This is a genomic window from Rhodopseudomonas sp. (assembly GCF_013377015.1).
In the GTDB taxonomy this organism is placed as follows: Bacteria; Pseudomonadota; Alphaproteobacteria; order Rhizobiales; family Xanthobacteraceae; genus JARJEH01.
Window position 1 is genome coordinate 1 of the sequence record NZ_JACABA010000001.1, and the last position, 57,671, is coordinate 57,671.

Below are 57,671 nucleotides of genomic sequence, written 5' to 3' on the forward strand. Positions count from 1 at the left end.
GCGGCGGCCTCGGCCTTCGCCGCGGCTGCCGCCTTGGCGGCTTCGGCGTCAGCCGTCAGCTTGGCGACGGTCCTGGCGGTCAGCGCGGCACCGGTCAGCGCATCGACATCGGTCACCCGCCGAACCCCGGGCACGCTTTTGATCGTGGTGATCAGGTCGGCGCGTGCCTCCGGCTTCGTCGCGTCTGCGAGCAGCAGCACGTCGCGGCCGGCGAGTTCGAAATCGAGCGGATCGGCGCCGGCGCCCTTGATCGCCTCGGCGACGCGTGCTTGCAGATCCGGCTCGAATTTCGGATAGGCGGTGATCGCAAATACCGCCCAGATCAGGCCGGTGACAAACAGCCCGACCCACCAGCCCTCGAACCGCGCCGGAAACAATCTGCCGAACGCGCCGCCGGCGACGCCGCCGACGATGTAGGCGAGCACCAGCGCAAAGGCGGCTTCGAACAGCAGGATCGGCTTGCCGCTGATCAGTTCGACGGCGATCAGGATCAGCGGTATCGCCAGCACGACGCCGATCCGCGCCAGCCAGTAATGTTCCAGATCCGCAGCCCACCCGAACTTGTCCGAGAGCAGCGGCGTGAGCACACCAATGACGGCGGCGGCGGCCAGCCAGATCCAGTATTGCGAAGCGAGATACAACATCGGCGGCGGTCCTTTTCGGCGGGTGCGAACTAACAACTTCGCCGAAGAGCATCCTCACCGGCGGCGCATCATTATCGTTGATGCCGCCGCCCTATCCATCCTGACTAAAGTTTGATCGCCTCAATTCGATCGCACAACGAATGTGCATTTGCTGCAAAATTCGACAAGACTTCACGCCCTTGCTAACTAATCGCAATCAACAATGGTAGTCCGGTATCGAATTGATGCGGAAGGTCCTGCAACGCACGCGGGCGGCTTCAGTCAACGACCGCTGCCCATCGCCTCGCCGAGCAGCGCGCGGTCGTCACCCGCTGTTGCGCAGGCCCGCCGAGATGCCGTTGATGGTGAGCTGAATGCCGCGCAGCACCTGCTCATCGGGATCGTGGGTACGGTGCTCGCGCAGCAATTCGACTTGAACGTGGTTCAGGGGATCGAGATAGGGGAAGCGATTGCGGATCGAACGCTCCAGGAATGGATTGCTTTGCAAGAGCCGCTCCTGCGCCATGATGTCGAGCAGGGTTTCGATCGAACTGTGCCATTCGCTGCGGATGCGGCCGAAGATTTTATGGCGCAACGCTTCGTCCGGCACCAGCTCCGAATAGCGCGAAGCGATCGCGATCGAGCTCTTCGCCAGCACCATGTCCATGTTGGACAGCAGCGTGCGGAAGAACGGCCACTCCCGATACATGTCCTGCAGGAACGCCATGCCCTTGTCGGGATGTTCGGCGACCCAGGCTTCCACCGCGCTGCCGAAGCCGTACCAGCCCGGCAGCATCAGCCGGCACTGAGCCCAGCTGAAGACCCACGGAATCGCACGCAGATCCTCGATCGCGCGGGTCTTCTTGCGCGACGCCGGCCGGCTGCCGATGTTAAGCGTGGCGATCTCGGTGATCACCGTCGAGGCCCAGAAGTACTCGACGAAGCCATCGGTCTCGTAGACCAGGCCGCGATAGGCCTTGAACGCCAGCGCCGACAATTGCTCCATCGCCTCGAGATATTCGCCGCGCGGCGCGCTACGCCGCGGCTGCAAAAGGCTGGCCTCCAGCGTCGCCGCGGTGAGGATTTCCAGATTGTTGCGTCCGACCTCAGCGTTGGAATATTTGCTGGAGATGATTTCACCCTGTTCGGTAATCCGGATCTGGCCGTTCACCGCGCCGCCGGGCTGCGCCAGGATGGCGTCGTAGCTCGGCCCGCCGCCGCGGCCGACCGAACCGCCACGACCGTGAAACAGCCGCAGCCGCACGCCGTGGCGTTCGAACACTTCGATCAGGCCGATCTCGGCCTTGTACAATTCCCAGCCCGAGGTGACGAAGCCGCCATCCTTGTTGCTGTCGGAATAGCCGAGCATCACTTCCTGGACGCCGCCGCGGCTGTCGACCAGCCGGCGATATTCCGGGATCGCCAGCAGCCGGTCCATGATGGTGGCCGAGGCCTGCAGATCCTCGATGGTCTCGAACAGCGGCACGACGTTTAGCGCGCTGCGGCCCGACGGGTCGATCAGGCCTACCTCCTTCAGCAGCACGGCGACCTCGAGCAGATCGGACACGCCCTTGGTCATCGAGATGATGCATTGGGGAATTACGGACGCGCCGAACATCGCGTGTGCCGCGGCGGCTTCGCGCAGCACCGCGAGTTCGCCGATTGTTTCCTCGCTGTATTTGACGAACATCGAGGTCAGAGGCCGCGTGCTGCGCAGTTCGGAGGTCAGCAACGCGATCCGGGCGTCCTCGCTCATGGCCAGATAGGAATTGCCCGGCTTGGCTGCGTCCATCAACTCGGCAATGGTGCGTTCATGCACGGCGGAATTCTGCCGCATGTCGAGGCTCGCCAGATGGAAGCCGAAGCAATCCGCGGCGCGGCGCAACTGCCGCAGCCGCCCGCGCGCGATCACACCGGAATTGTTGGCGAGCAGCGAGCGGTTGAGGACGTCGAGGTCGTTCCCGAACTCGTTCACGCTGGCATAGGCGGCGGCCTCGGCGACCGGAGCGCGGATGGTTTCCACATTGAGATTCAGCGCGGTGGCGGCGAGCCTGGCGTAGATCTTCGAGACCGCCAGCCGATACGGCTCGCCGCTGCGATGCGGCGAGGTGTCGGGCGAGCTTTCGGCCAGCGCGCGCAGTTCGTCGGAGATATCGGCCAGATGCGCCGCCAGCGACAGTTCAGAGCCGAGCGCATGCAATTCGTCAAGATAGTAACGCAACACCCGCGTGCTCTGCAGCCGCAGCGTCCCGCGCATCACCTCGGCGGTGACAAACGGGTTACCGTCGCGATCGCCGCCGATCCAGCTTCCCATGTGCAGGAAGGTCGCCAGTTCCTCGCCGGGCTCGACGCCATCGGCGGCGTCTTCGGCGTTGAGACGATCCTCGAGCACGCCATGCAACCGCGGCACCTCGCGCAGGAAGGTGTAGTCGTAGAACGACAGCCCATTGGTGACCTCGTCGAGCACCGTCAGCTTGGTGCGGCGGAGCAGATTGGTCTGCCACAGCGTCAGCACCGCGCGCCGCAACTGCTCCTCGCTGAGCGCAATTTCATCGGCGGTGAGCTGGATCCGCTCGCGTTGATCCAGCAGTGCGGCGATCTCCATCTCACGGTCGATCGTGCTCTTGCGGCGAACCTCGGTCGGGTGCGCGGTCAGCACCGGACTGACCAGCGCCTGCTTGAAGAACAGGCGCAACTCGCGGGCGCTGATCCCGGCTTCGCGGGCATGCGACAGCGTACGTGCCAGCATCCCGGCGCGCGGCGCCGAGCCAGCGGTGGAGCCGGCGCGCATCTGCCGGATGTTGTTCTGGTCCTCGGCGATGTTGGCGAGGTGGGAAAAATAACTGAAGGCACGCACGATCCGGACGGTATCCGCGGTCGACATGCCGTTCAGGATGTCCTCCAGTTCGCGGCGCGCCGTCCTGTCGTCGTCGCGATGAAACCGGATCGAGGTCTGCCGGATCCGTTCGACCAGGGCGAAAATCTCGTCGCCTTCCTGGTCGCGCACGGTATCGCCCAGAATCCGGCCGAGCAGCCGGATGTCGCTGCGCAACTGGGCATCTTCCTCGAACACCTCGTCGGCCCGGGCCGCCTGCACATCGGGGTTGGATGGCATGATCTTGGACGACATCGGGGCGCTCCAGGACGGTTGCCGGAAGTCCTCAAGTCGCAATTTTTCGGGCGACGCGCAAGATCAAGAAAAAGGCGGCGATTGGCGCGCGGAAGGCCAGAGCGGCGGCGCGCCTAAGGCGCGCCGGAGATGTTGCGCACATTGTCGGCGGGCCGGTCGGCATCGGAGCGATCCGGTTCGGGCTTCGGCTCGGGGTCTTCGACAACCTTCGCCGAAGGCGTCACCGGATCGGCCACCGGCGGCTGGTACGGCGGCGGCTCCGGTACCGACCGCGAAGCCGGCGGCTCATAAAGCGGGTGAGACGGGCCGACAGGGGAACGCTTCTTGTGCCAGACGAACGGCACCGCAATCGCCACCAGAACGACGACGATCAGCAAGATAAACAGCGCCGACTGTTCGAGCAGCGCGATCGCCGGCACGCTCGCGCCGAGAATCACACCGACGACGCCGACCTTCCACGCCCTGATGTGCAGACCGGCGGTGAAGGTCCCAAGCGCCAGCAGCGTCAAAACGCCGAGCGCCGCCGCAACGCCGCTGACCGTCCGCGTGACCTCGAGCGACATTAAATCCATCGCGATTAGCACGGCGCCCCAGTGCAAGATCTGCGACACGATCAGATGCAGGTGCTCTTCGCGGCCCTCGACCTCTCGCCAACGCGTGATCACGCAGACCAGTCCGATGAAGGGCGTGAGAATGATCCAGTAGACACTGGTCTGGGAAAAACTGGTGTAGGCGACGCCGAACAGCGCCAGCACCAGCATCGACAGATAAGGCCACTCCCTCAACACGAAACTACCGAGGCCGAAATGCCACTTGGTCGACTGCGGGTTGTCATGGTCGAGGTCGGTCATGATCAATCCTCCAATATCTATTCTAGCATACCTGCATGACAGCGCCCACAGCGACTTCGCTCACGATACTACATGCAGGTAGAGGGGCACCGCATATCGAGAGGGTGGACGATCGCTGATGCTGCGCATTGGGCTTAGCCACTCATACACAGGCGCCACGGTTCCATTCTGGCAAAGGGCTCCTGCCGCATTGAAACGAGGCTCCGACGACTCAAGTTCCACCGACAATGAATTGGCGCATCGGGGGCAGACCAATGTCCCATCCGCGATCCTGGACAAATTGTTCGGGCAGAGCGGCGAGTTTTTCGGTGTTAATTCCGCGATTTACCCATTTCACCGACGTCGCGACGTAGCCGTAAACTTGTAAGAATACGCATTGCGACGCAATCGCGAACGGGCCTAGCATTGCAACTTCCGGAGGAGCAATAAGGGTGGAGCACTAAGAGTGAGTGAGGGACCGAGAATCTCGACCCGGCTGACCTCTGCGATCGTCTTACTGGTCGTCTTGACCGCCGGAACGGTTGGGTATCTCGGCTATCGCAGCGTTGCCGAGGTGGCGATTCCGCGCACATTGGTGCGGATCGACGCCAACGCCCGCGCCCGCGCGGTCGATCTTGCCGATACGGTCCGCGGTGCCCGCGCCGACGTGCATGGCTTTCGCCGCATCGTCGGCATCGACGAAATCATCGGACTGAGCCGGGATCCGTCGGTCGCCAGCGCCGGAGGTCAGACGCTCGCGCAATGGCGTAACCGAATCGCCAGCCGCCTCGCGGCCGAGCTCGAGGCCAAACCATACTTGCTGCAATACCGCATCATCGGACTGGCCGATCAGGGCCGTGAATTCATCAGGGTGGAACGGCTCGACGGCGTCGGCGTCCGCGTGGTGCCCGATGCCGAATTGCAGCGCAAGGGCGATACCACATATTTCAAGCGCACGGTGGCGGCCCCGGACGGCGCCATCGTGATCTCTCCGGTGGAGCTCAATCGGGAATACGGCGAGGTGCAGACGCCGCACGTCCCGGTGATCAGGATTTCGACACCGCTGTTCGCCGCCGACGGCAGCCGGTTCGGCATGCTGATCGCCAACATCGATCTGCGATCGGCGTTTGCGGAAATGTCCGACGCCGCCAATCCGTATGCCAAACTCTATGTGGTAAACGACCACGGCGAGTACCTGGTCGATCCGGACCGGGGGCGCGGATTCGGATTCGAATTCGGCAAGGCGTCGCGTATCCAGGACGATTTCCCGAGCCTCGCCAGCGCCGTCGCCTCCGGCCAGCGCGATGCCGAGATCGCCGGCGACCACACCGGCGAACAATTCGCCATCGCGTTCGCGGCGGTACGGGTGCAGGGCATCGTGCCGATGTCGGTGATCGAGGTGGTGCCGGAAAGCAAGATCGTGGCCGTGCTGCACACGGCCGCGCGCGATTCGATCCTGCTTGGCGGCTCGGCCGCGACGCTGGCCGCGGTGCTGCTGGCATTCCTGCTGACCAGGACGCTCACCCGGCCGCTAAGCCAGATGACCGCGGCGGCGGCAAACTTCGCCGCCGGCAAACCGGTGCAGCTGCCGGTACAGGCCGGCGGCGAGATTGGCGTGCTGGCGCGCGCGTTCGACATGATGGCGCGCGACGTCAGCACCAAGGCGGCGGCGCTGCAGCACGAGAAGGACACCTTCGAAAGCATCATGACGACGATGGCGGAGTGCGTTCTGCTGCTCGATCGCAATGGCAACATCATCTACGCCAACCGCGCCAATCAGGATCTGCTCGGCTCGCTCAACGTCACGGGCACCGAGTGGCGCGATCTGTACGATATCCTGTTGCCGGATGGCGTGACGCTGCTTCCGCCCGAGCAATGGCCCACCGCGCGCGCGTTGCGGGGCGAAACCGTCGATAACTACGAGCTGATCTACAGGAGGCGCGAGTCCGGCAAGACCGTCCATGTGATGGGGAGCGCGCGTCCGATTTGGGATGCGGCAGGAACCCAAACCGGGGCGGTCGTGGTGTTCCGCGACGTCACCGAATTGAGGGCGACCGAACGCAAGCTGCACCAGTCGCAGAAGCTCGAAGCGATCGGCCAGCTCACCGGCGGCGTCGCCCATGATTTCAACAACATGCTGACGGTGATCACCGGCACCGCGGAGATTCTGATCGAAGACCTCGGCGACCGACCGGAACTTGCCAACCTAGCCAAGATGATCGCCCAAGCCGCCGACCGTGGCGCCGACCTGACGAGACATCTGCTCGCATTCGCCCGTAAGCAGCCGTTGCAGCCCAGCAATGTCAACGTCAACGCCATGGTTCTCGGCGTCCAGCAATTGCTGCGGCCGACGCTGGGCGAGCACATCGAGATCGAAGCGATGCTGGAAGATGACGCCGAGCCCGCGCATATCGATCCGTCGCAGCTGTCCGCCGCCCTGCTCAATCTCGCCGTCAACGCCCGCGACGCCATGCCGAATGGCGGCAAGCTGATGATCGAAACCGGCAATGTCGTGCTGGACGATTCATACGCGCACGACAATCCGGATGTGCGGCCCGGTGCCTATGTGATGATCGCCGTGAGCGACACCGGCATCGGCATTCCCGCGAACCTGCGCGACAAGGTCTTCGATCCGTTCTTCACCACCAAGGAAGTCGGCAAAGGCACCGGCCTCGGCCTCAGCATGGTCTATGGCTTCGTCAAGCAGTCGAACGGACATATCAAGATCTACAGCGAGGAAGGTCATGGCACGACCATCCGGCTGTATCTTCCCCGCGCCGACGTCAAGGCCGAGACGACGGCAGTTGCTTCGCCGATCGCCGGAGGTAGCGAGACCATCATCGTGGTCGAGGACGATTCCCTGGTCCGCGACTTTGTCGTAACGCGGTTACGCAGCCTGGGCTACCAAACCATTGCGGTGAGCGACGGCCGGGCCGCCTTGAAGCTGGTCGAGGACGGCGTGCCGTTCGATCTGTTGTTCACCGACATGATCATGCCGGGCGGCCTGAACGGCCGACAGCTCGCCGAGGCCGCGGCCCGCCATCGGCCGATCAAGGTGCTGTACACCTCCGGCTACACCGAAAACGCCATCGTGCATCACGGCCGTCTCGACGCCGGCGTATTGCTGCTGCCGAAGCCCTATCGAAAGCTGGATCTGGCGCGGATGGTGCGGATCGCGCTGCAGTCGAAACCGATCATGGCGGCGCGGGATATCGACCAGCCGCCCGCCATTGCCGCGACGGGCTAGATCAAATCACCCGACCCGCCTTGGCCCAGTACGGATCGCGCAGCCGCCGCTTGAAGATCTTGCCGGAATCCTCGCGCGGCAATTCGCCCATGATCTCGATGTGCTTCGGCACCTTGTAGTCGGCCAGCGCCTTCTTCAATTCCGCGCGGATGAAACCGACATCCAGCGTGACACCGGGTTGCGGCTCCAGCATCGCCATCAGCGCCTCGCCGAATTCCTCGTCTGGAATCCCAAACACCGCGCAGTCGTGCACCCCGGGCACGGCATGCAGCGCCGCCTCGATCTCGGCCGGGTAGATGTTGACGCCGCCGGAAATCACCATGTCGCGCTTGCGGTCGCAGATGAAGACGTAGCCGTCTTCGTCGATATAGCCGATATCACCCGAGGTGATGAAACCGTCGCGGTCGATCTCGGCGCGCTTTTCCGGCTTGTTGTGGTAGGAGAAATCCGGATTGCCGGGGATCCGCGAAAAGATCTCACCGATCCCGCCCGGTGGCAATTCGCGGCCGTCGTCGTCGATGAATTTGAGTTCGGCGCCGGGCGCGATCTTGCCGACCGTGCCGGGCTTGCTCAGCGCGTCCCGCGAATTGGCGAAGGTCACAGCGCCGGATTCGGTCGAGCCGTAGAATTCATGGATCACCGGCCCCCACCATTCGATCATCGCCCGCTTGACGTCGGCGGGGCAAGGCGCTGCGGCATGAATGACATGGCGCAGCGACGAGATGTCGTATTTGTCGCGGGTGTGATAGGGCAGCTTCATCAGCCGGATGAACATCGTCGGCACCATGAAGATGGTGTCGATCTTTTGATCCTGCACCAGTTGCAGGAATTCCTCCGGCGCGAAGCGCGGCATCAGCACTAGCGCGCCGCCGAGCTTGCCGGCGCGCAGCCCGAACGCATTCGGCGCCGAATGATACAGCGGCCCCGGCAACAGCACGCGGGCGCCCGGCTTCAGCCCGTAGATCAGCGCGCGCATCCGCTCAGAATTAGCGGCCTGCTCCGGCGTCGGCATGTTGCGCCGCACGCCCTTGGGATGGCCGGTCGTGCCGGAGGTGTAGATCATGTTCGACGGCTGCGGCAGTACGGGGCCGTCGTAGGGCGCCTGCTGTGCCAGCCATGAATCCAGATCGATCGCGCCGGCCGGCGCGGCGAGATGGTTCGGGTCGATTTTGTAGTTCGCCAGGATTTCCGGCGGCGTCGGCACGCTGAGCACCGTCACGCCGGCGGCGATCGCGTCGCCCAGCGCGTTCAGCAGATCGGCGTGTCCGACCAGCACGCGCGAGCCGGAATCGCCGACCACGTAGGCGACTTCCTCCGGCTTGAAGTGCCAATTCACCGGCACCGCATAGGCCCCGAGCTGCATCACCGCATAGGCAACCTCGATGAAGGCGATGTCGTTGCGCATCAGCACACAGACGCTGTCGCCCTGCGTGACACCGAGCCGCTGCAGCCCGCCGGCGATGCGGGCGACGCGGGCATCGACCTCGTCGAAACCGCGGCGACGCTGGCCCGAAATGATGCCGTGAAAGAGCGAGGGCGTTTCCATTGTTGTCCTGATTTTTCCGGTCTTGCATGAACCTCATGGTGAGGAGCCGCGCATCTTTGCGCGGCGTCTCGAACCATGAGGAATGTTCATCCTCATCCTTCGAGACGCCGCGCTGCGCGCGGCTCCTCAGGATGAGGTTCTATCGTCATTGCGAGCGTAGCGAAGCAATCCAGAGCCACAAGCAAGACATGGATCGCGTCGTCGCTTCGCTCCTCGCGATGACGTTGGAGTTTGGTTGTCACACATCTACAAAGCGCGGCGCGCGTTTCTCGATGTTGGCGCGGACCGCCTCGGTCTGGTTCGGCGAGCCGATCAGCTTCTGCTGCTCGACCGATTCGGCGAGCAGCGCCGGACCGGGATCGACCGACAGCTTGTTGAGCATGCGCTTGGCGGCGCGGATCGCGTCCGGGCTCTTGCCGGCGATGTCGCGCGCCATCTCCAGCGCCGCGGCGCGCGGATCGTCCACGATCTTCGTCGCCAGCCCATAGCTCAGCGCCTCCTGCGCCGAGAAGATCCGCCCGGTGTAGGTCAGCTCGCGCAGGATGTCGTCGCGCACCAGCGACGCCAGGATCGGCGTTCCCGCCATGTCCGGCACCAGCCCCCATTTGATTTCCATGATCGACATCCGTGCATCCGGCGTCAGCAGCCGGATGTCGGCGCCGAGTGCCAGCTGGAAGCCGCCGCCGAACGCGACGCCGTGGATCGCGGCGATCACCGGCACCGGCAGCATCCGCCAGCCCCACACCGCCTGCTGCGCCGCGTTGGCCAGGCCATGGGTGCGCTTGGTGAGATCGCGAAATTCGCCGCCCGGAACGCCGTTGCCGCCGTTCTCCTTCATCGCGGCGAAGCGGCCCATGTCGAGCCCGGCGCAGAACGCCTTGCCCTCGCCGCTCAACACTACCGCGCGCAGGCCCTTTTCCTTGGACAACCGCTCGGTCGTGGCGACCAGGGCCTCGAACATCGCGGCATCGAGCGCATTCATCTTGTCGGCCCGCACCAGCCGGACGTCGGCGACGCCATCCGTCATCGACACCGAAACGCGATCACCCATTGAGGTCTCCTGCCCGAATTGTTTTGCGGCGCTACAGAAAAGCGTTGTCCGGATTTAGTCAATCGCCTAATTAACCGCGACCTTCCTCTTTTCCGGGCAGCTCCCATGTTCCAAGATCAGCTTCTGGCGGGCCGGCGCATTCTCGTCACCGGCGGCGGCACCGGCCTCGGCAAATCGATGGCGGCGCGGTTCCTCAGCCTCGGCGCCGAGGTCCATATCTGCGGCCGCCGCAAGGGCGTCTGCGACGACACCGCGACCGAATTGATGGACGAATTCGGCGGCAAGGTGATGACCTATGGCGTCGACATCCGCGATTCCGCGGCGGTCGACCACATGGTCGAGACGATTTTCGAAGGCGGCCCGCTCACCGACCTGATCAACAACGCCGCCGGCAATTTCATCTCGCGGACCCAGGATCTGACCCCGCGCGGCTTCGACGCGGTCGCCAATATCGTGATGCACGGCACCTTCTATGTCACCCACGCGGTCGGCAAGCGCTGGATCGCAGGCCACCATCGCGGCAATGTGGTGTCGATCACCACCACCTGGGTGCGCAACGGCAGCCCGTATGTGGTGCCTTCGGCGATGAGCAAATCCGCGATCCATGCCATGACGATGTCGCTCGCCACCGAATGGGGCCGCTACGGAATCCGACTTAACACCATCGCGCCCGGCGAAATCCCGACCGAAGGCATGAGCAAGCGGATCAAGCCCGGCGACGAGGCCGGCGCCAATACCATCCGGATGAACCCGATGGGCCGGGTCGGCACCATGGAGGAGTTGCAAAACGTCGCGGTGTTCCTGATTTCCGGCGGCTGCGACTGGATCAATGGCGAGACCATCGCGATGGACGGCGGCCAGGCGCTGGCGATGGGCGGCAATTTCTACCAGCTGCGCGACTGGTCCGACGCCGACTGGCAGCAGGCGCGCGACTCGATCAAGGCGCAGAACGAAAAGGACCGCGCCCAGCGCGGGTGACGCGTCACGACGCAGCAAGCCCCTCATCGTGAGGAGCCTGACCGAAAAGGCAGCCAATAGAATCAAGGCTGATTTCGTCATTGCGAGCCGAGGCCGGCGCGAAGCGCCGGCCGAAAGCGAAGCAATCCAGGGGCGGCAGGCAAAGGCTGGATTGCTTCGTCGCAAGAGCTCCTCGCAATGACGAACTCAACGGCCCGATTCTATTGCTGTTTGAGTCTGCGCGTGCGCTGCAAACTTAGATCGCCTTGTCTTTGCGAGCGAATAGCGCCAATAATTCCACAAGCAAAAGCGTCGTCGAACAGACGCCAAGAGAACATCCGAGGGAGAGAACATGTCCGGAATTCAGGAACCGAATACGCTTGCCGACGTGGTTCGGGCGCAGGCGGCGGCGCGCGGCGACGAGTTGCTGTTCGAATTCGAGGGCCGGGCCACCACCTTCGGCGAATTCAACGCCCACACCAATCAGGTCGCCAACGCGCTGGTCGCATCCGGCGTTAAGCCGCACGAGCGCGTCGCTTATCTCGGCAAAAACAGCGATATCTATTTCGAGCTGCTGCTCGGCGCGATCAAGGCCAATGTGGTGATGGCGCCGGTGAATTGGCGGCTCGCGGGGCCGGAGATCGCCTTCATCGTTGAGGACTGCAAGGCGGCGGTGCTGTTCGTCGGTCCGGAATTCGTCGAACAGGTCCGCGGCATCAAGGCGCAGATCCCCAGCGTCCGGCATATCATCACCACCGAGGGCGGCGCGCCGGAATGGCAGGATTTCGCCAAATGGCGCGACGCGCAGCCGACCACTGATCCGAACATCCCGATCGCGACCACCGACATCGCGATCCAGCTTTACACCTCGGGCACCACCGGAAAACCAAAGGGCGCGATGCTCTCCCACGCCAATTTTCTGTCGCTGGTTCGCGCGGGGCAGGAGCAGAAGCCGGACTGGAACAAATGGTCGACCGACGACGTCTCGCTGGTGGCGATGCCGGTGTTTCACATCGGCGGCTCCGGCTGGGGCATGATGGGGATCTATCATGGCGCCAAGGGCGTGATCGCGCGCGAATTCGACCCGACCAAAATTCTCGATTTCTTCGAGCATTCGAAAATCACCAAACTATTCATGGTGCCGGCCGCGATGCAGTTCGTGGTGCGGCAACCACGCGCCCGCGAGGTCGATTTCTCGCGGCTGAAATACATGCTGTACGGCGCTTCACCGATCCCGGCGGCGTTGCTGAAGGAATGCATCGAGGTGTTCAAATGCGGCTTCGTGCAGATGTACGGCATGACCGAAACCACCGGCACCATCGTGGCGCTGCCACCCGAGGATCACATCGAGGGGCTGGAGCGGATGCGCTCGGCCGGCAAGGCGCTGCCGGGCGTTGAGCTCGCAATCCTCGATCCCGACGGCAAGCCGCTGCCGCCGCGCGAAGTCGGCGAGATCGCCACCCGCTCCGGCTCCAACATGGCCGGCTACTGGAACCTGCCGGAGGCGACCAAGAAAACCATCGACGAGAACAACTGGCTGCGCACCGGCGACGCCGGCTACATGGACGAGGATGGCTACCTCTACATCCACGACCGCATCAAGGACATGATCATCTCCGGCGGCGAGAACATCTACCCGGCCGAGGTCGAGAGCGCGATCTGCGATCACCCCGATGTCGCCGAGGTCGCCGTCGTCGGCGTGCCCGACGAGCAATGGGGCGAAGCGGTGAAGGCCATGGTGGTGATGAAGCCCGGCAAGGAAGCCTCCGCGCAGGACATCATCAATTTCACCCGCAGCCGCATCGCCGGGTTCAAGACCCCGAAGTCGATCGACTTCATCCCGGCGCTGCCGCGCAACGCCTCCGGCAAGATCCTGCGCCGCCATCTGCGCGACCCGTATTGGGCCGGCAAGGACCGGCAGGTGAACTGATCGCTTCACGCGACAGGTTCGCGCGTAGCAACGTTCGGCCCGCCAGTCCCTCATGGTGAGGAGGCGCGTAGCCCCGTCTCGAACCATGAGGCCATCGGCATCGCGGCCATCCTTCGAGACGCCCGGCTGCGCCGGGCTCCTCAGGATGAGGCAGCAAGCGTGGCGCGCGGCCACGAACCGCGCGCTTGACATGTAATTATTCCTAGGTTTATAGTCCTTACATCCTGTCCGTGAGGGGCGCTTCGCGAGGCGTCAAGAAGCGGGACAGACCACCGGGCTGGGCAACCAGCCGGGTCAATGGTCCGGCGCCGCCAGACGCTGGCGAAGCCGGATTGGATGCGGCGTCTGCGCGTCGTGCCTCGCAAGCACGCGCCCGGACGGCTCTGGGTCGCGGTCCGGGCCTAATACGGGGCTCTGCCACTTGTTAGTTGGCTGGACGCGGCGCAGGCGAACGGCGGGAAACCGTCGGGATCAAGCGGTGCAGCGGCATCGCGCCTGCGCCCGGAAGCACCGCCCTGGAGCCGCAAAACGCCGCGGTGGGCGCGCCAACCAGGCGAGCGCGACCGGCCTTGCCGATCGCGAGTACCACCACCCCCGCGCCTGACGGCGCGCCCCCGCCCCTCGCGGCTTCGAGGGGTGCAAGCCTCGGGCTCATCGAGCCGCGAGAGGGATTTGTCGTGGCTGTTTGACAAAATGGATCGAACGAAATGCGCTGCAAGACAACGCAACGTCATACGCGGGCTTGACCCGCGTATCCATCGCGCAGAGGGCTCAGTGCTTGCCCGCGCCCATATAGCCGAACAGGAATCCCGCGACCTTGCGCTTCCGTATCTCGCCGGCGGCGCCCGGAGCGCAGGCTGAGGCCAGTTCCGCGTCACCTTCTGCTTCAGCCTTGATCTCGCGCAACGATCCGTTGTCGGGAGTCGCTAGCCTTGCTCGTGAACATTGCGCTGGTTTGCGTTCCAGGCCATCGACGGCACCGTCACAGCTGCTAGCGGAGGCGGTGCGAGACGGCCATCTGGCGTTGAACTCTGTTCGTTTGGAGAATCGAGATGACAAAGATTCAAATCGGCACCGGTGACTGGATTGTCGTTTGCGACGGCCGGAAAGCGCTCATTCTCGAGAACATCGGAGATCGGATGTTTCCGAACCTGCAAACCAAGGAGGTGCACGAGCACCCGGACTCATCCACCAGCGCGCAAGGCAGCGACGCGCCGGGCCGGGTGCATCCATCGGTCGGCACCGCGCGAAGCTCGGTCGAGCAGACCGACTGGCACGACGAGGCCGAACGGGCATTCCTGAAAACGCTCGTCGACCGCCTCGACAAGGCCGTCACCACCGGCGAAACCACCGCGCTGATCCTCGTCGCCCCGCCGCGCGCGCTGGGCATGATCCGCTCGGCCTATTCGGCGGCGGTGCAGAAGGCCATTCGTGAGGAATTGCCCAAGGATCTGGTCAAGATGCCGGTCTACGAGATCGAGAAGCAGCTTCTGGCCTGACGCGCCGGATCGTCGCGCCGAGCGCGTCGACGATCCCGGCGCGATCATGATGGACGGCCCGGGCGGGACGGCGCGCCAAGGCGCTTGGTGGCGCGTTCAGTGTTTCCCCGCCCCCATATAGCCGAACAAGAATCCCGCGACCTTGCGCTTCTGGATTTCCTCGCTGCCTTCGGTGATGCGGTAGCGGCGGTGGTGGCGATAGATGTGCTCGAACGGCTTGTGGCGCGAATAGCCCATGCCGCCATGGACCTGCATGGCGCGATCGGCGGCCTCGCAGCACAGCCGGTTCGCCCAGAAATTGCACATCGACACCCGGTCCGACAGCGTGTGCTCGACCTGCGCCTGCGTGAGCTTGTCCATTTCCCACGCGGTCTTACGGATCAACAGCCGCAGCATTTCGGCCTGCGTCGCCAGTTCCACCAGCGGCCACTGGATCGCCTGGTTTTCCGCCAGCGCCTTGCCGAATGGTTTGCGCTCGCGCGCGTATTTGACACTCTCGTTGATGCAGTAAACCGCCGCGCCGAGCGAACTGGCCGCCTGCCGAATCCGGTTCTCGTGTACAAAGCACTGCGCGAGTGAGAGCCCCCTGCCGACTTCGCCGAACAGCGCGTCATCGGACACAAATACGTCTGTGAAACTGACGCGCGGATGATCGGTCGGCATGTTGAAGGTCCACATGTACTCCTCGATCTTGACCCCGGCGGCGTCGGCCGGCACCAGAAAGCAGGTAATGCCGCGGGCGTCGCCATCCTCGCCCGAGGTGCGGGCGAACAGCGCGCAATGGCTGGCGACGTGCATGCCGGTGGTCCACATTTTCTCGCCGTTGATCACCCAGCCCTTGACACCGTCGCGCACCGCCGGGGCGGCGCGGGTCTCCATGTGGGTGGCGTCGGAGCCGTGCTCGGGTTCGGTCAGGCCGAAGGTGATGCGATATTTGCCGGTGATCGAGCCCTCGATCATCGCCTTCTGGTCGTCGCGGCCGTAGCGATCCAGCATCGTCACCAGCGGCAAATTGCCGACGATCGAATGCTCGTTCTGCAGATCGTTGTGCAGGCCGAGCCCCTTGGCGGCGAAATGCTCGCGGATCACCGCCATCCACAGATTGGAGCCGTCCCGGCCGCCGTAACGCTTCGGAATCGCAAAGCGCAGATGCCCGGCGGCGTCGGCGAGGTTTTTCACCCGGCGCAGCAACTGCTCCCATTCGTGGCGCGGCAGCCCGCCATTGTCGAAATCGGTACGCGCCCATTCGCGGCGATGGTCGAAGAAGCGGACGTTGTCGTCGGCCTCTTCGATCGGCTTGATCTCGTGGGCGATGAAGCCGTCGAGCTCGGCGAGGTAAGCGACCAGATCGGCCGGCAATGAGAAATCCAAGGGGCGCTCCCGCGTTTTATTGATCTTGTTAAGCGACCGATTAAGGTGACACCGTCAAATCAAGTCAAGCGCGACCACGCGCGCGAATATTCTGTACAACGAAAAAAGGGAGGCTCCGATGGCGCTGCAATTCTCGACCGTCACGCGCAAGGGTCCGGTCACCATCGTGACGCTGTCGCGCCCGGAGGTCTACAACGCGCTGCACAGCGACGCGCATTTCGAACTGCACGAGGTGTTCAACGAATTCGCCGCCGATCCCGAGCAGTGGGTCGCGATCGTCACCGGCGCCGGCGACAAGGCGTTTTGTGCCGGCAACGATCTGAAATGGCAGGCCGCCGGCGGCAAGCGCGGCTGGGCCGAAAGCGGCTTCGCCGGCCTCACCTCGCGGTTCGATTGCGACAAGCCGATCATCGCCGCGGTCAACGGCGTGGCGATGGGCGGCGGTTTTGAAATCGCGCTGGCCTGCGATCTGATCATCGCCTCGGAAAACGCCAAATTTGCGTTGCCGGAGCCGCATGTCGGACTCGCGGCTCTCGCCGGCGGCTTGCACCGTCTGCCGCGGCAGATCGGCCTGAAGCGCGCGATGGGCATGATCCTCACCGCGCGGCATGTCAGCGCGCGCGAAGGGCTCGAGCTCGGCTTCGTCAACGAGGTGGTGCCGGCCGGCGAGGCGCTGGCGGCGGCGGAGCGCTGGGCGGCGACGATCTGCGCCAACAGCCCGATGTCGATCCGCGCCTCGAAGCAGACCATTGAGCGCGGCCTGATGGTGTCGCTACCGCAGGCGATCGCCGAGCAGCGCGACTATCCGGCGGTGAAGGCGATGGCGACGTCGCAGGACTATATCGAGGGACCGAAGGCGTTTTCGGAAAAGCGCGCGCCGAAATGGGTGGGGAAGTAACAGCCTCTACTTGCGCTCCAGCTCCCGCTTGTAGGCCGCGTAGTTCGGCTGATCGACCGCGAGTTTTGCCAGCGTGGTTTTCCACAGATGATCAGCCAGCCCCGGCGTTTGCAGATCCGCCTCGCCCGTGGCGATCCGGTCCGCCAGCGCGCGGTTGAGCTCGGCCAGCGAGCCGTGCAGACCAAGAAGTGTCGATAAATCGGCTGTTTCCACAGCATCGCTGTCGCTCTCAAGCGCCAGTTGCCGCAGCACCAGATCGAGCGCGTTCAGCGACACCCGCAGCTTGAACGCGGCGTGGCCGGAAATCTGCGGCGCGATCTCGGCGCGCAAGAAATCTGCAACCGCCTGGATCAGTTCGCTCGGAGTCGGTTCGTCCTGCATCTATGTTCCCCGCGGCGCCAGCAGCCGCAACAGATCGATTTCGGTTTCCGAGGAACGCCGGCCGATCATCGCGCGCTCCACCGAATGTTCGGGGCCGTCGCGGAACCGCTGCATCATGCCGCAACACATCACGCCCCAGCGCAGCGTGCCCATCACTTCCCAGAATTTCACCCGCTCGGGATCGACGCGATCACCCCTGGCGGACTCATAGCCAGCGAACAACTCCTCGCGCGTCCCAAGTCCACCGACCGGCTTGTCGATTTCGCCGAACCGCCATGAATTGACGCAGACCCAGCCGAGATCTTCCATCGGATCGCCGAGATGCGCCAGCTCCCAATCCAGCACAGCGCGGACGCCGTCAGGCCCGATGATCAGATTGCCGTGGCGAAAATCGCCGTGCACAAGTGTCACCCGCGCGCTGGGACCGGGGTCGTGATCGCTTAGCCAGCGCAGCGCCAGTTCGAACACCGGACGCGGCCAGTTGAAGCCGCGATAGTCGCGCGCCAGTTCAGCGATTTCGCTTGCGGCAGTCATGCGGCGAAGTTCAGGCAATTGTGGCAGCGGCAATCCGTGAATGCCCGCGAGAATCTCGCCGAGCTGCCGCGCCAGTTTCGGCCGCGCCGCCGCGAATGTTTCGTCGCGCAGAATCTTTCGTGGAATGGTTTCGCCCTCGACCCGCTGCATGATGAAGCCGATACCGAGTTCGTCGCCCGGCTCGAGGACGTGGAGTACGCGCGGCGACGGGATGCCGGCGTCGTGCGCGAGCCGCATCAGCACCGCCTCGGCGGCGAGCCCCGCCGCGCGCGACGGCGCCGCGCCATAGCCCGAGGGCGCGCGGCGCAGGATCGCGCCGATGTTGCCATCGGGATGCGCAATCTCGAACGACCAGGTTTCCTGGCTGGCGCCGCCGGAGAGCCGAGCGGCATCGCTGACGCCGGTCGCGCCCGGACACCAGCTCCGGACGCAGCGCTCAAGCTGTTGCTCGATGGTCGCGGCCATCGCGGCCTATTTGCCCTTGAACTTCGCCGGGCGTTTTTCCAGGAATGCGCCGACGCCTTCCTTGAAGTCGTCGGTCGAGCCGGCGATCCGCTGCGACTCGAATTCCAGATTGAGCTGCTGCTCGAACGAGTTTTCCGGGCTGTCCCAATACATCTTGCGGATCAGCGCCAGCGCGACGGTCGGACCGTTAGCCAATTCATGCGCGAGCTTCAGGGTCTCGTCCCACAATGCCGCATCGTCATGGACCCGGTTGACCAATCCCCATTCCAGCGCCTTTTCGGCCGGCAGCTTTTCGCCGAGCAGCGACAACTCGACCGAGCGCGCCTTGCCGATCAATCGCGGCAGGATCCAGGTCGAGCCGCAATCCGGCACCAGGCCGATGCGGCGGAACGCCTGCAGGAAATACGACGAGCGCGCGCACAGGATCATGTCACCCATCAGCGCGAAGCTCATGCCGGCGCCGGCGGCTGGACCGTTGACCGAGGTGACGATCGGGCAATGCAGCTTGCGTAACCGCCGCAGGAACGGATGGAACGCGGTCTCCAGCGCCGCGCCGGCGCCCTTGCCGCTGCTCATCTTGTTGTCGTTGCTGCGACCCTGCAGATTGGCGCCGGTGCAGAAGGCGCGTCCGGCGCCGGTGATCACCAGGCAGCGCACCTCCGCGCGCTTGTCGTCGATCGCATCCAGCGCCTCGCCGAGGCCGCCCAGCATGTCGATCGACACCGCGTTCATCACCTCCTGGTGGTCGAGCTTCAGGATGGCGACGGCGCCGTCGAAATCGAGCGTGACGTGTTTGAACTGCATGGGTTTCCTCGCGATGGTGGCCCGCGTGTTTATTCCGCGGTGTGGAACGCTTTCGAACTCGCCGCCATATTTGATTTTTCGAACCGGCTTGTCCATGGTCCGGTTCGAACGGCTGCCCGGCACCAGACGCACGGTGTAACGCGCGCCAGAGCAAATGGAAACGCCTCGAGGAAACATCATGAGCATTTTCGATCTGAGCGGCCGCGTCGCGATCGTCACCGGTGGCAATGGCGGCATCGGGCTCGGCATGGCGCAGGCGCTGGCCACGGCCGGCTGCAACGTCTCGATCTGGGGCCGCAACGCCGATAAGAACAAGGCCGCGCTGGCCGCAATGGCCGACGCGCCCGGCAAGGTCGAAGCCCGGATCTGTGACGTCACCGACACCGCCTCGGTCAAGACCGCGATGGATGCGACGCTGCAAAGCTTCGGCCGGGTCGACGGCTGCTTTGCCAATGCGGGGATCGGCGGCGGCGGTCGCCATGCCTTCATCGACCGCACCGAGCAACAATGGCGCGAGATGTTCGCCACCAATCTCGACGGCGTCTTCCACGTGTTTCAGGCCGCGGCGCGGCACATGACCGAACGCGCCACTGCGGGCGATCCGTTCGGCCGGCTGGTCGCGACCTCGTCGCTGGCCTCGATCTTCGGCACCGCACGCAACGAGCACTACGCCGCGACCAAGGCCGCGATCAACGCGCTGGTCCGCGCGCTGGCGGTCGAACTGGCGCGGCAGGGCGTCACTGCAAACGCCATCCTGCCGGGCTGGATCAAGAGCGATATGACCGCAGGCATCATGGGCAACGAGAAGTTCGTCGCCAATGTGATGCCGCGGATTCCGGTGCGCCGGTTCGGCGAGCCGGAAGATTTCGGCGGCATCGCGGTGTATCTGATGAGCAAGGCGTCATCGTACCACACCGCGGACACCTTCGTGATCGACGGGGGATATACGGCATTCTAATCCCAAGCGGGGTCGGCAACGGCGCAGTTGCGCCGAGTCCGCAGCGATCCATGCCTGCGATCAATCCGATGGGCTCACTTCGTAACCGGACGCCGGCAGATCGCGCGCGGGCCTAACATCCGGCGAGCTCATCGGAGCCGGCACTTTTGACCCAGAGCGGAGCTCGCATTGATCATTGCCAGCGCCAGCGTATCGCCCTGGTTACCTCGGGATTCTGACGCTTAAGCACAAATTCACTTCCTTTGGTAACCCCACCTTGGTCCCTCCCCCCTTACCGTTTGCTACAACGTTGGGAACAAGCCATGGCAATCAACTCCGTCAAGTTCCACAAATGGAACCTGAATAGGCTCATTCTCGCAACCGTCGTAGCTGGATCAGTCGGCATCAACACCGCCCGTTCGGAGAATCTTGTTCTCCAAGGATCGACCACGTTTACGACCGGAGTCGCTCTACCTCTTGCAGGCGTAGTGGAAGCTCAAACCGGCCACCACCTCGAGATTATTCCCAACAAATCGAGCCTGGGGCTGCTGGCTCTGCTGGAGCACAAGGCCGACCTGGCGATGATTTCCACGACCCTTGAGCGGGAAATGGAAATCCTGCGCAAGTCCGATCCAGGTCTTCCGCTCCAGAGATTGAAGGCGTTTGAAATCGTCCGAACCCGGGCCGCTCTGGTTATTCATCCGGACAATCCGGTCCGTATGGCGCGCCTTCAGGAAATCGGAAAAATCCTGACCGGCGAGATCTCCAACTGGAAGCAATTGGGCGGCCCCGACCTGCCGATCCGGGTCGTGGCCGTTCGTGAAGGCGGCGGCGTGCTTGCCTCAGTCGAAGCGAGGCTGCTCGGCGCAGCGCACATCTCGGCCCCCGATGCAATCAGGGTTCAGGTGGGCACCCAGATCGTCAGAATAGTAGCGCAGGAACCCGGAGCTATCGGCATTACCCAATTGGCAATCGTCAAGTCGAGCTCTGCGGTGGAGATGATCACGGATGAGCCGATCGAGCAAATCTTGAGCCTGGTCAGCCTGGATGATCCTTCACCCGAGGCCATAGCCACCATCGAGGCGTTTCGCCGTATCGCCAATCACGGCACCTAGGGGCGCGCCATGCTATCACGACTATTGGCGTCAATCCGCTACGGCATCGCGGCGAAACTCTACCTTCTTACTGCAATCGCTCTTGTCGCGCTCTTGGTTCTTGCCACGGCATCCATTCTCTTCGCCATTCAAACGCAACTCGCTGCCGAGCGACTCTATCGCGAAGGCGTCGTGGGGATTCAAACCGTTACTCAGCTCGAGGTTTTGTTCGAGCAGCACCGCGCACTGATAACGGGGGCGCCCGCCGAACTTGACCGACGTCGCCTTCAGAAAATCCGCCAGGCAATCGAGCCGATCGATGTGCAAATAGATGTGAGCGTTCACGCGAAACGATTGGGAACCGACACGCCTGAAGAGCGACTGCTAGCGGAGATAGCCGTCCAAACTCCCAAATTGAGAGAAGCGGGGAATCGTGTTTTGATGCTCGCCAACAGCTTCGCTCAAGACAACGCTCTCGAAGTCAGCCAGGGCGATTACTCGCAGGCGGCAACCGCGATCCAAAGCGCCCTGCAAAGGTGGTATGCGGAGCAGATCCACTCTGTCGATCGCGAGGTCAACCAGCTGTCGAAGGCTTCGAATGATCTGATCTTGTGGGTCATCGCATCCGCATTTGTCGCTTTCGTACTGATTGGACCGGTCTCGGTGTGGACCAAACACCACATCCTGAAACGGCTCGGAAAACTCACGGCCGTGATGCGTCGGCTATGCAATGATGAGCTTGTCGTCGACGTGCCCTTTACAAACGCCCTCGACGAAATGGGCGACATTGCTCGAACGGTCGATGTATTTAAAGACAACGCAATCTCGCTTGGTCTGGCCCACCTTCAGCTCGATGCAGCCCTAAACAATATGGTACAGGGTCTCTGCATGTTTGATGCGAAACAAAGGCTGATCCTGTGCAATGACCGCTTCCTGGAAATGTTCGGATTATCGCGCGAAAGCGTCGTTTCCGGCATCGGCCTTCTCGAATTGATTCAATGCATCGAATCCGCAGGCGGTTTTCCGAGAGGGTCGGCAAGACAGGTCTATCAATCTTCCTGCGCCCGCAAATTCGTCGATGGGGCGAACTCTTATCAGCAAGAAGTCCCGGACGGTCGAACCATTGACGTCACGAGGCGCGAAATGCCCGGCGGGGGATGGGTTGGTACCTACGAGGATGTTACCCAACGAAGGACGGCTGAACGGCAGATCGTCCACATGGCTGAGTACGACACCCTCACCGATCTGCCGAATAGACATCTCTTTCAGCGCACACTCAAGGAAATGCTCCAAGCCGCAGGCGAGACAGATCAACTCGCAATTTTCTGCCTGGATCTCGACGGCTTCAAGGGCGTCAATGACATGTTCGGCCATGCCGCCGGGGATGAACTCCTCAGGCAAGTCGCCAGCCGACTGGTTCGCTGCATCGGGGATCAGGGAATGGCGGCCCGACTGGGAGGCGACGAGTTTGCAGTCCTGCAGCGGGGACCATGCCGGCCGGGAGGCGCCAATGCGCTAGCACTGATCGTGACCGAAGCCTTGAGCGCGCCGTATGATCTTTCCGAAAATCAGGTCGTAGTGGGCGCATGCATTGGCATTGCTATTTCGCCGGGCGACGCGTCCACGTCGGACGACCTTCTGAAGTGCGCCGACATGGCCCTGTATGGCGCCAAAGCTGCCGGGCGAGGAACCCACCGTTTCTTCGAACCGGAAATGAACGCAAGGGTTAGAGCGCGCCGCCAGCTGGAGGTCGATTTACGTGCCGCACTGGCCGAGAAGCAGTTCGAGATGTTCTATCAACCGATCGTTTCGGTGAGCAGTAACGAGGTGATCGCTTTCGAAGCTCTCATCCGCTGGCGGCATCCGGGTCGCGGGATGGTATCGCCGGCAGAGTTTATTCCTGTCGCAGAGGAGACCGGTCTGATCATCCCGTTAGGTGAATGGATACTGAGACAGGTTTGCGCCGATGCACTGAGTTGGCCTCGGCATATCCGGGTTGCCATAAACCTTTCACCGGTTCAGTTTAGAAATCCAAAACTGGTTCAAACCGTGTTCAGCGCTTTGGCTACCACACATCTCGAACCCGGAAGACTTGAGCTGGAAATCACCGAAACTGCCTTGCTTCAAGACAATGAGTCGGTCCTCGAAATGCTGCATCGGCTCAAGAGCTTTGGTGTGCAGATTTCCATGGATGATTTCGGGACAGGATATTCAAGTCTGAGCTACCTGCGGAGTTTTCCCTTCGACAAAATCAAGATCGATCAGAGCTTCGTTTGCGGGCTTGGCAAACAAGACGACTCACTGGCGATCGTCCGTGCCGCGATCGGGCTGGGAAAGAATCTCGGAATGACAACCCTCGCCGAAGGCGTCGAAACCGACCGTCAGCTCCGCGTGCTGAGGGAGGAAGGTTGCGATGAAGTGCAGGGGTTCCTGTTTAGCCGGGCCGTGCCTTTGAAGGAAACCTATCAATTGCTGAGGCTGCTGCAATCGTCGAAGAGTATTGTGGCGTGAACCACGGCTGAGACAACAGCCGGGTCGTTTGTGGACGAGGCAATCAAAACTGTTACGATCGGCGACAAAAAATGACTTCTGGCAAGATCGTTCATACGATCAGCCTTCGAAAGTTAGATAAGTCTCAGACCGATTGACGCGGCACGCAAAGCTGTCTCGTCACAAACGGGGAACGTGACGCCTACCTTCCCGGAAACACCCCAGGCGGCAATGACGACGTCAAAGTCCAAACTTCCAATGTTCCACCTTTTTGGCGGACCATGGCGACCTCGTTGTTATCGACTGCTGCGACGAATGCTAGCGAATTGCCGGGCAGCATCGTGCAGTCACCTGAGCGAAGACTGTCGTCCTGCAGTTTTCTGACAGCTGCTCGGTCGTTTTGCTGCAGAAGCCGCCGGAGCAGCTGAATTGTATCCGAATTTTTGCAGGCAAAGACATCGCCTGCACTCTGACCAAATGCATTCAATGTCAGCGAAAATAGAGCGAAAAACACAAGTCCAAAGCGAGGCATAATTTCCTCCCGTCAAACCGCACGGCTTCTTATATCGCGATATTGGCCTCTCATCCTGGAATTGCGAAAAAAATTAGTGCTCTCGGCGTCTGTCCTCTTCCGGCGAGGTCGACCACGAGTCATTGCCAGGAGGATTTGCGTACCAGACAATCGACGGCTCCGCCGGCCACCCCTAGGATTGCTTCGCCTCCGGCCGGCGCGTTGCGCCGACCTCGGCTCGCAATGACGGGCTCTACGACGCCGCTGCCTTGCGTTCGGCCGAAACCGCCGCGCTCATCGCAAACCCCTCATAGCCCTTCGTCGCGACGTCGTTGCAGATCTGCCGATAGGCCCCGACGCCGCCGATATAGGGCATGAAGATCTGCGGCTTGCCCGGGACGTTGGCGCCCATGTACCAGGAATTCGCCTGCGGATAGAGCGTGCCCTGCGCCGCCTCGTTGACATGTGCGACCCACTTGTCCTCGGCCGGCCGCGTCGCCTCCATGCAATCGAGCCCGCGCTCGCGCATATAGCTGAGGCAGTCGGTGATCCAGTCGACGTGCTGCTCGATCGACACGATCATGTTGCTCAACACCGACGGGCTGCCGGGGCCGGTGATCAGGAACAGATTGGGAAAGCCCTCGCTCATCAGGCCGAGATAGGTGCGCGGGCCCGCCGCCCATTTCTGGTTCAGCGTCTTTCCGCCGCGGCCCACGATCTCGATTTTGGCAACCGAACCGGTCATGGCGTCGAAGCCGGTGGCGAACACCAGCGCGTCGAGCTTGTAGTCCTGGCCGGTGGTGCGCACGCCGTCGGGCAAGATGCGCTCGATCGGATTGGCGCGGATGTCGACCAGTTCGACATTGGGCCGATTGAAGGTCGCGTAGTAGTCGGTATCGACGCAGATTCGCTTCGAGCCGATCGGATGATTGTCCGGCTGCAGCAATTTGGCGACTCGCGGGTCCTGGACGATCTCGGCGATCTTGTCGCGAACGAAATCCGCGGCGGTGTCGTTGGCCGCCTTGTCGAGGATCAGATTGTTGTAGACGCCCATATAGGTCAGCCCGCCGCTGGTCCAGCGCGCCAGATACTTCTCGCGGCGTGCCTCCTCAGTGTCGTCGAGCGCGCCGCGGTCGGGCAGCGGCTGCACGATGCCGTTGCGCATCTCCTCGCGCGCGCGACGGCGGATTTCCGGATAATTGTCGCGAAACGCCTGCCGCTCCTCCGCCGTCAACTGCGCGTTGCGCGCCGGCACCGAGAAATTCGCGGTGCGCTGAAACACCGTCAGCCGGCTGGCCTGTTCGGCGATGATCGGCACCGACTGGATCGCGGAGGAGCCGGTGCCGATCACGCCGACGCGCAAGCCGGTGAAATCGACCGGCTCGTGCGGCCAGTGCCCGGTGTGATAGACTTGGCCCTTGAACTGATCGAGGCCGTCGATTTCCGGCATCCGGGCGTTGGACAGGCAGCCGGTGGCGAGCACCACATAGCGCGCGGTGACGGTGGCGCCGTCGGAGGTCGTCACCGTCCATTCGCTCGCCGCCTCGTCGAACACTGCGGAGTCGACGCGGGTGTTGAACTGGATGTCGCGGCGTAGCCCGAAGCGGTCGGCGACGTGGCTGGCATAGGCCAGAATTTCCGGCTGCGGCGCGTAGCGCTCGCTCCAATCCCATTGCTGCTGCAGTTCGTCGGAGAACGAATAGGAATATTGCATACTCTCGACGTCGCAGCGCGCGCCGGGATAGCGGTTCCAGTACCAGGTGCCGCCGACGTCGCCGCCCTGCTCAAAGACCCGCACTGAGAACCCTTGCTCGCGTAGCCGGTGCAGCAAATACATGCCGGCGAATCCGGCGCCGACCACCACGACGTCGGCGCGGGCGGATGCGGCGGGGCTGTTGGCGGGCTGAGGCTGCGACGCGGTCATAAATTCACTCCCGATTGTTCTTGATTGTTGGGCCGCAGCATTCCCTCCGCGCCGGCAAAGCGCAAGGGGCAACGAGCATGGGACATGTGCACGGGCGCGGATATTTTGCACGACGGAATACACATGGACCTGATGATGGAGAGAGCCGCGGTTGCGCTCGTGAAGATGCCGCCGAAGCGCTTGGCAGCGCCTCCCTCGATGCGCTAGCGTGAATCCCAACCCGCCGCGCCAGGCTGGGAGCAAGCAAGAATAATAGGGAGCAACTTCGTCATGAAATCGCCGGTCTGCGAGATGCTGGGGATCGAATTCCCGCTGTTCGCCTTCAGCCATTGCCGCGACGTGGTCGCCGCCGTCAGCCGCGCGGGGGGCTTCGGCGTACTGGGGGCGACGATCCACACGCCCGAGACCATCGAGCGGGAATTGAAATGGATCGACGATCACGTCGACGGCAAGCCCTACGGGCTCGACGTGCTGATCCCGGAGAACATTTCCACGGCCGGCGAAAAGGACGTCACCTGGCAGAGCCTGGAAGCGCGGGTCACTCCGGAGCATCGCGACTTCACCAGGAGCCTGCTGAAGAAATACGGCATCGATCTGCCGCCAGCGCCGGTGCGGGCGAACGAGCCGCAGCCGTTCGACGCCGACAACGCGCTGCAGCTGCTCGAAGTGTCGTTCCGGCATCCGATCCGGCTGATCGCCAACGCGCTCGGCGTGCCGCCGAAGGCGATGATCGAGATGGGCAAGCAGCACGGCGTGCCGGTGGCTGCATTGGTCGGCGCCAAGGAACACGCGATCCGCCAGGTCGCGGCCGGCGTCGATATTCTGGTGGCGCAGGGCACCGAGGCCGGCGGCCATTGCGGCGAGGTCTCCACCATGGTGCTGGTGCCGGAAGTGATCAAGGCGGTGAAGCCGATGCGCGACGTGCCGGTGCTCGCCGCCGGCGGCATCATGACCGGCCGGCAGATGGCGGCCTGCATGGCGATGGGCGCGGCCGGGGTGTGGACCGGATCGGTGTGGCTGGCGACGGTGGAATCCGAGACCACCGAAATCTTCCGCGAGAAGATGATCGCGGCGTCCTCGCGCGACGCGATCCGCTCCAAGGGGCGCACCGGCAAGCCGGCGCGGCAACTGCGCTCGGTGTGGACCGACGCCTGGGACCGCGGGCCTGGCCCCGGCGCGCTGCCGATGCCGCTGCAGAGTATCATCAGCCGCGACGCCTTCAACGCGATTGACCGCTCGGCCGCCGCCGGCAACGCCCAGGCGCGCGATCTGGTCAGCTACTTCGTCGGCCAAGGCGTCGGCCTGATCGACAGCGTCAAGAGCGCCGGCGCTGTGGTGCAGGAGTTCAAGGAGGATTTCGCCGAGGCGGTCGAGCATCTCGACGCGCTGGTGGCGGAGTGAGTGCCGTCATTGCGAGCCAACGGGTCGACGCGAAGCGCCGACCCGTTGGCGAAGCAATCCAGCGGCGGCTCTGGATTGCTTCGTCGCAAGTGCTCCTCGCAATGACAAGTTTAAGGTCTCAATTCTGTTGAACGCAATTTGAGACAGACTCTCAGGATGAGGCCTTCGCGATTAAGTCTGAGAAAGTGACAACAAGAAAATGACGACAACCCAACTCAGCCCGGACCGCATCCCCGTCATTGTCGGGATCGGCGAAATCTCCGATCATCCGAAGGAACTCACCGCGGGGCTGGAGCCGCTGGCGCTGCTGCATAAAGCGATCAAGCGCGCCGGACAGGATTCCAATGCAAGCCTGCTGAACGACATCGACTCACTCGACATCGTCAATTTCCTGAGCTGGCGTTACCGCGATCCCGAGCAGTTGCTCAGCGACCGGCTCGGCATCAAGCCGGCGCACGCCTATTACGGACCGGTCGGCGGCGAGAGCCCGATCCGCTACATCCACGAAGCGGCGCAGCGAATCGCGCGCGGCGAGGCCAAGGTCGCCGTGGTGTGCGGCGCCGAGGCGCAATCGACCGCGACCAAGGCGCAGCGCGCCGGCGTCGACATGCCGTGGACGCCGTTCGCGCATGACGTGCCGGAGCCGAAGCGCGGCGCGGCGTTCCAGAAACCGATGGCGGGAACGCTCGGCGTCGCGCGCCCGATCACGGTGTATCCGTTCTACGAGGCGGCCACCGCCGCGCATTGGGGCCAAACCCCGCGCGAAGCATTGCGGGAATCCGGCGAGTTGTGGGCGCGCTATTCGGAAGTGGCGTCGCACAATCCGAATGCCTGGATCAAGCGCACTTATGCGCCGGACGAAATCACCACGCCGTCGCCCGACAATCGGCTGATCGCCTGGCCCTATACCAAGCTGATGGTCGCCAATCCGACCGTGAACCAGGGCGCCGCGGTGCTGTTGACCTCGCTGGCGCGCGCGCGCGAAGCCGGCATCGCCGAGGATCGGCTGGTGTTCGTTCACGGCGGCGCCTCGGCCGAGGAGCCGCGCGACTATTTGATCCGCGACCAGTTCTATCAGAGCCACGCCCAGAACGCGGTGCTGGAAACGGTGAAAGCGCTGGTGGGCGGCGACGGCAAGGCGTTCGATGCGATCGAGCTGTACAGTTGCTTTCCCTGCGTGCCGAAAATGGCGCGGCGCACTTTGGGCCTTGGCGACGACGTGCAGCCGACCGTAACCGGTGGGCTGACGTTCTTCGGCGCGCCGCTCAACACCTATATGACGCATGCCGCCTGCGCGATGGTGCGACGGTTGCGCGACGGCGCCAAGCTCGGCCTGCTGTACGGCCAGGGCGGCTTCGTCACCAAGCATCACGCGCTGGTGCTGTCGCGGCAGGCGCCCGAGATTGCACTTGAGCAAGAAACCAACGTTCAGGACAAGGCCGACGCCGCGCGGGGCGCGGTGCCGGCTTTCGTAACGGACGCCAGCGGCGACGGCACGGTAGAAAGTTTCACCGTGATCTATAGCGGCAACAACGAGGTCGAGCACGGCGTCGCGATGCTGCGCACCGGCGACAATGCGCGGGCGCTGGCGCGGGTGCCAGCGCAGGACGCCGCGACGCTGGCGCATCTCACCAATCTGGACCGCACCCCGGTCGGCACGCGCGGCGCGATCAGCACCGCGGCCGACGGCGTGTTGGAATGGCGGGCAGAATAGCCCGTCATCCTGAGCGCCTGATCGAAAAAGGCAACCAATAGACCCAAGGTCGATTTCGTCATTGCGAGCCGAGGCCGGCGCGAAGCGCCGCCGAAAGCGAAGCAATCCAGGGGCCGCAGGCACAGACTGGATTGCTTCGTCGCAAGAGCTCCTCGCAATGACGAGCTCAAGCGGTCGATTTCATTGAACGCATTTTGAGTCAGACTCTCACGATGCGGGCAGCAAGTGGAGCGAGCGCCCCTACCCCTTCTGGTCCTGCTTCTCCGACGCCGTCGCGGGCTTGGGCCGCTTCGTCGCGCCGACGACGCGGACCTGGTCTCCGTCGGCGAGGCCATCCGGAGGTGCGACGATGATGCGGTCATCCGCCGCGAGGCCAGCGCCGATCTCGATGTCGCGGCCGAGATCGCGGGCAATCGTCACGGTCTTGAACAACACCCGTTCGTCGGACCCGACGGTGGCGACCCGCAACCCGCCCTGGTTGAACATCAGCGCGCTGGCGGGAATGTGCAGCGGCACCGCGTCGCGTACCAGGCTGAGCTTCACATTGGCATAGCCGCCGGGCATCAACTCGCCGCCGGCATTGTCGAGCGCGAGCTGCATCCGCGTGGTGCCGGAAGCGACATCGACCGACTGCGACGAAGCTTCCACCGTCGCCGGAAAAGTCCGGTTCGGATATTCCGGCAGCGTGATGACCGCCTTGGCGCCGATCCTGATCGCGGGCGCGTAACTCTGCGGCACGTTGACATAGACCCGCAGCTTGCTGATATCGGAGATCACGAACATTGCGGGACCGGTGCCGGCGCCGCCGGAAATCAGCGCGCCGACATCGGTGTTGCGTTCGGTCACCACGCCGTCAAACGGCACGACGATTTTCTTGTAGCCGGCCAGCGCCTCCAGCCGCTCGACATTGGCCTGGCCGGAGTTCACCGCCGCCTTCTTGTTCGAGAGGTCGGCGGTGCGCTCGTCGATTTCCTGCATCGAGACGAAGTTCGATGCGATCAACGACTTGCGCCGATTGAGTGTGGCTTCAGACAGTTTGGCACTGGCCTGCTGGCTGGCGAGATCGGCGCGCGCCTGCAACAGCTGCTGGTCGAGGTCGGGCGCCTCGATCTCGGCGATCACCTGCCCGGCCTTGACCCGTGCGCCGATATCGGCGCTCCAGCTCTTCAGATAGCCCGAGACGCGGGCGAAGATCGGCGCCCTTGAATAGGCCTCGAGCCGGCCCGGCAGATCAAGCGTGGCGTTGAGCACCTTGCCGTCGGGCAGTGTCACCGCGACGCTCGGGATTGCCTGCTCGTCGGTCCAGGTCCGCAGCTCGGCATTGCCCTTTTCCCGCGCCATGATGCCGGTGACGACGATCGCGACCCCGACGCACAGCACGGCGACGCCGGCGATGCCCAGCCCGCGTCGCGACCGTCCGGCTTTGGGTTCAGTCGACATGCTAGATCTCCGCTGCCTCGGCGTTTAGCGCCGGCTGCTTCTTGTGGACCATACTGAACACCACCGGCACGAACATCAGCGTGGCGATGGTAGCAAAAATCAGGCCGCCGACCACAGCCCGGCCGAGCGGCGCGTTCTGCTCGCCGCCCTCGCCGAGCCCCAACGCCATCGGCGCCATGCCGATGATCATCGCCAGCGCCGTCATCAGCACCGGACGGAAACGGACGAAGCCGGCTTCCAGCGCGGCCGGCACCGGATCGCCGAGCACTGCGTAGCGTTCGCGCGCGAACGAAATCACCAGCACGCTGTTCGCGGTGGCGACGCCCATGCACATGATTGCGCCGGTCAGCGCCGGCACCGACAGCGTGGTGTGGGTGGTGAACAACATCCAGACAATGCCGGCCAGCGCCGCCGGCAGCGCGCTGACGATCACGAACGGATCGGACCAGGACTGGAAGTTCACCACGATCAGCAGATAGATCAGCACGATCGCAGCCAATAGGCCGAACAACAGCCCGGAGAACGCGCTGTTCATGGTCTGCACCTGCCCCAGCAGCACCACCGAACTGCCCTTCGGCACCGCGCTTGCGGTGTCGTCGATCACCTTGCGGACATCGGCCGCCACCGCGCCAAGATCGCGGCCCTGCGGCGTCGCGAAGATCTGCACCAGCGACTGGATGTCGTATTGCGAGATCACCGCATTGCCGGCGGAGCGCGAGATCTTGGCGATGCCGCCAAGGATCGGCGAATTCGAAGCGCCCACCGCGGAGACCGGCAGCGTCTCCAGCGCGCTCAATGAATCGATCAGATACTGCGGGGTCTGCATCACGATCGAATAGGACACGCCGTTGTCCGGGTTGAGAAAGTAGGTCGGCGCCACTTGCGAAGAGCCGGCAAGGTTGACTACCAAACTGTTGGTGACGTCGCGCTCGGTGAGGCCGACATATTGCGCGCGGGTGCGGTCGACGTCGATGTTGAACACCGGATTGTTCGGCGATTGCTGGATCCGTGCGTCGGCGATGCCCGGAATCCGTCGGACCTTACTCAACAGCTTGTTGGCGTATTGGAAATTCGCAGCCAGATTGGCGCCGCGGACTTGCAGATCGATCGGCGCCGGGGCGCCGAAATTCAGGATCTGACTGACGATGTCGGCCGGCAGGAAGGCGAAACTCATCCCGGGAAACTGCCGCGGCAATTGCTCGCGCAGCGCCTGCACGTAGTTCTCGGTCGGCCGGTGCTCGGGCTTCAGCTTGATCTGGATGTCGCCGTCCTGGGTGCCGATCACGCCGGTGTTGTTATAGGTGAGATTGATGCCCGAGATCGGCATGCCGATATTGTCGGTCATGGTGTCGATCTGGTCCGGCGGAATGATCCGGCGGATCGTCTTCTGCACATCGGCGAGCTGATTGGCGGTTTCCTCGACCCTGGTGCCGACCTGGGTGCGGACATGCATCAGGATCTGGCCGGCGTCGACCGAGGGAAAGAAGTTGCGGCCCAGATACGGCACCAGCGCAAACGATACGCCGACGATCCCGACGAAGCCGAACACGAACACCGCGCGGTGTGCCATCGCCAGCGTCAACAGATCGCCATAGCCGTGCCGGAATCGCGAGAACAGGCCTTCGAATCCCTGCTGGAACCGGACCAGCGGATTGCGCGACGGACGTTTGCCTTCGATGCTGCTGTGATGCAGGTGCGGCTGCAGCAGATACTTCGCCATCGTCGGCACCAGCGTGCGCGACAGCAGGAACGACCACGTCATCGCGAACATCACGGCTTCGGCCATCGGCACGAACAGGAAGCGCGCGACGCCCTGCAGGAAGAACATCGGGACGAACACGATGCAAATACACAGCAGCGACACGAAGGCCGGGGTCACGATCTGGTTGGCGCCGTCCATGATCGCGGTTTCGACCTCCTTGCCCTGCTCCAGATGCCAGTTGATGTTCTCGATCGTCACCGTGGCGTCATCGACCAGAATGCCGACCGCGAGCGCCAACCCGCCCAGCGTCATGATATTCAGGGTCTCACCGATCACCGACAGCATGATGACGGCGCCCAGCACCGACAGCGGGATCGAGACCGCGATGATCAGCGTCGAGCGCCAGCTGCCCAGAAACAGCAGGATCATCACGCTGGTCAGCAGCGCGGCGATGATACCCTCATAGGCGACGCCGGTGATGGCGCCGCGGACGAACACCGACTGGTCGCCGATGAAGCCGATCTTCAGCGCGTCCGGCAGCGACGACTTGACGTCGATTACCTTCTGCTTGATGCCGGCGATGATATCCAGCGTCGAGACCGCGCCGGCCTTCAGCACCATCATCAGCACCGAGCGGGCGCCATCGACATGCACGATATTGGTCTGCGGCGGGTTGCCGTCGCGCACCGATGCCACGTCGCGGACGTAGACCATCGCCCCGTTCACCGTCTTGATCGGCAGGTTGCCGAGATCGGCCATCTGCAACGGCGAGTTGTTGAGCTGGATGACGTATTCGAAGCCGCCGATCTTCTGGGTGCCGACCGGCGTGATCAGGTTCTGCGCCGCCAGCGCGTTGGCGACGTCCTGCCCGGACAGGCCGCGGGCCTGCAATGCGCCGGGATCGAGATCGATCTGGACCTGGCGCTGCTTGCCGCCGAACGGATAGGGAATCGCGGCGCCCGGCACCGTGACGAGCGGCGTGCGCAACTGGTTGATGCCAATGTCGGCGAGGTTCTGCTCGGTCAGCCCGTCGCCCGACAGCGCCACCTGGATGATCGGCACCGTAGAGGCCGAGTAGTTCAGGATCAAAGGCGGCGTGGCGCCGGGCGGCATCTGCTTGATCAGCGTCTGCGAGATCGCGGTGACCTGGGCGTTGGCGGTGCGGATATCGACGTTGGGCTGGAAGAAGATCTTGACGATGCCGAAGCCGCTATAGGAATTGGCCGAGATGTGCTCGATGTCGTTGACCGTGGTGGTCAGAGCGCGCTGGAACGGCGTGGTGATGCGGCCGGCCATCTGGTCCGGCGGCAGCCCGGTGTATTGCCAGATCACCCCGATCACCGGGATCCGGATTTCGGGGAAAATGTCGGTCGGGGTGCGCAGCGCGGCGAGCGGGCCGACGATCAGCAGCAGCAAGGCCAGCACGACGAAGGTGTACGGCCGGCTCAGGGCGATGCGGACCAGCGCGATCATCAGTCAGGTAATCCCCGATCTATGGAACTAACTTGGATTGGGCGGACCAGCCGCCACAGCTGATTTAACCGAACCGGCGGCAAATAGCCAACGGCGACCGGGGGCTCTAAGCACCCATAGGCGGTACTTCCGCGATCGGCCGGAACTTTCACGAGAGATTGATCGCTGCGATGCACAATGACGCGCGTCGACGCGCGTCATTGCGACGTCATACGCCGCGGCGTCAAACCTCCAGCTTGTCGCCACCCTTGAGATCAAGGATTTCGCGGGCTTCGTCGGGCGTCGCGATTTCGAGGCCGAGGCCCTCGATGATCTTGCGCGCCAGCGTCACCTGCTCGGCGTTCGACGCCGCCATGCGGCCAGGCGCAGCCCAAAGCGAATCTTCCAGGCCGACACGGATATTGCCGCCCATCGCAGCCGCCATCGCGGCGATCGGCAGCTGGTTGCGGCCCGCGCCCAGCACCGACCAGACGAATTTGTCGCCGAACAGCCGGTCCGCGGTGCGCTTCATGTGCAGCACGTCCTCGGGATGCGCGCCGGTGCCGCCCTGCAGGCCGAACACCGTCTGCACGAACAAAGGCGGCTTCACCAGGCCCTGTTCGAGGAAGTAGTTCAGGTTGTAGAGATGCGCGGTGTCGTAGCATTCGAACTCGAAGCGCGTGCCGCTGCCGGACAGCGTGTTCAGTACATATTCGATGTCCGCGAAGGTGTTGCGGAACACGATGTCCTTGTTCTGCAAGTGCTTCAGCTCCCAGTCTTGCTCGAAGCTCTTGAACCGGTTGAGCATGCCGAAAAACGCGAAATTCATCGAACCCATATTGAGAGAGGCGACTTCCGGCTTGTAGACCGCAGCGGGGCGGACCCGCTCGTCCACCGTCATGGTCGGCGAGCCGCCGGTAGTGAGATTGATCACGCAGTTGGAGCGCTGCTTGATGATCTTGAGAAACGGCTCGAAGGCTTCCGGGCTCTGATCCGGCTGGCCGGTCTTCGGGTTGCGGGCGTGCAGATGCACGATCGCGGCGCCGGCCTCGGCGGCGTCGACCGCGGCATCGGCGATCTCTTGCGGTGTCACCGGCAGTGCCTTCGACATCGACGGCGTATGGATCGCGCCGGTGACGGCGCAGGTGATGATGACTTTGCGGGCCATGTTGCTCTCTTTCTTGCTTTTCAGTCGTCAGGCTTAGTCGATCTGCGTCTTCTTGTGCGCGGCCAGCGCCGCGAGGCGTTGGTTGCGCCGCGCGGTCAGCGCGGCGATCCGGTCCGGGGTCGGCTGATGCGGCCAGGCGGCGATCACGCGGTCGACATTCGGGCTTTGATACACTTCGGGGCCGGCGGATGCGGCCGCCAGTTCCTTGTAAAAGCCGGTGTAGCGCGCGCAATAGTCCGGAATGCCGCCGGGTGCGTTCAGTTCGATGGTCTCGAACGGGCCGAGGAACGACCAGCGCAGCCCCAGGCCATCCTTGACGGTGTGGTCGAGATCTTCCGCCGACACAAAACCCTCGCCGACCAGCCGAAACGCTTCCGCCAGCAGCGCGCCCTGCAGGCGGTTGAGGATGAAGCCGTTGATCTCCTTGTTGACCGTCACCGGGACCTGGCCAATGGCGCGATAGATCGCGCGGGCGCGGTCGATCGCCTCGGGCGCGGTCCATGGCGCGCCGCACAGTTCGACCAGCGGCACCAGATGCGGCGGATTGACCGGATGCCCGACCAGGCAGCGCGCCCGGCCCGGCAAACCTTCCGTGAATCGCGAGGCGACGATCGCCGAGGTCGATGACACCAACAGGGCGTCGGGCGGCGCGAGGCGATCGAGCTCTTTGAAGATCGCGATCTTCTGCGCGACGTCTTCCGGGCCGTTCTCTTGCACGAAGGCGACGCCCTGCACGGCGTCGGCCAGCGACGCCGCGACCGCGACCCGCGCCGCGGCGGCGGCGGGATCTGTGGCAAGCCCATGCTTCGCCAGCGCGTGCAACTCGTCGCGGATCAGCGCCAGCGCTGCATTCAGCGTCGGCGCGTGCGGATCGGTCAGCCGCACACTCCAGCCGGCGCGGGCGAAGATCGCGGCCCAGGCCCGGCCGATCAGGCCGACGCCGACGATCGCCACGCTGCGGTTGTTGTCGTTCATGATGTCACTCACAGCCAGAGCACCTTGCGGCGCAGATCGAGATCGTCGCGCAACGCCGCCGACGGCCCCTGGTGAATCACCCGGCCGCGCTCCAGCGCCACCGTGGTGTCCGACAATGCCAGCGCCAGATCAAGATTGTGATCGACGATGACGATGGCGATTTCCTTGCGCAGCCGATCGAAGGTCTCGAACAATTGTTCGACGATGGCCGGCGCCAGCCCCTCGAACGGCTCGTCGAGCAGCAGCACCCGGACGTCGCCGGACAGCGCGCGCGCCACCGCCACCATCTGCTGCTCGCCGCCCGACAGATAATCCGCCGGACTGTCGAGCCGCTCCTTGATACGCGGGAAATACTCGTAGATCCGCTCGCGGGTCCAGTGCACGCCGTTGCCGGTTTGCCGCTTCAAGGCGCCGAGTTCGAGGTTCTGCGCGACGCTCATGCCGGCGAATAGTCCGCGGCCCTGCGGCACATAGCCGATGCCGAGCCGCGCGTTCTCCGCCGACGACAGCCCGATCAATTGATGGCCGGACAGCCTGATCGATCCGCTGGACGCCGGCGCGATCCCGACCAGCGTTTTCAGCAGCGTCGACTTGCCAGCGCCGTTGCGGCCCAACAGCGCGATGATCTCGTTGTCGTGCAGGGTGAAGGCGACGTCGTTGAGGATGTGGCTCTTGCCGTAGAAGGTGTTGACCGCCTCCGCCTCGAGCAGCGCGTCCCGGCCGGCGGCGGATTCGCGCGGCTGCGCGGCGATATGGCTGGCGCCGGAGCCAATATAGACCTCCTGTACCTTCGGGCTGGAGCGCGCGTCCTCGACCGAACCGTCAAGCAGCACGGTGCCTTCGTTCATCACCGTGACATGGTCGGCGAGCTGGAACACGCGGTCGATGTCGTGCTCGACCAGCAGCACCGGCAGATCCGCGGAAATCCGCTTGATGATGGCGCCGATCCGCTCGCGTTCGGCGGCGGCGAGCCCGGCCAGCGGCTCGTCGAGCAGCAGGATCCGCGGTGCGGTTGCCAGCGCCACGCCCATGTCCAAGAGCCGCTGCCCGCCATAGGACAGCATCCCGGCTTCCGCGCTCTCGATGCCGGCGAGGCCGAGATAGCGGATCACGCCGTCGGTCTCGCCATTGATGGCGTCGATCGCCAGCGCATTGGTCAAGGGATCGAACCGGCGCGGATGCCGCGCCTGCACCGCGAGGCGGATGTTTTCGCCGACGCTGAGCGCCGGAAACAGATTGGTGATCTGGAACGAGCGACCGATCCCGGCGCTGGCGATCTGTTCCGGGGTGTGGCCGCCGATCGGCTGACCCATCAGGGTCACGCTGCCTTTGTCGGGCGAAAACATCCCGGACAGCAAATTGAACGCCGTGGTCTTGCCGGCGCCGTTGGGACCGATCAGCGCGTGCAGGGTGCGATCGGCGATCGCGATGTCGATGCCTTGCACCGCCTTGATCCCGCCGAAGCTCTTGACGATGTGATGCGCCGCCAACACCGGGCCTTCGACCGTCGACTTCGGCCGCAGAAATTCCGGCAGCGGCAACGGCTCGATCTTGCGCGCCGACATCGCGGCGTCCTCGATCACCTTCTTGCGGAACGGCGACAGCAGCCGCTCGCCGAAGCCGATCAGGCCGGTCGGCGAGAACACGATGAAGCCGACGAAGATCAGGCCGAACCAGAATAGCCAGTTCTCGGTATAGATGCCGAGGAATTCACGAAACAGGATGAAGAACAGCGCGCCCAGCGCGGGGCCGAGGAAGCTGCGCATGCCGCCGATCACCACCATCGCCAGCAATTCGCCGGAGAAAGCCACCGAGATCGGATCGGCCGAAGTCATCCGGTTCTTGTACAACAGCAGAATCCCGGCAAGGCCGGTGATCGTCGCCGACAGCACGAAAGCCATCAGCTTGTAGCGATTGGTCGGGTAGCCGAGAAACCGCGCGCGCTGCTCGTTCTCGCGGATCGCCACCAGCACGCTGCCGGCCGGCGAGCGATGGAATTGCCACAGCAAAACCAGCACCGCGAACGAGATCATCGCGACGAACCCGTAGTAGGTGGTGCCGGATTCCAGATCGAAACCGAGCAGCGATGGCCGTTTGATGCCGCCGATGCCATTCTCGCCGCCGGTGACGTCGGTCCAGCGGAACGCCACGCTGTACAACATCGCCGCCAGCGCCAGCGTCAGCAGCGAGAAATACACCCCGCGGCGGCGCAGGATCAGATAGCCGAACGCGGTAGCGATCACCGCGACGATCACGAGGCTGATCAGCATCGGGCCGAGCAGCGAATTCGGCAGCAGGTCGCGCTGGATCAGCGCCGCGGCATAGGCCGCAAGGCCGAACCAGGCGCCGTGGCCGAACGACACCAGGCCGGTGTAGCCGACCAGGATGTTCAGCGCCATGCAGGCCAGCGCGAACACGACGACTTCGGTCGCCGACGTCACGGTAAGCCCGAGCGCCAGCAGAATCGGCGGCAACGCCAGCAGGCCCAGCGCGGCAATGATCAGCGGAATCGGCAGGCGTTTCAACATCCGCCTACTCGAACCTTGTGATGCGCTCGCCGAACAGGCCGCGCGGCCGGAACAGCAGCACCAGGAGCATCAGCAGATAGATTGCGGCGGTGGAGGCCGCGGAATAGCCGATCCCGACCATCACGCCCTTGACCAGGCCGACCAGCAGCGCGGCGAACACCACGCCCCAGAACGAGCCGAGCCCGCCAATCACCACCACGACGAAGGCGGGGGTGATGATCTCCTGCCCCATCGCCGGATGGATCGAATAGATCGGCGCCAGCAGCACGCCGGCGAGACCCGCCAACCCAATGCCCAGCGCCGCGACCGCCGACATATAGGGCTGCAGCGAAATGCCGAGCGCGCCGACCATGTCGGGGTTCTGCACCCCGGCGCGCACCACGCGGCCGAACGAGGTCTTCTGCAGCAGCAGCCACAGCCCGGCGATACAGGCGGCGGCGACGCCGAGCAGCACCACGCGGTAGAATGAATAGATGAAGCTGCCGATGAAGACCTGGCCGCGCAGCGCCTGCGGTATGGAATACGACAACGGTGGGGCGCCGAAGATCATCCGCAGCCCCTGCTCCGCCACCATGGCGAGGCCAAAGGTCAGCAGCAGCGACAGGATCGGGTCGGAGCGATAAAAGCGGCGAAACAGCAGCCGTTCGATCACCACGCCGAGCAGCGCCACCACCACCGGCGCCACCACGAAGGCGCCGCCGAAGCCGAGCCAGGGCGAGACGATCAGCGTCAGATAGGCGCCGATCGCATAGAATGCGCCATGCGCCAGATTGACGATGCCGCCGAGCGAGAAGATCAGCGACAGCCCGAGCGCGATCAACAGATAGTACACGCCATCGAGAAGGCCGTTGAGGACTTGCTGCGCCAGCAGGATGGTGGACATGGGAACTTCCGTGTTGGCGCTCGGAACGATGTAACGACGTTCGTCATTCCGGGATGCGCCCTTGTTGGGGCGCAGGCCCGGAATCCGTTCTCCCGGCAGTGGTTATGGATTCCGGGTTCGCTCGCAGCTGACGCTGCTCGCGCCCCGGAATGACAAGCGTAAAGCCAATGACAATCCGCTCAGCTCGGGAAGGTGCAGCTGTTCTCCTCCTTGGTGGCGGCGATCACTTCCAGCGGTTCTTCGGGGCCCGGGACTGCGGGGCTCGAGGTGAAGATGTCCCACTGGTTCTTGATCTTGTCGGCGGGCAATGCGGTCACCGCATACATCTCGTGCATCAGCTGATGGTCGGAGGCGCGGAAGTAGCCCTGCCGCGTTTTCAACAGGTCGAACTTGGCGCCCTTTTCGAAGTGCTCGATGATCTTCGGCGACTCCGCGGATTTCAGCTCATTGACGCTGGCGGCGACGATCTTGGTGGCGATGTAATCGCCCCAGGCCTGGTTCTCAGGCGGCTTGTTGTACTTCTTGGTGAAGGCGGCGACGAACGCCTTGCTGCCGGGGGTGTCGATCTGGTGATGCCAGACCACCGGCCAGGTGCCGACGAAATTGCCCTTGCCGGCCGCCCAGGCCAATGCGGTGTCGAAGCCGAAGCCGCCGACCGGAAAGGTCAGGCCGAATTCGGCGTATTGCTTGAGGAAGTTGGTGATCTGGTTGCCGGCGAGATTGATCACCACCAGATCGGGCTTGGCTTCGCGGATCTTCAGCAGATAGGCCGAGAAGTCGGTGGCGTCGGTCGGCACCAGGTCGTCGCCGGCGAACTGGCCGCCATTGGCTTCCATGAAGCGCTTCGAGACTTTCAGCAGGTCGTGGCCGAAGGCGTAGTCCGCCGTGAGCGAGTACCACTTCTTGCCCTTGACCAAGCCGTCGCGCAGGAACGAGCGGCCGACCGTCTTCACATACATCGAGTTCTGGCTCTCGACGTGGAACATGTAGCGCTGGCAATCCTTGCCGCGCAGCGCGTCGGAATTGCCGCCGGTGTTGATGAACAGCGTCTTGTTGCGCGAGGCGACCTGCGCGATGGTCAGGCACGACGCCGAGGAAATCTCGCCGATGATGCAGGCGACCTTGTCGCGCTCGATCATCCGCTCGGCCTTGGTCGAGGCAGTCTGCGGATTGACCGAGTCCTCCTTCAGCACCTCGACCTTGCGGCCCATCATGCCGCCCGCGGCGTTGATTTCCTCGACCGCAAGGTCGATCGCCATCACGGCGTATTCGCCGAGCGGCCCGAGAAAGCCGGTGCGCGGCGTCAAATGGCCGATGCGGATGACGTCGGCGGTCTGCGCCCGCAGGATCGCCGGCGCGGACAGCCCCGACACCAGCGCGAGGCCGCCGGCGGTCTTCAACAGCGCACGGCGCGTAACATGGTTGTCTTGCGACATCGGCGTTTTTCTCCCTGCTCCGCCGCATTCGCGGCTGTTTTGCTCTCCGGCCTGCCCCGCGCTGTTACCGCGCGTGTCGCTTGCCGTGATCTGTGATCACAGTTAGGCTCGCAAAAGTTTCGAGCTTTGTCGAGTCCCTTTGTCCGCTTGCCGTCATCCCGCTGGAGCCTGCGCGTGAATCTGCATGCCGCGCCGAACCTGATCGAACCGCTGGATCGCCAGACGCTGGGCGAACGCGCCTATGCGCGGCTGGCCGACCTGCTGATGTCAGGGCGCCTCGCGCCCGGGGAAAAACTGTCGCTGCGCGCGGCGGCGGATCTGCTCGGCGTCTCGATGATGCCGGTGCGCGAGGCGGTGTCGCGGCTGGTCGCCGACCATGCGCTGGAGGTGACGCCGAACCGCGCGGTGCGGGTACCGGTGATGACGGCAGCGCAGTTTCGCGACCTGACAAGGGTGCGGATCGCGATCGAGGGCCACGCGGCGGCCGAGGCCGCGGCGCATCGCGGCAAGCGCGACATCGCGGCGATCGCGGCGTCGGAAACGGCGATGCGCGCCGAGAGCAGGCTGAAGGCGCCGGATCTGCCGCGCGCGGTCGAACTCAACAAGACCTTTCACTTCGCGGTCTATGAGGCGGCCGGATCGCCGATCCTGGTGGAGATCATCCGCGCGCTGTGGCTGAAGGCCGGCCCGGTGCTCAATCTCGATCTGCGCGCCAACCCCGACCGCTTGGCGCATGGCGGCGCGGTGAAATTTCACGCCGACGCGCGCAAGGCGATCGAGGCCGGCAACGCCGCCGCGGCCGCGGCCGCGATTGCCGGCGACATCACGACCGCCTCGGACTTCATCCTGTCGCGCGGCGGTCTCGCCGACTGAGTTTTGTTCAACACTGGAGTGACCATGGATCTCGGCATCAACGGACTGCGCGTGCTGGTGACGGCGGGCGCCAACGGCATCGGACTGGCGATCGCCCGCGCCTTCGTCGGCGAAGGCGCCAAGGTTCATATCTGCGACATCGACGACGAAGCTCTTGGCGCTTTGTCCAAGAGCGATCCCGCCTTGACGCAGACCCACTGCGACGTCGCGAACCGGTCTTCGGTGGCGACGCTGTTCGAGAAGGCGACCGCAATGCTCGGCGGGCTCGACGTGCTGGTGAACAATGCCGGCATCGCCGGCCCCACCGCGAAGGTCGAGGAGATGCATCCGGAAGACTGGGACCGCACGCTGGCGATCTGCCTCACCGGGCAGTTCAACTGCGCGCGGCTGGCGGTGCCGTTGCTGCGCCAGAGCAAGAACGCCTCGATCGTCAATCTGTCGTCGGCGGCGGGTCGGCTCGGCTTCGCGCTGCGCACGCCCTATGCGGCGGCGAAATGGGGTGTCATCGGTTTCACCAAGTCGCTGGCGATCGAACTCGGCCCCGACAACATCCGCGTCAACGCCATCCTGCCCGGCCTCGTCGCCGGCGACCGCCAGCGTCGGGTGCTGGAGGCCAAGGCGCAGCAGCGCGGGATCTCCTTCGCCGAGATGGAGAGGACTGCGTTCTCCTACACCTCGATCAAGGACTACGTGACGCCGCAGCAGCTCGCCGACCAGATCGTCTTCATGTGCAGCTCGCGTGGCCGGACGATCTCGGGGCAGGCGATCTCGATCTGCGGCGACACCCAGATGCTGGGGTGAGTGTCCCACCGCGAAAAGAAGAGCCGTCATTCCGGGGCGCGAGCCCTTGGGCGAGCGAACCCGGAATCTCGCGACACGGCATGGGCTCAAGATTCCGGGTTCGCTCGCAGCTGTCGCTGCGCGCGCCCCGGAATGACGGGTCTCACCGCATCAGTTTCAGCGCATCGCTGAAGAACGTCTCGCCGCCGAAATTGCCGGATTTCAACGCCAGCAGCATCTCGTGCCTGGCGCTGACCGCGCGCAACACCGGGACGCCGGCGGCGATCTCTGGCCCGACCAGAAAGCCTGGAATGCCGAGGCGATCGACCACCGCGCCCGAGGTCTCGCCGCCCGCCGCTACCAGCCGGCGCACGCCGGCCGCGACGAGGCCTTCGGCGAGATCGGCCATCGCCTGCTCGATGGCGTAGCCGGCGGCGTGGCGACCGAACTTCGCCTGCACCGCCGCGACCTGATCCGGCGTCGCACTTGAGGCGATTAGCACCGGCCCGTCGCCCAGTCGGCCAATGGCCCAGTCCAGCGCTCGCGCGACTTCGGCGGGGCCGGCCATGATCTGCTCGGGATCCAGTTGCAGCACCGGCATCGTCGCCTCCGCCTTCGCGATCTGCGCCAGCGTCGCCTGCGAGCAACTGCCTGCCAAACACGCCGCCGGACCACCGACGGCGGCCTCCGAGATCGATGCCGCTTGCGACGTGATACGCCCCGAGTGGACCAGCGCGCGCGCAAGCCCGAGCCCGAGCCCGCTGGCGCCGACCGACACGCGATGCCGCAGCGCTGCCGCGCCAATGGTTTCCAGATCGCGTTCGAACACCGCGTCGGCAATCGCCGCGGCAAAACCCTTCGCGGCAAGACCCGCCAGATGCGTACGCAGCGCCTCCGGTCCCTGCGCGATCATCGCGAGATCGGCGAGGCCGACCTTGCCCCTGCTCTGCCGCGCCAGCACCCGAACCAGATTTGAATCGCGCATCGGGTTGAGCGGATGATCCTTCAACGGACTTTCATTCAGCGGCACGGCGCCGACGAACAGATTGCCCATATAGACGGTGCGACCGGTCTCCGGGAACGCCGGCGTCACCAGCACGATCGGCTCGCCGGCATCTGCGCGCAACACGTCCAGCACCGGGCCGATATTGCCCGCATCGGTGGAATCGAAAGTCGAGCAGATCTTGAACAGCACATGCGAGGCGCCGCGGCTGCGCAGCCATTTTTCGGCGGCGCGCGATTTCTCCACCGCGAGCGGCGCCGCGATCGAGCGGCTCTTCAGCGACACCACCACGGCGTCGACCTCGGGCAGCTGAAGATCATCCGGCGGCACACCGATGGTCTGCACCGTTCGCAAACCCTGGCGCGTCAGCGTATTGGCGAGGTCGGATGCGCCGGTGTAGTCGTCGGCGATGCAGCCCAGCGCTAGCGTCACGACAGCGCTCCGGCATAAGCCGCGAACCAGCCGAGCCCGTCGACGGTGCGACCGCGCGGGCGATATTCGCAGCCGACGAAACCGTCATAGCCGAGCCGGTCCAGCTCCTCGAACAGAAACGGATAGTTCAGTTCCTCGCCGTCGGGCTCGTTGCGCGACGGCACGCTGGCGATCTGGACATGGCCGATGATCGGCATCATCTCGCGCAGCCGCATCGCAACGTCGCCGTGCAGGATCTGGCAGTGATAGATGTCGAATTGCAGTTTGAGATTGGGAATTTTCAGCTCGCGGATCAGGTCGCGCGCGAAGGTGAAATCGTTGAGGAAATAGCCGGGCACGTCGCGGGGATTGATCGGCTCGATCACCAATTCGATGCCGTGCGGCGCGAAAAATTCCGCCGCATGGGTCACCGATTTGGTGAAGGCATGCACGGCGTCGGGATCGCGACGGTCGGCGATCCCGGCCATCAGATGCAGCCGCTTGACGCCGGTGGTCTGCGCGTAGGGCAGCGCGGTGACGAGGCTCTGCTGCAACTCGGCGAATTTGTGCGGCCGCGCCGCGAAACCCTTTTCTCCGGCTCCCCAATCGCCCGGCGGCAGGTTGAACAGCGCCTGGACCAGTTGATTGCGCCGCAGCCGTTCGCCGACCGCCTCGGGCGAATGATCGTAGGGAAAAAGGAATTCCACCGCGGTGAAGCCAGCGTCCGCCGCGGCGTCGAAGCGATCGAGGAACGGATGCTCGGTGAACATCATGCTGAGATTGGCGGCGAAGCGCGGCATCGATCATTGTCCCCAAATACGCAAATGCTGCGATTGCAGCATTGGCCTCTCGTTCGTCATTGCGAGGAGCGAAGCGACGAAGCAATCCAGGAGACGCCGGGCACGGAGCTCCTGGACTGCTTCGCTTTCGGGCGACGCGACGCGCCGCCCTCGGCTCGCAATGACAATCTACTCACTCACCCCTCCCCCGGCAGCGTGGTGCCGGTGACGCGCGCATACATCCGTGCCACCGAGATATCGTCGTCGCGGCCCATCCCGGACGCCGAGGTCATCAGGAACATCTGCAGCGCAGCCGCCGACACCGGTACCGGGAATTTGGCGCTGCGCGCCATGTCCTGGATGATGCCGAGGTCCTTGACGAAAATGTCCACCGCGCTACGCGGCGTGTAGTCGCCATCGAGTACATGCGGCACGCGATTCTCGAACATCCAGGAATTGCCGGCCGAGGCGGTGATCACCTCATAGACCTTGCGGATGTCGAGGCCTTGCTTAGCTGCGAACGCAATCGCCTCGGACGCCGCGGCGATGTGCACGCCGGCCAGTAATTGATTGATCATCTTGAAGGCAGCGCCCTGCCCGGCGGCGTCGCCGAGTTCATAGAGCTTGGCCGCCATCGCATCCAGCGCCGGCCGCGCGACCGCGAATGCCGCCTTGCTACCGGAGGCTAGGATAGTGAGTTCGCCTTGCGCGGCACGCTGCGCGCCGCCGCTGATCGGCGCGTCGAGATAATGCCGGCCGGTGGCCTCGAGCTGTTTGGCCAGCCGCCGCGCCACGTCGGGGTCCATCGTCGCCGAGGACACAAACACTGCGCCCTGCGCTAGGGTTTCGGCGACGCCGTCCGGACCGAACAGAATGGTTTCGGTCTGCGCGGCATTGACCACCACGCTGACGACGATCTGCGCGTCACGCGCGGCCACGGCCGGCGTCGCGGCGCCGCGTCCGCCCTCGGCGACGAAGCGGGCGACGCTGGCGGCAGCCATGTCGCAGCCGGTGACGTCGAAGCCGGCGCGGCGCAGCGAGGTCGCCATGCCGAACCCCATCGAGCCGAGTCCGATCACGGCAACGCGCGGCTTCGCAGATTCGGGCATGGGGCGTTTCCTGTTTCGTGGTTGCCACCTCGATAACACGGCTTGGCCGCGCTGCCAAAGCATGGGAGAAAACCACAAGGGGAAGCGCGATGACCGAATCCAGACTGCGCGAGGAGATCTGCCGGTTCGGCCGCTCGCTGTTCGAGCGCGGGCTGACGCCGGGCTCATCGGGCAATATCAGCGTGCGCTGCGACGACGGCGGCTGGCTGGTGACGCCGACCAACGCCTCGCTGGGCGCGCTCGATCCGGCGAAACTGTCGCGGCTGGCCGCCGACGGCGGCCTCCTCTCCGGCGATCCGCCGACCAAGGAAGTGCCGCTGCACAGCGCGATCTATCAGACCCGCGGCGGCGCCCGCGCCGTGGTGCATCTGCACTCCACCCACGCGGTGGCGCTGTCGATGCTGCCGGAGATCGATCCGCGTGCGGCCCTGCCGCCGCTGACGCCCTATTACCTGATGAAATGCGGCACCACCGCGTTGCTGCCGTATTTCCGGCCCGGCGATCCTGCCGTCGCCGACGCCATCCGCGGCCTTGCCGGCAAATATTCATCGGTGCTGCTGGCCAATCACGGCCCGGTGGTCGCCGGCGACACGCTGGAAGCCGCGGTATTCGCGATCGAGGAACTGGAGGAAACCGCCAAGCTCTATCTGCTGCTGCGCGGGCTCAACCCGCGTTACCTTTCGCCGGCGCAGGTGGCTGATTTGAGCAAGACATTCGGGCTGGAATTGCCGGAGCATCGGCACGAGGATTGAGAATTCGTCATTGCGAGCCAACGAACCGGCGCATAGCGCCGGTTCGTTGAGCGAGGCAATCCAGTGGCGACAAGAGAAAACTGGATTGCTTCGTCGCAAGAGCTCTTCGCAATGACGTGGAGAGGCCGGCATGAAGCAACCATGGGTCTACATCGTCGCCAGCAAGCGAAACGGGACGCTCTATGCCGGTGTCACGTCGAATCTGCCGAAACGCGCCTTCGAACACCGCGAGGGGCTGGTATCGGGATTCTCGAAGAAATACGGCTGCAAGATGCTGGTGTGGTACGAGGCGCATGACGACATGGTGGAGCCATTGCCCGAGAAAAGCAGATCAAGGCCGGCAGCCGCGCCAAGAAATTGGCGCTGATTGAAAGTCTCAATCCCGACTGGAACGATCTGTACGATACCCTGATTTGATTACAGCCCATGCAACGTCATCGCGAGCCGAGGGCGGCGCGAAGCGCCGTCCGACAGCGAAGCAATCCAGGGGCAGCAAGCATGGACTGGATTGCTTCGTCGCAAGAGCTCCTCGCAATGACGAACTCTGGCGTATCGAACGCAGCTACAGCCCCAGATAGGCCTTGCGGACGTCGGGGTTGCCCTTGATGTCGGAGGCCTTGCCCTGCATCAGCACGCGGCCGGTCTGCAGGATGTAGGCGCGGTCGGCGATGTCGAGGCATTCGGCCATTCGCTGCTCGACGATCAGCACGGTCATGCCGGCGTCGCGGATCGTCAGCACCGCCTGGAAGATTTCGTCGACCAGCTTCGGCATTATGCCCTGCGACGGCTCGTCCAGCATCAACAGCCGCGGCCTTGTCATCAGCGCGCGGCCGATCGCCAGCATCTGCTGCTCGCCGCCCGACAGCGTTTCGGCGCGCTGCTCGAGCCGTTCTTGTAGCCGCGGAAACAGCCGGAACACCAGCTCGAGCGGATGATCGCGATCGGCCTCGCCGCGATACATGTAGCTGCCAAGCCGCAGATTGTCCTCGACCGACAGCCGCGGAAACAACCGGCGGTTTTCCGGCACATAGGCGATGCCGCGCGCGGTGATCAGATGCTGCGCCATGCCGTCGATGCGCTGGCCGTCGAAGGTGACGGTGCCGGAGCGCGGCCGCTCGGCGCCGGCTATGGTCTTCACCAGCGTCGACTTGCCGGCGCCGTTGGCGCCCGCGACCAGCACAATCTCGCCCTTGGCGATCTCGATGGTGACCGACGAAATGGCGACCAGCCCCTGATAGGCGGTGGTGACCTCATGCACCGACAGCATGACGATCTCCCAGATAGGCACTGATGACTTTCGCATCGCGGACGATGTCGGCGGGCTTGCCCTCGACCAGCACCTTGCCGAGATCGAGCACGATGGCGCGATCGACCAGCGGCATGACGATTTCCATCACATGTTCGACCATCAGCACAGTGACGCCGGTGGCGCGCACCCGGCGCACCAGTTCGACGCCGGTCTGCGCCTCGATCGGCGTCAACCCGGTGAGGCATTCGTCGAGCAGCAGCAACTTCGGTTCAGTGGCGAGCGCGCGGGCGACTTCGAGGCGGCGCTTCTCGGACGGAATGAGTTGGCTGGCGAGCACGTCGGCGCGGGCGTCCAAGCCGCAGAATTCCAGCACCTGATGCGCCTTGCGGCGGGCGTCGCGCATCACCGTGGTGCGAATCAGCCCACCGACGATGACATTGTCGATCACCGTCATGGTCTCGAAACTCTTCACCACCTGGAAGGTGCGGGCGATGCCGCGCTGACAGCGGTCCGCCGCCGGCAATCGCGTCACATCTTCGCCATTGAACCAGATCGAGCCCTGGGTCGGCGGCAGCACGCCGGCGATCAGGTTGAACAGCGTCGACTTGCCGGCACCGTTCGGCCCGATCAGGCCGACGATCTCCCCTCGCTCGACCGAAATCGAGATATCGCTGTTGGCGATCAGGCCGCCAAAACGCTGCCAGACGCCGCGGGTTTCCAAGAGCGGCGCGGTCATCGCGACACCTCCTTGCGCTTGCGCGAGAACAGGCCGATCAGGCCTTCCGGCCGCGCCAGCGAGATCAGCACGATCACCGTGCCGTAGAGAATGAGATCGACGCCGCGACCGGAGCCGCCGATGAAGGAGCGGGTCAGTTCGGTCAGCGGAATCAGGATCACCGCGCCGAGCACCGGCCCCCACAGCGTGCCGATGCCGCCCAGCACGGCCGGCAGCGCCATCAGCAGCGAGAACTGGAAGCTCATCACGCTTTCCGGATCGATGTAGGAGACGAATTGCGCATAGAACGCGCCGCCGATCGCGGTCAGGAACGCCGACACCGCCGCGGCACCCATCTTGGAATTGAACACCACCACCCCGAGGCTTTCGGCGGCGTCCGGATTGTCCTTCACCGCGCGCCACCAATAGCCCCATTTGGAATCTTCCAGCCACCAGGTGATCAGCCAGGCGACGCAGCAGAACACCAGGGCGAAATAGAAGAACGGCAGCTTGGAGCGGGTGAACTGGAATCTCAGCCAGCTGTCGCCGCGCACCGGAATGTCGATGCCGAGCGCAGCACCGGCCCAATCCCAATTGTGGAACAGCAACAGGCCGATCTCGGCGATGACGATGGTGGCGATGACGAAATAATGCCCGCGCAGCCGGAACGTCGGATAGCCCAGCGCCATCGCGATCAGCGCCGAGATGGTGCCGCCGCCGAGCATGCCGAACCATGGCAGCACGCCGAACTTGGTGAACAGCAGCGTCGTGGTGTAGGCGCCGAGCCCGAAATACAGCGCATGGCCGAGCGAGATCTGGCCGCAATAGCCGCCGAGGATGTTCCAGGCCTGTGACAGCGCCGCATACATCAGGGTCAGCACCATGATGTTCTGGACGTAGACATCCTTGATCACGAACGGCGCGCAGGCCGCCAATGCGGCGAGCACGAAGGCCACGATCAGGTCACGACGGCGGCGCTGGGCAAAGCTCTCCATCAGATCGATCCGAACAGGCCACGCGGCCGGATGAAAACAACGAGCAGATAGACGGCGTAGATGCCGACCGATTTCAGCGACGGCGGCAACAGTAGCGCGGTCGAGGCCTCGACCAGGCCGACGATGATGCCGCCGGCGAAGGCGCCGAACACGCTGCCGAAGCCGCCGAGCGCCACCGTCACATAGGCGATCAGCGCGAACGAGGCGCCGACATCTGGATAGATATAGAAGAACATCGCCATGATCGCGCCGGCGAGGCCAACCAACGCGCCGCCCAGTCCCCAGCCGAGCGCGAACACCTTGTTCTTGTCGATCCCGACCAGCGCTACCGCGCCGGCGTCCTCGCGGGTCGCTTCCAGCGCGCGGCCGAAATCGGTCTTCTTGATGAAGAAATACAAGGCGCCGAACGCGGCGATCGACACCAGCGCGCCAACCAGTTGCGGCACCGGCAGGAATACGCCGCCGAGCGAGATGGTTTTGCCGCCGAGCCAGGATTGGGTGATGCTGCGATAGTCCGGGGTGAAGAAGTATTGCGCCAGCCCGCGCATCAGGATTGCGAGGCCGAAGGTGGTGAAGATCTGCACCATGCCGATATTGGTCTTGGCCCGCATCGCAAACCGCACCACCACCAGATAGATCACGGCGCCGAACACGAACATCGCCGCCGCCACCAGGGGCGCCGCCAGCAACGGGTCGATCGCGAAGAACGCGAACAGGAAGAAGCTGATATACATCGCCAGCATCAGGAACTCGCCATGGGCGAAGTTGGTGACGTCCATCAGCCCGAAGATCAGCGCCAGTCCGACCGCGATCAGGCCGTACAGCAGCCCCATCAGTAGGCCGCTGGCGAGAGACTGGATGATGGTGGCGGTGGTCAAAGCGCGTGCTCCGGGGTGAATTCAGCAGACGGGCGTCATTGCGAGGAGCTGTTGCGACGAAGCAATCCAGTCTGTGCTTGGTTCACTGGATTGCTTCGCTTCGCTCGCAATGACTTGGAGAACGCGCGTTCGATATCCGCGCGCGCAGTCGTCACTTTACGGCATCGGCCAGATCGCCTCGGCGACCGCGGCCTGCGGCGGGGCGATGGTGACGAACTTGCCGCCATTGTATTGCAGCAGCACCGGATCGGCGAAGTTGTTCTGGCCCATCTCGTCAAACTTGACGCGCGCCCACGGCATGATGGTCTGCTCGCCCGGCATGTCGGTGGCGACCAGCGCTTCGCGGATCTTGTCGCCGTCGGTGGATTTGGCACGGTTGATGGCGTCGGCCATCACGATCAGGCCCATGAATTGCCGCGACGAGTAATCGTTGAAATCCTTGCCCGACTTCGCCTTGTACATGTCGTTGATCTTGCCGACCATCGGCCGCTTGGCGGCGAGATCGAGCGAGAACGAACCGCGCGAGATCACGCCCGGAATCTTGTCGCCGACCGCGTCATACAGCGCCTTTTCCGAAAAGCCGGCGTCCTGGGCGACGATGTTCTTGGCCTTGTAGCCGAGCTCGCCCATGGTCTTGATCAGCAGAATTCCGTCGGTGGTGTAGCTCGACGGCATCAGCACGTCGGCGTCGGCGGCCTTGAGCTGCTGCACCTCGGCAGTGAGCGACGGCGAATTGGCGCGGTACTTGATATCGGCGACCACCTTGTAGCCGCGGTCGGCGGCGAGCTTGAGCTGTGCATTGGACGAATCCGTGCCGAAGATGGTGTCCTCGTGGAACAGCGCCAGAGTCTCGATCTTCTGGCCCTTCTTTTTCTGCGCGTCGAAGAAGTCGAACATCGCGGTGGAGAACATTTCGTCATGGGGTGCCGCGCGGAAGTAGAACTTCAGGCCGCGGCGATGCAGGCTCGGCGAGGAATTGTCGGCGGAGATGAACGGGATCGAGTAGCGCTCGCAGATCTGACTGACGGTGACGGCGACCGAACTCTGGTAGGTGCCGACGATGGCGCAAACCTTCTCCTGCGTGATCAGGCGCTCGGCCTCGGCGCGGCCCTTCTGCGGGTCGGCCTGATGGTCAGCAAACACCAGCCGAACCTTGGCGCCGCCAAGGCCGGGCAAGCCCTCGCCCCTCGCCAGCGGCAGATCGAAATCGTGTTTCTCGTTGATCAGTTCGGCGGCGGTCGCGAACGCCTTTTGCGCATCGACGCCGATCTGCGCGCTGGCGCCGGACAGCGGATAGATCACGCCGATCACAACTTCGCTGGTTTGCGCGCGGGCGGCGAGCGGCAACAGCGCGGCAACGGCTGCACCTCCGAGAACGACGTTTCGGCGATTGATGGTCATGGTGTGATCCTTCTGCTGCGGAACTATCGATGAGATAGTTCCGGTCGGAGTGAAAGCCTCAAAGAACGGCAAGGTGCTTGTTCTTGAGGTCGGTGACAAGCATCAATCCGGGCGCGTGGGTGATCGCGAACGGTACGCGCGCCGCGGCGATGACCGCTTGCGGCGTGACTCCACAGGCCCAGAACACGGGAAGTTCGTCGGCGTTGATCGTTACAGCATCGCCGTAATCCGGTTTCGCCAGATCGGCGATGCCGATCGATTGCGGCAGGCCGAGATGCACTGGCGCGCCATGCACCGCGGGAAACCGCGAGGTGATCTGCACCGCGCGGATCGCGTCCTTCGGTTTGAATGGCCGCATCGACACCACCATCGGCCCGGCAAACGGCCCGGCCGGCGCACAGGCGATGTTGGTGCGGTACATCGGCACGCGCACCTTTTGCTCGATGTGGCGGATCGGCAGATCGTCCGCCATCAGCGCTTCTTCGAACGAGAACGAGCAGCCGATCACGAACGCGACCAGATCGTCGCGCCAGTGCGCCATTATGTCGGTGGGCTCCTCGATCAGTTCGCCGTCGCGCCAAACCCGGTAGCGCGGCAGGTCGGTGCGGATGTCGAGGTCGATGCCGAGCAAGGGAATCTTCGGGTCACCGACGTCCGACATGCCGATGATCGGGCACGGCTTCGGATTGAGCTGGCAGAACCGGTGAAACGCCGAGGCGAGCTTTTCCGGCAAGATAGCCAGGTTGCCCTGGACGAAGCCGGGCGCGACTCCAGCGGTGTTTTCGGCATCGCCGGCGCGGCAGGCCAGCCGGGCCTGATACGACGGAAGCGCCGTCTCAACGCCCCTGAACTGCTGCTCTGCCGCAAAAACAGTCATCAGATTTCCCTGCCTAGTATCTCGACAGCAATGGAGCGCAGGCTTACTATAATGTCTAATCTTCGTTTTTGATCATAATCGATAAATTGTATTTATCGATTGGCGGAGGCCCCAAATGGTGGACTTCAAGGCGATCGAGACTTTCCTCTGGGTGGTGACGCTCGGCAGTTTCCGCGGCGCCGCGCACAAACTCAACACCACGCAGCCGGCGATTTCGCAGCGGATCGCGCAGCTCGAGACCGAGCTCGGCGTCCGGCTGCTGCAGCGCGACCATCGGATGGCGTCGCCGACGCCGAGCGGCCGGCAGATGATGGTCTACGCCGAAAAGCTGATCGGGCTGCGCAGCGAGATGCTGGCGGTGGTCGGCGATCGCTCGGCGGTGCGCGGCGTGCTGCGGCTCGGCGTCGCCGAGACCATCGTGCACACTTGGCTGCCGCGGCTGATCGAAAGCGTCAATCGCGCCTACCCGAACCTGTCGCTGGAAATCGAGGTCGACATCACGCCGAATTTGCGCGCCCGGCTGCTGGCGCAGGAGATCGAGCTCGCGTTCCTGCTCGGTCCGCTGACCGCGTCCACCGTGCGCAACCGCGAGCTGTGCGACTATCCAATCGGATTTCTCGCGAGCCCCAAGCTCGGGCTCGGGCACGGCAGGCTGACCGTCAATGAGCTCGCGAAATTCCCGATCATCACCTTCCCGCGCAAGACCCAGCCCTACGAGATCGTGCGCTCGCTGTTCAATCGGCCGGAGCTGCCGCCGATCCGGCTGCACGCCTCGGCCTCGCTCGGCACCGTGATTCACATGGCGATCGAGGGGCTCGGCATCGCGGTGATCCCGACCGCGATCGTCGAGGCCCAACTCGCCGATGGCCGACTGCAATTGCTGACGACCGATCTGCGGATCCCGCCGCTGACATTTACGGCGAGCTGGCTGGCCTCGCCAGATACGGTCGCGGTCGAGCGCGTCGCCGAACTCGCCGGTGAAATCGCGCATGCCGGCGGATTCACCAGCGCCACCGAGCCCAGCCCCAAGATCGATCGTGAACCTCCGCGCGCGCGGGCGCCGCGCGGCAAGCCGGTGCCGATCAGTTGACGCGCCGGCTCCGGCGGCTCATTGACTAAGGCCTCCTCCCCGACGCGCGGCAACAGGATTTCGGACACACGCATGAGCAAACTTGCTTCCAACCTGCAGATCGATTCCGCCCGGCTTTGGAGCACCATCCATGACACCGCGAAGTTCGGCGCCACGCCGAAGGGCGGCGTGCGGCGGCTGACACTCGGGCCTGAGGACAAGCTGGTCCGCGACTGGTTCCGCGCCGCCTGCGAAGCCGCTGGCTGCGAGGTCCAGATCGACGCGCTGGGCAACATGTTCGCGCTGCGCCGTGGCCGCGACATGTCGAAGCCTCCGGTCGGGCTCGGTTCGCATCTCGACACCCAGCCGACCGGCGGCAAGTTCGACGGCGTTCTGGGCACGCTGGCCGCGCTGGAAGTGCTGCGCACGCTGAACGACGCCAGTATCGAAACCGAGTTGCCGCTGTGCGTGGCAAACTGGACCAACGAGGAAGGCTCGCGCTTCGCGCCGGCGATGATGGGCTCGGCGGCCTATGTCGGCGACTTCACGGTCGAGGACATTCTTTCGCGCAAGGACGCAGCCGGGATCAGCGTCGCGGAAGCGCTGGACTCGATCGGTTATCGCGGCGACAGCGCCGTGGGCACGCAGAAATTCACCAGCTTCATCGAGCTGCACATCGAGCAGGGCCCAATCCTGGAGGCCGAAAGCAAGGCCATCGGGGTGGTCGATTCCGGCCAGGGTGTGCTGTGGTACGACGGCAAGATCACCGGCTTCGAAAGCCATGCCGGCTCGACGCCAATGCAGCTGCGCCGCGATGCGCTGGCGACGCTTTCGGAGATCGTGCTGGCGGTGGAACGGATCGCAATCGAGCTCGGCCCCAACGCCGTTGGCACCGTCGGCGAAGCGGTGATCGCCGCACCGTCACGCAACGTCATTCCCGGCGAGATCGCCTTCACAATCGACACCCGCAGCGCGGATGCGGCGATCATGGATGCGCTCGACCAGCGCATCCGCGCCGCCGCGGCCGAGATCGCGACGCGCCGCAAGGTCGAGGTCGCGCTCGACCTTTTGTGGCGCAAGCCGCCGACCCGTTTCGACCCAAAGCTGGTCGATGCGGTGGAAATCGCCGCCAAGGAACTCGGCTACAGCAACCGCCGCATCACCTCGGGCGCCGGCCACGACGCCTGCAACCTGAATACAAAGATGCCGGTGGCGATGATCTTCGTGCCGTGCAAGGACGGCGTCAGCCACAACGAGCTGGAGGACGCCACCCAGCCCGATTGCAGCGCCGGCGCCAACGTGCTGCTGCACACCGTGCTGGCGCTGGCCGGCGTGGCAAAATAGGAAACGCCGATGCATGCCGTCTTCGTCGATGCCAATGAAGCGCTGGCGGTGATCGTCGAGCGGCAGGCAACGCCCGGCGATCCGCCGATCGTGATTCATCGCGATCCCGACGTCGCGCCCGAGCAATTGCCCGCGGTGCTGGCCGACGCGGCGATCGCGATCGTCGACCACACCTATTTGCCGACAGAGATCGCCCGGCAATGCGCCGGGCTGAAGCACGTGGTGTTTCTCGGCACCGGCGCGCGCAGCTACATGAACCCGGAGGAGCTCGCCGAACTCGGCATCGAGGTCCATCTGATCCGCGGCTATGGTGACACCGCGGTCGCCGAAGCAACCATTGCGCTGATGTGGGCGGCGGCGCGCAACCTTGCGGTGATGGACCGCGAGATGCGTGCCGGCAACTGGATCCGCGAGGACGGCATGCAGTTGACCGGCAAGACGCTGGGGCTGATCGGGTTCGGCGGCATCGCTGCCGAGGTGGCGCGGATCACGCTCGGCAGCGGCATGAAGGTGCTAGCGTGGAACCGGACGCCCAAGGAATTCGACGGCGTCGCCTTTGTCGATCTCGATACGCTGCTGACGCGGAGCGACGTCGTCTCGCTGCATCTACTGCTTAACGACGACACAAGAGGGTTTCTGTCGCGCGACCGGATCGCCGCAATGAAAACCGGCGCGGTGCTGATCAACACCGCGCGCGGCGCGCTGGTCGACGAAGCCGCAATGATCGCGGCGCTGCGATCGGGCCAACTGCGCCACGCCGGGCTCGACGTATTCGACATCGAGCCGCTGCCGGCGGATCACGTTCTGATCACGCTCCCCAATGTGACGCTGTCGGCGCATTCGGCATTCCGCACCCCGGAGGCCAGCGAGAACCTGATCGCGGCGGCGCTGGTGCATTGCCGCAGGATCGCGGCGGCCGGATAGCAATAGCCGCATGCCCGATCGAGCGGCGGTAGCGTTTCACCTTTCTCTCGCCGGCGACTTCCCCGGATTGCCCGGGGGTACAAATCCTGGTGTGGGTGATCCGAATCAAAGTCGCATTGGTTTTGGCATGCGAGACTTCGCTCAGGTTACGACTCGTTGAGACATTCTTCTGAAAGGCTGGACTGGTCGCTCTTGAGCAGCGGCACTGAATTGCTGGAAGTCGACAGAAACCACCGTGCTCAGATCCGATTTTTTGGCGGGATAGCGGAAGGGGTTTTGTGATGAAGAATTGGTTGGCGGTTTTCATCGTTGCCTTGGCGGTCATCGTTGGCTTCGCGGCCGGACCGTTCGGGACGGTATCCTTGCTCCTGACATTTCTAAACCGCGCGATATCTTTTCGCCGCCCGCGAAACCGGATTCGAGCGAGCCTGGGCCCAGCTCGGCATCGCCCTGTCGCCGCCGTTGTGGCAGCGCAGCAATTGGCAGTGGCTCGATTCCATCCTCAACGATGAAGATAACTTCTGGAAGGCCTGCAGCGTCGCCACCGGATTGACGGCCTTGTCGCTGATGCTGTCGCCGACCGGCGTGGGCATCGTCGCCGTAGTGATTGCAACCTGTTACGTGGCCGAGATTGCGCGGCTCCGGGCAGGCGCCGACCGCGGCGCACGGAGCTTGCCGACGGTCCCGATGTCTCCGGTGGTGCGAGTGATCGCCGCGACTCCGGCAGCGCCGCCCAAACCGGCGACGACATCAGCAACCGCTCAGGTCGCGTCGCCGGCCCCCGTGTTGGCACGAGCCGACAGCACGCCTGCACCGACCGCGTCAGCCGGCACGGCGGCCACCGCAACTCCGAAGCTGTCCACCGTCCCTGTTCCTGAACCGCAACCACCGGCCCCGATTGCAAAAGCCGCGGTGAAGGCGCCCGCGCCACCAGCGGCCAGCCCGGCAGCAACTGCGCGACCGGACTCTCTGCCTGAGACTCCGGCGAGCGGTGTGAGCCCACCGCGGCAACCGGCACAACAACGTCCGCTGCGCCAGCAACGACAACGGCAGCAAGCGCAGCAGAAGCCGCAACGCAACCGCCCGCTGCGGCAGCAACTCAAGCGACTCCCGGAACAGAAGCGGCCGCAAACACAGCAGCAGCAACTCCCCAGCCGTCGCCCGGACCAGCCAGGCAAGAAGCGGCCATTGCGCAAGCCATCGCAGCGGCGACCTCCGCTGCGAGCCGGACGGCCAGCGCGGCAACAGCCGCGTCTCGTCACCCACCGACCGGGCAAAAAGTTGCGCCAGCGCAAGACCGACCGATGAACCGATAGAGGCTGGAAGCCGTCGCGATGGCGCCGATCGAGCCGGCTCCTACTCGATCATCTCCGCAACCGCCTTGCCGCAGGCCGAGGTGTCGGCCTGGCCGCCGAGGTCGCGGGTGCGTAGCGTGCGTTCGCCGAGGGTACGTTCGATCGCGGTGACGATCGACGCCGCGGCCTGCTTCTCGCCGAGATGCTCCAGCATCATCGCGCCGGACCAGATCATCCCGATCGGATTGGCGATGCCCTGGCCTGCGATATCCGGCGCCGAGCCGTGTACCGGCTCG

At 64.2% G+C, this 57,671-nt stretch carries 45 protein-coding genes and 2 pseudogenes (1 of these 47 running past the window's edge); 18 read left to right on the forward strand and 29 right to left on the reverse strand.

Translation table 11 applies throughout. The features are described 5' to 3' along the window. The 3 genes and pseudogenes from HXX15_RS00005 to HXX15_RS00015 form a co-directional block, all read right to left on the reverse strand. Positions 1-644: pseudogene (locus HXX15_RS00005) on the reverse strand (OmpA family protein); the annotation flags it as partial. A 304-nt stretch (positions 645-948) separates the two neighbouring features. Then, on the reverse strand, positions 949-3,753 hold the full coding sequence (ppc, locus tag HXX15_RS00010) for a phosphoenolpyruvate carboxylase (RefSeq protein WP_296511345.1): 2,805 nt from the start codon (positions 3,751-3,753) through the stop codon (positions 949-951). A 113-nt stretch (positions 3,754-3,866) separates the two neighbouring features. Then, positions 3,867-4,604, reverse strand: coding sequence for a hypothetical protein (locus tag HXX15_RS00015; protein WP_296511347.1), 738 nt, complete (start codon positions 4,602-4,604; stop codon positions 3,867-3,869). A 445-nt stretch (positions 4,605-5,049) separates the two neighbouring features. Between HXX15_RS00015 and HXX15_RS00020 the strand changes: the two genes are divergently transcribed. Beyond that, positions 5,050-7,830, forward strand: coding sequence for an ATP-binding protein (locus tag HXX15_RS00020; RefSeq protein WP_296511349.1), 2,781 nt, complete (start codon positions 5,050-5,052; stop codon positions 7,828-7,830). Between the two features lies 1 nt (position 7,831). On the opposite strand, the gene HXX15_RS00025 is transcribed toward HXX15_RS00020, so the two are convergent. After that, on the reverse strand, positions 7,832-9,376 hold the full coding sequence (locus HXX15_RS00025) for an acyl-CoA synthetase (RefSeq protein WP_296511351.1): 1,545 nt from the start codon (positions 9,374-9,376) through the stop codon (positions 7,832-7,834). Between the two features lie 238 nt (positions 9,377-9,614). Continuing rightward, positions 9,615-10,427, reverse strand: coding sequence for a crotonase/enoyl-CoA hydratase family protein (locus tag HXX15_RS00030; RefSeq protein ID WP_296511353.1), 813 nt, complete (start codon positions 10,425-10,427; stop codon positions 9,615-9,617). Positions 10,428-10,532: 105 nt separating this feature from the next. On the opposite strand from HXX15_RS00030, the gene HXX15_RS00035 reads away from it, so the two are divergent. Both HXX15_RS00035 and HXX15_RS00040 read left to right on the forward strand, forming a co-directional pair. Further along, positions 10,533-11,405 carry an SDR family oxidoreductase gene (locus HXX15_RS00035; RefSeq protein WP_296511355.1) on the forward strand — a complete coding sequence of 291 codons (873 nt, stop codon included), beginning with the start codon at positions 10,533-10,535 and terminating at the stop codon, positions 11,403-11,405. A gap of 331 nt (positions 11,406-11,736) precedes the next feature. Continuing rightward, entirely contained in the window at positions 11,737-13,314 is a 1,578-nt protein-coding gene (locus HXX15_RS00040) for a fatty acid--CoA ligase (RefSeq protein ID WP_296511357.1), read from the forward strand. A gap of 771 nt (positions 13,315-14,085) precedes the next feature. Here the strand turns inward: HXX15_RS00040 and HXX15_RS00045 are convergent. Next, positions 14,086-14,220, reverse strand: coding sequence for a hypothetical protein (locus HXX15_RS00045; protein WP_296511359.1), 135 nt, complete (start codon positions 14,218-14,220; stop codon positions 14,086-14,088). A gap of 146 nt (positions 14,221-14,366) precedes the next feature. Here HXX15_RS00045 and HXX15_RS00050 point away from each other — a divergent pair, with 146 nt between their 5' ends. Further along, positions 14,367-14,813, forward strand: coding sequence for a host attachment protein (locus tag HXX15_RS00050; RefSeq protein WP_296511361.1), 447 nt, complete (start codon positions 14,367-14,369; stop codon positions 14,811-14,813). A gap of 96 nt (positions 14,814-14,909) precedes the next feature. On the opposite strand, the gene HXX15_RS00055 is transcribed toward HXX15_RS00050, so the two are convergent. Next, positions 14,910-16,184: an acyl-CoA dehydrogenase family protein gene (locus HXX15_RS00055; RefSeq protein ID WP_296511362.1), complete on the reverse strand. Its 1,275-nt coding sequence runs from the start codon at positions 16,182-16,184 to the stop codon at positions 14,910-14,912. Positions 16,185-16,302: 118 nt separating this feature from the next. On the opposite strand from HXX15_RS00055, the gene HXX15_RS00060 reads away from it, so the two are divergent. Then, positions 16,303-17,082 (forward strand): enoyl-CoA hydratase-related protein, encoded by a 780-nt coding sequence (locus tag HXX15_RS00060; RefSeq protein WP_296511364.1) that lies wholly within the window; start codon positions 16,303-16,305, stop codon positions 17,080-17,082. A gap of 6 nt (positions 17,083-17,088) precedes the next feature. Here the strand turns inward: HXX15_RS00060 and HXX15_RS00065 are convergent, their stop codons facing one another. The 3 genes from HXX15_RS00065 to HXX15_RS00075 are packed head-to-tail and all read right to left on the reverse strand — an operon-like array spanning position 17,089 to position 19,266. Next, positions 17,089-17,463 (reverse strand): DUF6285 domain-containing protein, encoded by a 375-nt coding sequence (locus HXX15_RS00065; protein ID WP_296511366.1) that lies wholly within the window; start codon positions 17,461-17,463, stop codon positions 17,089-17,091. Next, positions 17,464-18,462, reverse strand: coding sequence for a phosphotransferase family protein (locus tag HXX15_RS00070; RefSeq protein ID WP_296511368.1), 999 nt, complete (start codon positions 18,460-18,462; stop codon positions 17,464-17,466). It abuts the gene before it with no gap. 6 nt (positions 18,463-18,468) lie between these two features. Next, positions 18,469-19,266, reverse strand: coding sequence for an enoyl-CoA hydratase/isomerase (locus HXX15_RS00075; RefSeq protein ID WP_296511370.1), 798 nt, complete (start codon positions 19,264-19,266; stop codon positions 18,469-18,471). Positions 19,267-19,444: 178 nt separating this feature from the next. Here HXX15_RS00075 and HXX15_RS00080 point away from each other — a divergent pair, with 178 nt between their 5' ends. The 3 genes from HXX15_RS00080 (at position 19,445) to HXX15_RS00090 (ending at position 23,808) form a co-directional block, all read left to right on the forward strand. After that, entirely contained in the window at positions 19,445-20,224 is a 780-nt protein-coding gene (locus HXX15_RS00080; RefSeq protein ID WP_296511373.1) for an SDR family oxidoreductase, read from the forward strand. Between the two features lie 302 nt (positions 20,225-20,526). Beyond that, a complete protein-coding gene (locus HXX15_RS00085) occupies positions 20,527-21,318 on the forward strand; it encodes a substrate-binding domain-containing protein (protein WP_296511375.1) in 792 nt (263 codons plus the stop codon). 9 nt (positions 21,319-21,327) lie between these two features. Continuing rightward, positions 21,328-23,808: an EAL domain-containing protein gene (locus tag HXX15_RS00090; RefSeq protein WP_296511377.1), complete on the forward strand. Its 2,481-nt coding sequence runs from the start codon at positions 21,328-21,330 to the stop codon at positions 23,806-23,808. A 181-nt stretch (positions 23,809-23,989) separates the two neighbouring features. Here HXX15_RS00090 and HXX15_RS00095 read toward each other — a convergent pair whose 3' ends face one another. Continuing rightward, complete coding sequence (locus tag HXX15_RS00095; protein ID WP_296511379.1) at positions 23,990-24,319, reverse strand: hypothetical protein; 330 nt, start codon at positions 24,317-24,319, stop codon at positions 23,990-23,992. A 232-nt stretch (positions 24,320-24,551) separates the two neighbouring features. After that, on the reverse strand, positions 24,552-26,222 hold the full coding sequence (locus HXX15_RS00100; RefSeq protein WP_296511382.1) for an NAD(P)/FAD-dependent oxidoreductase: 1,671 nt from the start codon (positions 26,220-26,222) through the stop codon (positions 24,552-24,554). 270 nt (positions 26,223-26,492) lie between these two features. Here HXX15_RS00100 and HXX15_RS00105 point away from each other — a divergent pair, with 270 nt between their 5' ends. Together HXX15_RS00105 and HXX15_RS00110 are read left to right on the forward strand one after the other, a co-directional pair. After that, positions 26,493-27,623 carry a nitronate monooxygenase gene (locus tag HXX15_RS00105; protein WP_296511384.1) on the forward strand — a complete coding sequence of 377 codons (1,131 nt, stop codon included), beginning with the start codon at positions 26,493-26,495 and terminating at the stop codon, positions 27,621-27,623. 199 nt (positions 27,624-27,822) lie between these two features. Continuing rightward, a complete protein-coding gene (locus HXX15_RS00110) occupies positions 27,823-29,337 on the forward strand; it encodes an acetyl-CoA acetyltransferase (RefSeq protein ID WP_296511386.1) in 1,515 nt (504 codons plus the stop codon). Positions 29,338-29,577: 240 nt separating this feature from the next. On the opposite strand, the gene HXX15_RS00115 is transcribed toward HXX15_RS00110, so the two are convergent. From HXX15_RS00115 to HXX15_RS00145, 7 genes are all read right to left on the reverse strand, one after another. After that, complete coding sequence (locus HXX15_RS00115) at positions 29,578-30,777, reverse strand: efflux RND transporter periplasmic adaptor subunit (protein ID WP_296511388.1); 1,200 nt, start codon at positions 30,775-30,777, stop codon at positions 29,578-29,580. Position 30,778: 1 nt separating this feature from the next. Beyond that, entirely contained in the window at positions 30,779-33,952 is a 3,174-nt protein-coding gene (locus HXX15_RS00120; protein WP_296511391.1) for an efflux RND transporter permease subunit, read from the reverse strand. Between the two features lie 223 nt (positions 33,953-34,175). Beyond that, complete coding sequence (locus HXX15_RS00125) at positions 34,176-35,099, reverse strand: 3-keto-5-aminohexanoate cleavage protein (RefSeq protein WP_296511393.1); 924 nt, start codon at positions 35,097-35,099, stop codon at positions 34,176-34,178. A gap of 33 nt (positions 35,100-35,132) precedes the next feature. Next, entirely contained in the window at positions 35,133-36,074 is a 942-nt protein-coding gene (locus HXX15_RS00130) for a 3-hydroxyacyl-CoA dehydrogenase (RefSeq protein ID WP_296511395.1), read from the reverse strand. An 8-nt stretch (positions 36,075-36,082) separates the two neighbouring features. Next, positions 36,083-38,602, reverse strand: a complete 2,520-nt coding sequence (locus HXX15_RS00135; RefSeq protein ID WP_296511397.1) for a branched-chain amino acid ABC transporter ATP-binding protein/permease — start codon at positions 38,600-38,602, stop codon at positions 36,083-36,085. A 4-nt stretch (positions 38,603-38,606) separates the two neighbouring features. After that, positions 38,607-39,485, reverse strand: coding sequence for a branched-chain amino acid ABC transporter permease (locus HXX15_RS00140; protein WP_296511399.1), 879 nt, complete (start codon positions 39,483-39,485; stop codon positions 38,607-38,609). A 179-nt stretch (positions 39,486-39,664) separates the two neighbouring features. After that, the gene (locus HXX15_RS00145; RefSeq protein ID WP_296511401.1) at positions 39,665-40,921 is read right to left on the reverse strand and encodes an ABC transporter substrate-binding protein; all 1,257 of its coding nucleotides are present in this window, start codon (positions 40,919-40,921) and stop codon (positions 39,665-39,667) included. A 174-nt stretch (positions 40,922-41,095) separates the two neighbouring features. Between HXX15_RS00145 and HXX15_RS00150 the strand changes: the two genes are divergently transcribed. Next, positions 41,096-41,794 carry a GntR family transcriptional regulator gene (locus HXX15_RS00150; protein WP_296511403.1) on the forward strand — a complete coding sequence of 233 codons (699 nt, stop codon included), beginning with the start codon at positions 41,096-41,098 and terminating at the stop codon, positions 41,792-41,794. A 24-nt stretch (positions 41,795-41,818) separates the two neighbouring features. Further along, entirely contained in the window at positions 41,819-42,595 is a 777-nt protein-coding gene (locus tag HXX15_RS00155) for an SDR family oxidoreductase (protein WP_296511405.1), read from the forward strand. 142 nt (positions 42,596-42,737) lie between these two features. On the opposite strand, the gene otnK is transcribed toward HXX15_RS00155, so the two are convergent. From otnK to ltnD, 3 genes are all read right to left on the reverse strand, one after another. Then, complete coding sequence (gene otnK, locus HXX15_RS00160) at positions 42,738-44,009, reverse strand: 3-oxo-tetronate kinase (RefSeq protein ID WP_296511406.1); 1,272 nt, start codon at positions 44,007-44,009, stop codon at positions 42,738-42,740. Beyond that, positions 44,006-44,788, reverse strand: a complete 783-nt coding sequence (otnI, locus tag HXX15_RS00165) for a 2-oxo-tetronate isomerase (RefSeq protein WP_296511408.1) — start codon at positions 44,786-44,788, stop codon at positions 44,006-44,008. Before otnI ends, otnK begins: the two co-directional genes overlap by 4 nt. Positions 44,789-44,964: 176 nt before the next feature. Beyond that, positions 44,965-45,876, reverse strand: coding sequence for an L-threonate dehydrogenase (gene ltnD / locus HXX15_RS00170; protein WP_296511410.1), 912 nt, complete (start codon positions 45,874-45,876; stop codon positions 44,965-44,967). A gap of 89 nt (positions 45,877-45,965) precedes the next feature. Between ltnD and HXX15_RS00175 the strand changes: the two genes are divergently transcribed. Further along, positions 45,966-46,628: an aldolase gene (locus HXX15_RS00175; RefSeq protein WP_296511412.1), complete on the forward strand. Its 663-nt coding sequence runs from the start codon at positions 45,966-45,968 to the stop codon at positions 46,626-46,628. A 130-nt stretch (positions 46,629-46,758) separates the two neighbouring features. Next, positions 46,759-47,045, forward strand: a pseudogene (locus HXX15_RS00180) (GIY-YIG nuclease family protein). A 145-nt stretch (positions 47,046-47,190) separates the two neighbouring features. Here HXX15_RS00180 and HXX15_RS00185 read toward each other — a convergent pair. From HXX15_RS00185 to HXX15_RS00210, 6 genes are all read right to left on the reverse strand, one after another. Then, entirely contained in the window at positions 47,191-47,895 is a 705-nt protein-coding gene (locus HXX15_RS00185; RefSeq protein ID WP_296511414.1) for an ABC transporter ATP-binding protein, read from the reverse strand. After that, positions 47,879-48,613, reverse strand: coding sequence for an ABC transporter ATP-binding protein (locus HXX15_RS00190; RefSeq protein ID WP_296511417.1), 735 nt, complete (start codon positions 48,611-48,613; stop codon positions 47,879-47,881). The genes HXX15_RS00185 and HXX15_RS00190 overlap by 17 nt, the downstream gene beginning before the upstream one ends. Next, complete coding sequence (locus HXX15_RS00195) at positions 48,610-49,590, reverse strand: branched-chain amino acid ABC transporter permease (protein ID WP_296514730.1); 981 nt, start codon at positions 49,588-49,590, stop codon at positions 48,610-48,612. The genes HXX15_RS00190 and HXX15_RS00195 overlap by 4 nt, the downstream gene beginning before the upstream one ends. Beyond that, positions 49,587-50,465, reverse strand: coding sequence for a branched-chain amino acid ABC transporter permease (locus HXX15_RS00200; protein ID WP_296511420.1), 879 nt, complete (start codon positions 50,463-50,465; stop codon positions 49,587-49,589). The genes HXX15_RS00195 and HXX15_RS00200 overlap by 4 nt, the downstream gene beginning before the upstream one ends. A 156-nt stretch (positions 50,466-50,621) precedes the next feature. Beyond that, positions 50,622-51,866: an ABC transporter substrate-binding protein gene (locus tag HXX15_RS00205; protein WP_296511423.1), complete on the reverse strand. Its 1,245-nt coding sequence runs from the start codon at positions 51,864-51,866 to the stop codon at positions 50,622-50,624. A 58-nt stretch (positions 51,867-51,924) separates the two neighbouring features. Then, positions 51,925-52,743: a putative hydro-lyase gene (locus HXX15_RS00210; protein ID WP_296511425.1), complete on the reverse strand. Its 819-nt coding sequence runs from the start codon at positions 52,741-52,743 to the stop codon at positions 51,925-51,927. A gap of 115 nt (positions 52,744-52,858) precedes the next feature. Between HXX15_RS00210 and HXX15_RS00215 the strand changes: the two genes are divergently transcribed. The 4 genes from HXX15_RS00215 to HXX15_RS00230 all read left to right on the forward strand — a co-directional run bounded on the left by HXX15_RS00215 (position 52,859) and on the right by HXX15_RS00230 (position 57,388). Further along, positions 52,859-53,833 (forward strand): LysR family transcriptional regulator, encoded by a 975-nt coding sequence (locus tag HXX15_RS00215; RefSeq protein ID WP_296511427.1) that lies wholly within the window; start codon positions 52,859-52,861, stop codon positions 53,831-53,833. Between the two features lie 72 nt (positions 53,834-53,905). Continuing rightward, on the forward strand, positions 53,906-55,156 hold the full coding sequence (locus tag HXX15_RS00220; RefSeq protein ID WP_296511429.1) for a Zn-dependent hydrolase: 1,251 nt from the start codon (positions 53,906-53,908) through the stop codon (positions 55,154-55,156). Between the two features lie 9 nt (positions 55,157-55,165). Then, positions 55,166-56,080: an NAD(P)-dependent oxidoreductase gene (locus HXX15_RS00225; protein WP_296511431.1), complete on the forward strand. Its 915-nt coding sequence runs from the start codon at positions 55,166-55,168 to the stop codon at positions 56,078-56,080. Between the two features lie 462 nt (positions 56,081-56,542). Next, on the forward strand, positions 56,543-57,388 hold the full coding sequence (locus HXX15_RS00230) for a hypothetical protein (RefSeq protein WP_296511433.1): 846 nt from the start codon (positions 56,543-56,545) through the stop codon (positions 57,386-57,388). 48 nt (positions 57,389-57,436) lie between these two features. Here the strand turns inward: HXX15_RS00230 and HXX15_RS00235 are convergent, their stop codons facing one another. After that, positions 57,437-57,671: the 3' end of a tartrate dehydrogenase gene (locus tag HXX15_RS00235; protein ID WP_296514732.1), read on the reverse strand. Its footprint extends 779 nt past the window's final position; the window shows 235 of its 1,014 coding nt (coding positions 780-1,014); its start codon lies off the right edge, out of view; the stop codon is at positions 57,437-57,439.

Coding starts and splice junctions, on each gene's coding strand:
- ppc (WP_296511345.1), bottom strand. CDS start 3,753: ATGTCGTCCAAGATCATGCCATCCAACCCCGATGTGCAGGCGGCCCGG.
- HXX15_RS00015 (WP_296511347.1), bottom strand. CDS start 4,604: ATGACCGACCTCGACCATGACAACCCGCAGTCGACCAAGTGGCATTTC.
- HXX15_RS00025 (WP_296511351.1), bottom strand. CDS start 9,376: ATGGAAACGCCCTCGCTCTTTCACGGCATCATTTCGGGCCAGCGTCGC.
- HXX15_RS00030 (WP_296511353.1), bottom strand. CDS start 10,427: ATGGGTGATCGCGTTTCGGTGTCGATGACGGATGGCGTCGCCGACGTC.
- HXX15_RS00035 (WP_296511355.1), top strand. CDS start 10,533: ATGTTCCAAGATCAGCTTCTGGCGGGCCGGCGCATTCTCGTCACCGGC.
- HXX15_RS00040 (WP_296511357.1), top strand. CDS start 11,737: ATGTCCGGAATTCAGGAACCGAATACGCTTGCCGACGTGGTTCGGGCG.
- HXX15_RS00050 (WP_296511361.1), top strand. CDS start 14,367: ATGACAAAGATTCAAATCGGCACCGGTGACTGGATTGTCGTTTGCGAC.
- HXX15_RS00060 (WP_296511364.1), top strand. CDS start 16,303: ATGGCGCTGCAATTCTCGACCGTCACGCGCAAGGGTCCGGTCACCATC.
- HXX15_RS00065 (WP_296511366.1), bottom strand. CDS start 17,463: ATGCAGGACGAACCGACTCCGAGCGAACTGATCCAGGCGGTTGCAGAT.
- HXX15_RS00070 (WP_296511368.1), bottom strand. CDS start 18,462: ATGGCCGCGACCATCGAGCAACAGCTTGAGCGCTGCGTCCGGAGCTGG.
- HXX15_RS00075 (WP_296511370.1), bottom strand. CDS start 19,266: ATGCAGTTCAAACACGTCACGCTCGATTTCGACGGCGCCGTCGCCATC.
- HXX15_RS00080 (WP_296511373.1), top strand. CDS start 19,445: ATGAGCATTTTCGATCTGAGCGGCCGCGTCGCGATCGTCACCGGTGGC.
- HXX15_RS00085 (WP_296511375.1), top strand. CDS start 20,527: ATGGCAATCAACTCCGTCAAGTTCCACAAATGGAACCTGAATAGGCTC.
- HXX15_RS00090 (WP_296511377.1), top strand. CDS start 21,328: ATGCTATCACGACTATTGGCGTCAATCCGCTACGGCATCGCGGCGAAA.
- HXX15_RS00095 (WP_296511379.1), bottom strand. CDS start 24,319: ATGCCTCGCTTTGGACTTGTGTTTTTCGCTCTATTTTCGCTGACATTG.
- HXX15_RS00100 (WP_296511382.1), bottom strand. CDS start 26,222: ATGACCGCGTCGCAGCCTCAGCCCGCCAACAGCCCCGCCGCATCCGCC.
- HXX15_RS00105 (WP_296511384.1), top strand. CDS start 26,493: ATGAAATCGCCGGTCTGCGAGATGCTGGGGATCGAATTCCCGCTGTTC.
- HXX15_RS00110 (WP_296511386.1), top strand. CDS start 27,823: ATGACGACAACCCAACTCAGCCCGGACCGCATCCCCGTCATTGTCGGG.
- HXX15_RS00115 (WP_296511388.1), bottom strand. CDS start 30,777: ATGTCGACTGAACCCAAAGCCGGACGGTCGCGACGCGGGCTGGGCATC.
- HXX15_RS00120 (WP_296511391.1), bottom strand. CDS start 33,952: ATGATCGCGCTGGTCCGCATCGCCCTGAGCCGGCCGTACACCTTCGTC.
- HXX15_RS00125 (WP_296511393.1), bottom strand. CDS start 35,099: ATGGCCCGCAAAGTCATCATCACCTGCGCCGTCACCGGCGCGATCCAT.
- HXX15_RS00130 (WP_296511395.1), bottom strand. CDS start 36,074: ATGAACGACAACAACCGCAGCGTGGCGATCGTCGGCGTCGGCCTGATC.
- HXX15_RS00135 (WP_296511397.1), bottom strand. CDS start 38,602: ATGTTGAAACGCCTGCCGATTCCGCTGATCATTGCCGCGCTGGGCCTG.
- HXX15_RS00140 (WP_296511399.1), bottom strand. CDS start 39,485: ATGTCCACCATCCTGCTGGCGCAGCAAGTCCTCAACGGCCTTCTCGAT.
- HXX15_RS00145 (WP_296511401.1), bottom strand. CDS start 40,921: ATGTCGCAAGACAACCATGTTACGCGCCGTGCGCTGTTGAAGACCGCC.
- HXX15_RS00155 (WP_296511405.1), top strand. CDS start 41,819: ATGGATCTCGGCATCAACGGACTGCGCGTGCTGGTGACGGCGGGCGCC.
- otnI (WP_296511408.1), bottom strand. CDS start 44,788: ATGCCGCGCTTCGCCGCCAATCTCAGCATGATGTTCACCGAGCATCCG.
- ltnD (WP_296511410.1), bottom strand. CDS start 45,876: ATGCCCGAATCTGCGAAGCCGCGCGTTGCCGTGATCGGACTCGGCTCG.
- HXX15_RS00175 (WP_296511412.1), top strand. CDS start 45,966: ATGACCGAATCCAGACTGCGCGAGGAGATCTGCCGGTTCGGCCGCTCG.
- HXX15_RS00185 (WP_296511414.1), bottom strand. CDS start 47,895: ATGCTGTCGGTGCATGAGGTCACCACCGCCTATCAGGGGCTGGTCGCC.
- HXX15_RS00190 (WP_296511417.1), bottom strand. CDS start 48,613: ATGACCGCGCCGCTCTTGGAAACCCGCGGCGTCTGGCAGCGTTTTGGC.
- HXX15_RS00205 (WP_296511423.1), bottom strand. CDS start 51,866: ATGACCATCAATCGCCGAAACGTCGTTCTCGGAGGTGCAGCCGTTGCC.
- HXX15_RS00210 (WP_296511425.1), bottom strand. CDS start 52,743: ATGACTGTTTTTGCGGCAGAGCAGCAGTTCAGGGGCGTTGAGACGGCG.
- HXX15_RS00215 (WP_296511427.1), top strand. CDS start 52,859: ATGGTGGACTTCAAGGCGATCGAGACTTTCCTCTGGGTGGTGACGCTC.
- HXX15_RS00220 (WP_296511429.1), top strand. CDS start 53,906: ATGAGCAAACTTGCTTCCAACCTGCAGATCGATTCCGCCCGGCTTTGG.
- HXX15_RS00225 (WP_296511431.1), top strand. CDS start 55,166: ATGCATGCCGTCTTCGTCGATGCCAATGAAGCGCTGGCGGTGATCGTC.